Source organism: Moorena sp. SIO3E8, from assembly GCF_010692445.1.
GTDB classification, from domain to species: Bacteria; Cyanobacteriota; Cyanobacteriia; order Cyanobacteriales; family Coleofasciculaceae; genus Moorena; species Moorena bouillonii.
The window spans coordinates 1-53539 of record NZ_JAAHHM010000043.1; the positions used below are offsets into that span (position 1 = coordinate 1).

54 protein-coding genes and 1 pseudogene are annotated in these 53539 nt (G+C 42.6%); 26 read left to right on the plus strand and 29 right to left on the minus strand.

Annotated elements, in window-relative coordinates; all coding sequences use genetic code 11:
* Window positions 1-531 precede the first annotated feature (531 nt).
* From F6K46_RS19015 to F6K46_RS19045, 7 genes are all read left to right on the plus strand, one after another.
* Window positions 532-1500 (plus strand): GDP-mannose 4,6-dehydratase, encoded by a 969-nt coding sequence (locus F6K46_RS19015; RefSeq protein ID WP_293058440.1) that lies wholly within the window; start codon window positions 532-534, stop codon window positions 1498-1500.
* Between the two features lie 61 nt (window positions 1501-1561).
* Window positions 1562-3433, plus strand: a complete 1872-nt coding sequence (hepA, locus tag F6K46_RS19020) for a heterocyst formation ABC transporter subunit HepA (protein ID WP_293058442.1) — start codon at window positions 1562-1564, stop codon at window positions 3431-3433.
* A gap of 81 nt (window positions 3434-3514) precedes the next feature.
* On the plus strand, window positions 3515-4423 hold the full coding sequence (locus F6K46_RS19025) for an alpha-1,2-fucosyltransferase (protein WP_293058444.1): 909 nt from the start codon (window positions 3515-3517) through the stop codon (window positions 4421-4423).
* 42 nt (window positions 4424-4465) lie between these two features.
* Window positions 4466-5482 carry a glycosyltransferase family 2 protein gene (locus F6K46_RS19030; protein WP_070394553.1) on the plus strand — a complete coding sequence of 339 codons (1017 nt, stop codon included), beginning with the start codon at window positions 4466-4468 and terminating at the stop codon, window positions 5480-5482.
* Between the two features lie 135 nt (window positions 5483-5617).
* The gene (locus tag F6K46_RS19035; RefSeq protein WP_070394552.1) at window positions 5618-6019 is read left to right on the plus strand and encodes a beta-1,6-N-acetylglucosaminyltransferase; all 402 of its coding nucleotides are present in this window, start codon (window positions 5618-5620) and stop codon (window positions 6017-6019) included.
* 15 nt (window positions 6020-6034) lie between these two features.
* Window positions 6035-6598, plus strand: a complete 564-nt coding sequence (locus F6K46_RS19040) for a beta-1,6-N-acetylglucosaminyltransferase (RefSeq protein WP_293058450.1) — start codon at window positions 6035-6037, stop codon at window positions 6596-6598.
* A 240-nt stretch (window positions 6599-6838) separates the two neighbouring features.
* Window positions 6839-8713, plus strand: coding sequence for a nuclease-related domain-containing DEAD/DEAH box helicase (locus F6K46_RS19045; RefSeq protein WP_293058453.1), 1875 nt, complete (start codon window positions 6839-6841; stop codon window positions 8711-8713).
* A gap of 22 nt (window positions 8714-8735) precedes the next feature.
* On the opposite strand, the gene F6K46_RS19050 is transcribed toward F6K46_RS19045, so the two are convergent.
* Window positions 8736-8864 (minus strand): hypothetical protein, encoded by a 129-nt coding sequence (locus tag F6K46_RS19050; RefSeq protein ID WP_267876355.1) that lies wholly within the window; start codon window positions 8862-8864, stop codon window positions 8736-8738.
* 150 nt (window positions 8865-9014) lie between these two features.
* Between F6K46_RS19050 and F6K46_RS19055 the strand changes: the two genes are divergently transcribed.
* Complete coding sequence (locus tag F6K46_RS19055) at window positions 9015-10136, plus strand: glycosyltransferase family 4 protein (RefSeq protein WP_293058466.1); 1122 nt, start codon at window positions 9015-9017, stop codon at window positions 10134-10136.
* Here the strand turns inward: F6K46_RS19055 and F6K46_RS19060 are convergent.
* Complete coding sequence (locus tag F6K46_RS19060) at window positions 10113-10313, minus strand: hypothetical protein (RefSeq protein WP_293058469.1); 201 nt, start codon at window positions 10311-10313, stop codon at window positions 10113-10115. The two genes, F6K46_RS19055 and F6K46_RS19060, sit on opposite strands and share 24 nt — an antisense overlap.
* 69 nt (window positions 10314-10382) lie before the next feature.
* Between F6K46_RS19060 and F6K46_RS19065 the strand changes: the two genes are divergently transcribed.
* The 11 genes from F6K46_RS19065 (at window position 10383) to F6K46_RS19115 (ending at window position 22162) form a co-directional block, all read left to right on the plus strand.
* Window positions 10383-11276, plus strand: coding sequence for a class I SAM-dependent methyltransferase (locus F6K46_RS19065; RefSeq protein WP_293058472.1), 894 nt, complete (start codon window positions 10383-10385; stop codon window positions 11274-11276).
* Between the two features lie 144 nt (window positions 11277-11420).
* The gene (locus F6K46_RS19070) at window positions 11421-12446 is read left to right on the plus strand and encodes a glycosyltransferase family 2 protein (protein ID WP_070394547.1); all 1026 of its coding nucleotides are present in this window, start codon (window positions 11421-11423) and stop codon (window positions 12444-12446) included.
* A gap of 188 nt (window positions 12447-12634) precedes the next feature.
* Window positions 12635-13567: a glycosyltransferase family 2 protein gene (locus F6K46_RS19075; protein WP_293058475.1), complete on the plus strand. Its 933-nt coding sequence runs from the start codon at window positions 12635-12637 to the stop codon at window positions 13565-13567.
* A 231-nt stretch (window positions 13568-13798) separates the two neighbouring features.
* Window positions 13799-13921, plus strand: a complete 123-nt coding sequence (locus tag F6K46_RS19080) for a hypothetical protein (protein ID WP_293058477.1) — start codon at window positions 13799-13801, stop codon at window positions 13919-13921.
* Complete coding sequence (locus tag F6K46_RS19085; RefSeq protein WP_293058479.1) at window positions 13921-15390, plus strand: O-antigen ligase domain-containing protein; 1470 nt, start codon at window positions 13921-13923, stop codon at window positions 15388-15390. The genes F6K46_RS19080 and F6K46_RS19085 overlap by 1 nt, the downstream gene beginning before the upstream one ends.
* A 122-nt stretch (window positions 15391-15512) precedes the next feature.
* Complete coding sequence (locus F6K46_RS19090) at window positions 15513-16592, plus strand: glycosyltransferase (protein WP_293058482.1); 1080 nt, start codon at window positions 15513-15515, stop codon at window positions 16590-16592.
* A 42-nt stretch (window positions 16593-16634) separates the two neighbouring features.
* Window positions 16635-16865 (plus strand): hypothetical protein, encoded by a 231-nt coding sequence (locus F6K46_RS19095; protein ID WP_293058485.1) that lies wholly within the window; start codon window positions 16635-16637, stop codon window positions 16863-16865.
* Window positions 16866-17032: 167 nt separating this feature from the next.
* Window positions 17033-19225 (plus strand): hypothetical protein, encoded by a 2193-nt coding sequence (locus F6K46_RS19100; RefSeq protein ID WP_293058488.1) that lies wholly within the window; start codon window positions 17033-17035, stop codon window positions 19223-19225.
* Between the two features lie 179 nt (window positions 19226-19404).
* Window positions 19405-19674, plus strand: coding sequence for a hypothetical protein (locus tag F6K46_RS19105; RefSeq protein WP_293058491.1), 270 nt, complete (start codon window positions 19405-19407; stop codon window positions 19672-19674).
* Window positions 19671-20807 (plus strand): glycosyltransferase family 4 protein, encoded by a 1137-nt coding sequence (locus tag F6K46_RS19110; RefSeq protein ID WP_293058496.1) that lies wholly within the window; start codon window positions 19671-19673, stop codon window positions 20805-20807. Before F6K46_RS19105 ends, F6K46_RS19110 begins: the two co-directional genes overlap by 4 nt.
* 206 nt (window positions 20808-21013) lie before the next feature.
* Window positions 21014-22162, plus strand: coding sequence for a glycosyltransferase (locus F6K46_RS19115; protein WP_293058499.1), 1149 nt, complete (start codon window positions 21014-21016; stop codon window positions 22160-22162).
* Window positions 22163-22432: 270 nt separating this feature from the next.
* Here the strand turns inward: F6K46_RS19115 and F6K46_RS19120 are convergent, their stop codons facing one another.
* Complete coding sequence (locus F6K46_RS19120) at window positions 22433-23479, minus strand: Fic family protein (RefSeq protein WP_293058502.1); 1047 nt, start codon at window positions 23477-23479, stop codon at window positions 22433-22435.
* A 642-nt stretch (window positions 23480-24121) separates the two neighbouring features.
* Here F6K46_RS19120 and F6K46_RS19125 point away from each other — a divergent pair.
* Complete coding sequence (locus tag F6K46_RS19125) at window positions 24122-25651, plus strand: YifB family Mg chelatase-like AAA ATPase (RefSeq protein WP_293058505.1); 1530 nt, start codon at window positions 24122-24124, stop codon at window positions 25649-25651.
* 365 nt (window positions 25652-26016) lie between these two features.
* On the plus strand, window positions 26017-27060 hold the full coding sequence (gene csaB / locus F6K46_RS19130; protein WP_293058508.1) for a polysaccharide pyruvyl transferase CsaB: 1044 nt from the start codon (window positions 26017-26019) through the stop codon (window positions 27058-27060).
* 304 nt (window positions 27061-27364) lie between these two features.
* Here the strand turns inward: csaB and F6K46_RS19135 are convergent, their stop codons facing one another.
* The 21 genes from F6K46_RS19135 to F6K46_RS19235 form a co-directional block, all read right to left on the minus strand.
* Window positions 27365-28138: a Uma2 family endonuclease gene (locus F6K46_RS19135; RefSeq protein ID WP_293058511.1), complete on the minus strand. Its 774-nt coding sequence runs from the start codon at window positions 28136-28138 to the stop codon at window positions 27365-27367.
* Window positions 28139-28451: 313 nt separating this feature from the next.
* A complete protein-coding gene (locus F6K46_RS19140; protein ID WP_293058514.1) occupies window positions 28452-29738 on the minus strand; it encodes a nucleotidyltransferase family protein in 1287 nt (428 codons plus the stop codon).
* Between the two features lie 7 nt (window positions 29739-29745).
* Entirely contained in the window at window positions 29746-31524 is a 1779-nt protein-coding gene (locus F6K46_RS19145; protein ID WP_293058517.1) for an ABC transporter ATP-binding protein, read from the minus strand.
* 310 nt (window positions 31525-31834) lie between these two features.
* On the minus strand, window positions 31835-33082 hold the full coding sequence (locus tag F6K46_RS19150) for a cupin domain-containing protein (protein WP_293058520.1): 1248 nt from the start codon (window positions 33080-33082) through the stop codon (window positions 31835-31837).
* 121 nt (window positions 33083-33203) lie between these two features.
* Window positions 33204-34148, minus strand: coding sequence for a hypothetical protein (locus F6K46_RS19155; RefSeq protein WP_293058523.1), 945 nt, complete (start codon window positions 34146-34148; stop codon window positions 33204-33206).
* Window positions 34149-34425: 277 nt separating this feature from the next.
* Entirely contained in the window at window positions 34426-34668 is a 243-nt protein-coding gene (locus F6K46_RS19160) for a hypothetical protein (protein ID WP_293058529.1), read from the minus strand.
* 82 nt (window positions 34669-34750) lie between these two features.
* Window positions 34751-34978 carry a hypothetical protein gene (locus F6K46_RS19165; protein ID WP_293058534.1) on the minus strand — a complete coding sequence of 76 codons (228 nt, stop codon included), beginning with the start codon at window positions 34976-34978 and terminating at the stop codon, window positions 34751-34753.
* A 133-nt stretch (window positions 34979-35111) separates the two neighbouring features.
* Window positions 35112-35381, minus strand: coding sequence for a hypothetical protein (locus F6K46_RS19170; RefSeq protein ID WP_293058537.1), 270 nt, complete (start codon window positions 35379-35381; stop codon window positions 35112-35114).
* Window positions 35382-35442: 61 nt separating this feature from the next.
* Entirely contained in the window at window positions 35443-37455 is a 2013-nt protein-coding gene (locus F6K46_RS19175) for a lasso peptide isopeptide bond-forming cyclase (RefSeq protein WP_293058540.1), read from the minus strand.
* Between the two features lie 47 nt (window positions 37456-37502).
* Window positions 37503-37664, minus strand: a complete 162-nt coding sequence (locus tag F6K46_RS19180; protein WP_293058543.1) for a hypothetical protein — start codon at window positions 37662-37664, stop codon at window positions 37503-37505.
* 345 nt (window positions 37665-38009) lie between these two features.
* Entirely contained in the window at window positions 38010-38651 is a 642-nt protein-coding gene (locus F6K46_RS19185) for a hypothetical protein (RefSeq protein WP_293058546.1), read from the minus strand.
* The gene (locus F6K46_RS19190) at window positions 38635-38958 is read right to left on the minus strand and encodes a hypothetical protein (RefSeq protein ID WP_293058549.1); all 324 of its coding nucleotides are present in this window, start codon (window positions 38956-38958) and stop codon (window positions 38635-38637) included. Before F6K46_RS19190 ends, F6K46_RS19185 begins: the two co-directional genes overlap by 17 nt.
* Entirely contained in the window at window positions 38955-39401 is a 447-nt protein-coding gene (locus F6K46_RS19195; RefSeq protein ID WP_293058552.1) for a lasso peptide biosynthesis B2 protein, read from the minus strand. The genes F6K46_RS19190 and F6K46_RS19195 overlap by 4 nt, the downstream gene beginning before the upstream one ends.
* Window positions 39385-39675 (minus strand): PqqD family peptide modification chaperone, encoded by a 291-nt coding sequence (locus tag F6K46_RS19200; RefSeq protein ID WP_293058555.1) that lies wholly within the window; start codon window positions 39673-39675, stop codon window positions 39385-39387. The genes F6K46_RS19195 and F6K46_RS19200 overlap by 17 nt, the downstream gene beginning before the upstream one ends.
* Before the next feature lie 1414 nt (window positions 39676-41089).
* Entirely contained in the window at window positions 41090-41920 is an 831-nt protein-coding gene (gene crtA / locus F6K46_RS19205) for a cyanoexosortase A (protein WP_293058558.1), read from the minus strand.
* Window positions 41921-42220: 300 nt separating this feature from the next.
* Window positions 42221-42385 (minus strand): lasso peptide, encoded by a 165-nt coding sequence (locus tag F6K46_RS19210; RefSeq protein WP_293058561.1) that lies wholly within the window; start codon window positions 42383-42385, stop codon window positions 42221-42223.
* A 27-nt stretch (window positions 42386-42412) separates the two neighbouring features.
* Window positions 42413-43381, minus strand: a complete 969-nt coding sequence (locus tag F6K46_RS19215) for a hypothetical protein (protein ID WP_293058563.1) — start codon at window positions 43379-43381, stop codon at window positions 42413-42415.
* A gap of 180 nt (window positions 43382-43561) precedes the next feature.
* Complete coding sequence (locus tag F6K46_RS19220; protein ID WP_293058565.1) at window positions 43562-43762, minus strand: hypothetical protein; 201 nt, start codon at window positions 43760-43762, stop codon at window positions 43562-43564.
* A gap of 324 nt (window positions 43763-44086) precedes the next feature.
* The gene (locus tag F6K46_RS19225; protein WP_293072871.1) at window positions 44087-44281 is read right to left on the minus strand and encodes a hypothetical protein; all 195 of its coding nucleotides are present in this window, start codon (window positions 44279-44281) and stop codon (window positions 44087-44089) included.
* Window positions 44282-44354: 73 nt separating this feature from the next.
* A complete protein-coding gene (locus F6K46_RS19230) occupies window positions 44355-44495 on the minus strand; it encodes a hypothetical protein (protein WP_293058569.1) in 141 nt (46 codons plus the stop codon).
* 377 nt (window positions 44496-44872) lie between these two features.
* On the minus strand, window positions 44873-45088 hold the full coding sequence (locus tag F6K46_RS19235) for a hypothetical protein (protein ID WP_293031541.1): 216 nt from the start codon (window positions 45086-45088) through the stop codon (window positions 44873-44875).
* 421 nt (window positions 45089-45509) lie between these two features.
* On the opposite strand from F6K46_RS19235, the gene F6K46_RS19240 reads away from it, so the two are divergent.
* Complete coding sequence (locus F6K46_RS19240) at window positions 45510-45953, plus strand: hypothetical protein (RefSeq protein WP_293058573.1); 444 nt, start codon at window positions 45510-45512, stop codon at window positions 45951-45953.
* 26 nt (window positions 45954-45979) lie between these two features.
* Window positions 45980-46426, plus strand: coding sequence for a SitI3 family protein (locus tag F6K46_RS19245; protein ID WP_293058576.1), 447 nt, complete (start codon window positions 45980-45982; stop codon window positions 46424-46426).
* Window positions 46427-46587: 161 nt separating this feature from the next.
* Here F6K46_RS19245 and F6K46_RS19250 read toward each other — a convergent pair whose 3' ends face one another.
* Genes F6K46_RS19250 through F6K46_RS19260 form a run of 3 tightly spaced genes read right to left on the minus strand, consistent with a single transcriptional unit; the run spans window position 46588 to window position 49287 of the window.
* Window positions 46588-47100 carry a hypothetical protein gene (locus F6K46_RS19250; RefSeq protein ID WP_293058579.1) on the minus strand — a complete coding sequence of 171 codons (513 nt, stop codon included), beginning with the start codon at window positions 47098-47100 and terminating at the stop codon, window positions 46588-46590.
* A 2-nt stretch (window positions 47101-47102) separates the two neighbouring features.
* The gene (locus F6K46_RS19255; RefSeq protein WP_293058582.1) at window positions 47103-48353 is read right to left on the minus strand and encodes an AAA family ATPase; all 1251 of its coding nucleotides are present in this window, start codon (window positions 48351-48353) and stop codon (window positions 47103-47105) included.
* Window positions 48346-49287, minus strand: a complete 942-nt coding sequence (locus F6K46_RS19260; RefSeq protein ID WP_293058585.1) for a cobalamin-binding protein — start codon at window positions 49285-49287, stop codon at window positions 48346-48348. The genes F6K46_RS19255 and F6K46_RS19260 overlap by 8 nt, the downstream gene beginning before the upstream one ends.
* 364 nt (window positions 49288-49651) lie before the next feature.
* On the opposite strand from F6K46_RS19260, the gene F6K46_RS19265 reads away from it, so the two are divergent.
* Together F6K46_RS19265 and F6K46_RS19270 are read left to right on the plus strand one after the other, a co-directional pair.
* The gene (locus F6K46_RS19265) at window positions 49652-49867 is read left to right on the plus strand and encodes a hypothetical protein (RefSeq protein ID WP_293058592.1); all 216 of its coding nucleotides are present in this window, start codon (window positions 49652-49654) and stop codon (window positions 49865-49867) included.
* A 68-nt stretch (window positions 49868-49935) separates the two neighbouring features.
* Entirely contained in the window at window positions 49936-50217 is a 282-nt protein-coding gene (locus tag F6K46_RS19270; RefSeq protein ID WP_293058595.1) for a hypothetical protein, read from the plus strand.
* Between the two features lie 195 nt (window positions 50218-50412).
* On the opposite strand, the gene F6K46_RS19275 is transcribed toward F6K46_RS19270, so the two are convergent.
* Both F6K46_RS19275 and F6K46_RS19280 read right to left on the minus strand, forming a co-directional pair.
* A complete protein-coding gene (locus F6K46_RS19275; RefSeq protein WP_293058598.1) occupies window positions 50413-50748 on the minus strand; it encodes a XisI protein in 336 nt (111 codons plus the stop codon).
* Window positions 50736-51152: pseudogene (locus F6K46_RS19280) on the minus strand (XisH family protein). The gene F6K46_RS19275 and the pseudogene F6K46_RS19280 overlap by 13 nt, the downstream one beginning before the upstream one ends.
* Window positions 51153-51349: 197 nt before the next feature.
* On the opposite strand from F6K46_RS19280, the gene F6K46_RS19285 reads away from it, so the two are divergent.
* A complete protein-coding gene (locus tag F6K46_RS19285; protein WP_293117248.1) occupies window positions 51350-53416 on the plus strand; it encodes a DUF4157 domain-containing protein in 2067 nt (688 codons plus the stop codon).
* Window positions 53417-53539: the final 123 nt, after the last annotated feature.

A 53539-nucleotide genomic window follows, 5' to 3' on the forward strand; every position in this document is an offset into this window, starting at 1 on the left:
TGTAATTAGGTACATAGATCCCCCCTAACCCCCCTTAAAAAAGGGGGGAATTAGATGGAAAAGTCCCCCTTATTAAGGGGGATAATGGGGGATCTGAATCAGGGATTAACAAAACTGACATGCACCCCACTACGAGGAGAGCGCAATTACCCTTATCCATTACCTATTAACAGACTAGTATAAGACGTTGTTGATGGATTAGCGTTGCATAAAATAAGCGATTATCCGTAGGATACGCTACGCGAACGCACTGTCTTATAACCAGGATTTACGCACCAATATCATACCCGGTTTATCGTGATAAATCAAAGGCTGAAATCAGTGTAATTACCGTCAATAACCGAGTTGGCGGCTTAACTTTGAAGAAGATACTGATTTCAGCTATGGAATTGAGTTTTACCGATATGAAATAGCGCCAAAAGGGCTAAATTAGCGTGAGTTAGTAATTGGTAATTGCTAACTAGCTCACTGTTACCCACTCAGTCTTTAGTACTGACGCACATAGTACTCATAACTAACGCACTGGGAAAAATGAAAAAAGCACTAATTACAGGGATTTCTGGACAAGATGGATCTTACCTTGCAGAGCTTTTGCTAAGCAAAGGTTATGAAGTTCATGGAATTGTGAGGAGACCAGCGGTTGAAGACCCAGCAGGTAAGCTGTCTAATCTCAGGACTATCAAAGACAACGTTGTTTTACATGTTGCGTCTTTAGAGAATCACTTGTCACTCTATAAGGTTATTGCCAAGATTAAACCCGACGAGTGTTATCACTTAGCTGCATCGAGTTTTGTTAGTTATTCCTTTGATGATGAATCGTCTATCTTAACCAGTAATTTTAATGGAACCCACCATTTACTGGCATCAATTAAGGAAGTGGTACCGGAGTGTCGTTTCTTTTTTGCTGGTTCTTCTGAAATGTTTGGCAGGGTGTTCCATGCCCCTCAAAATGAGCTGACTCCTTTTAATCCCCGGTCTGTGTATGGTATTTCCAAGCTGGCAAGTCATCATCTGGTGCAAAACTATCGTAACCAGTATGGTATTTTTGCTTGTACCGGTATTCTTTACAATCATGAATCCCCAAGGCGTGACTTTAAGTTTGTCACTCGCAAAATTACCTCTACTGTCGCCAAGATCAAGCTGGGGTTGGAAAATAAGCTTTATCTAGGAAATCTAGATGCTCTCAGGGACTGGGGATATGCTCCGGATTATGTCTATGCCATGTGGCTGATGCTGCAAAACCATTCTCCAGAGAATTATGTAATTGCTTCCGGAGTGAATCACTCGGTTCGTGAATTAGTAGATTGTGCGTTTAGTCACGTGGGTCTTGATTATCAAGATTTTGTGGAAGTTGATCAGAGGTTTTATCGTCCGACAGAAGCAGTGCCCCTTTGTGGAGATAGCTGGAAAATTCGGGATGAGCTGAATTGGAAGAGTAAAAATAAATTTCCTGATATTGTCGCGGAAATGGTGGAGAGTGATCTTAGTTTTTTTAGCTAAAAATTTAAAAAACTTAGCCTAAATAACAATCCTAATAGCATAATAGGTCTAAATCAAGCCAGTGAGTATTCTATATAAGATTGCTGAAATCAAGCTTATTGATTCTGTTATCAGGTTTACAAAATCAACTAAATTGTGGCAAGACAAGCACTTCATATTAAGGGAATTTAAATTTATTAAACAAGCTGCTTTTTTTGCGATTACTTTAACGATACTTGCCTCACTATTTGAAGGGTTTGGATTAGGGTTCATCCTCAATTTTTTACAAAGTATTACCGACCCTAATGCTACCCCAATCCAGACAGGAATTAACTGGATCGATATGTGGTTGCTTGGAGTAAATAGACCGTTTAATGAGAGAATTTACCGGATATCTGCTCTAATTCTGATCACAACCTGGTTGCGTTCAGCCTTTATGTTTGGTGGGCGCAGGTACAGCATGATAACTCAGATGAATTTGTTAGATAGGCTGCGCAAGAAGCTATTTGAGCAACTTCAACGGCTGAGTTTGGGTTACTTTTCTCATAGCCGTTCTGGAGCGCTAGTTTACAGTCTAACCACCGAACTAGAAAAAATTAATCAAGCTTTTGATGTGACAGCTGTTATGTTAACTAGAGTTTCTCTTCTAGTTGTCTATGTCACATCAATGTTCTTGCTGTCTTGGCAACTTTCCATTGCCTCATTAATGCTCTTTAGCCTCATGAGTGTTGGTCTTTCTAACTTGGTTAAAAGGGTACGAGAGACAAGTTTTGATGTTTCCAAGGCAGGCAGTAACTTTACCTCAGTTGCTGTAGAGTTTATCAATGGCATTCGCACAGTTAAGGCATTTGCGAGTCAGGACTTTGAGCGTAGACGATTCTATAACGCTAGCGAAAACGTTGCAAACATCACTATCAAATCTGCTTCATTTGGGTTTGCCATAGAACCGATTGCGGAAAGCGTAGCCACCACAATTCTGATCGGCATGATTATTGTAGCCTTTACCATCTTCGTTCCTAATGGACAGATGCAGGCAGCTTCATTACTGACCTTCTTGTTTGTTTTGTTTCGTCTGATCCCGATTATACGTCTGATTAATAATGCCAGAGGCCGTCTGGGGGAATTCACCGGACCAATGAATAACATTAAAGAGCTGCTGAGAACTGACAACAAACCATACTTGCAGAATGGTAACGTGGAATTTTCCGGATTGCAGCGAGCCATTGAGTTTGGTTCCGTGGATTTTGGTTACGATCCCTCTAACCTAGTACTGCACGATATTACCTTAACTATCAACAAGGGAGAAACAACAGCCCTGGTCGGTGCTTCTGGTTCAGGTAAAACTACCCTTGCTGACTTAATTCCTCGATTTTATGACCCAACGGCAGGTAAAGTTATCATTGATGGCACTGACTTACAAGAGTTTGACATCAACTCTGTGCGTCGTCAGCTAGCTATTGTCAGTCAGGATACATTTATTTTCAACACCTCTGTTCGCAATAACATTGCTTATGGTTCAGAACAGGCAGATGACGAAGCAATTCGAGAAGCCGCAAAACTTGCCAATGCATTAGACTTCATCCTAGATTTGCCTGAAGGTTTTGACACGCAACTGGGTGATCGCGGAGTTCGATTATCTGGAGGTCAACGTCAACGGTTAGCAATTGCTCGTGCTTTACTGCGAGCACCAGAGATTCTGATCTTAGATGAGGCAACTAGTGCCCTAGATTCTGTGTCTGAGCGCCTGATTCAGGAGTCCTTAGAAAAACTTTCTGTAGGACGGACAGTAATTACCATTGCCCATCGCTTATCGACCATTTCCAAAGCTGATAAAGTAGTCGTTCTCGAACAGGGGCGAATTGTAGAGCAAGGAAGGTATGAAGAGTTACTCGAAAAGCGCGGTAAACTTTGGAAATATCACAAAATGCAGCATGAAGTTGGTCAAAAAAATTGAGACTATATCGTAGTGATTGTCACTATTAACAATTAGTAGTAACTATAATTAATTGCTTGTCAATATTATCGGAGTATTAACATGTTCATAATTGTTAGAAAAACAGGTCAATTAGGCAATAGAATGATGCTATTTGCCAATTTTATGGCTTTTGCAATGGAATACAACCTCAAATTTATAAATCCTGCTTTTGATGAATATGCAGTTTTTTTTGAGGGAACCCATAACGATTTTTTTTGTCGATACCCTGCTCAAAAATCAGTTCTTAAAGGCAATAGCCTTAAACTGAAAAGAAATTTTCATAGAGTTGTTTATCATTCAACCCGATTATTGGTTAAAGATGCTACAGATTTCCAGTTTGCTAATCTAAAAATCTTAAGAGATACTGGAGTACACAGCGGAGTAATTTTTGATGATAACTTTGCTAAGTATTTCAAAAACAATCAATTGGTATTTATTCATGGATTTTGGTTTAGAAATCCTGTTTTATTTTTGAAGTATTCAGACACAATCAGAAAGTTTTTTACGCCACTAAAACAACATACTGAAAATATCAACAAACTCGTAACCAACCTCAAAAATTCCTGTGATATTCTGGTTGGTGTTCACATTAGACAGGGAGATTATAAAAAATTGCTAGGAGCAAAATATCTCTACAGCACTGATGATTATGTGAACTTAATGAAAAAAACAGAACGTCTTTTTCCAGGAAAAAAAGTGAACTTTTTAATATGTTCAAATGTGCCCCAGGACAGAGATAAATTCTCAAAATTAGATTTTGCTTTTGCCAACAACCACATTGTAGAAGATATGTACTCACTTGCTCAGTGTGACTATATCATAGGTCCCCCAAGTACCTATAACATGTGGGCTGGTTTTTATGGACGGGTACCTTTGTACTGGATTGAGGATCCCAAGGCTGACATATCGTTAGAGAGTTTTCAAATTTATGATGTGCCACTAGATGTCGCTCCAGTTTCATTTGCATAGTAATTAATTCCTTATTATAACCAGAGGCAAGATAACAAGGATATGTCAAACCATCAAGAAGGGCAAGAGCCGCTAGTCAGTGTTATCATCCCCACCTATAACCGCTTGAGCTACCTCAAGCAAGCAATTGAAAGCGTACTCCAACAGACCTACAAAAATCTTGAAATTATTGTTTCTGACGATTGTAGCCCTGAGAATCCGCAAGCTATGATTGAGTCCTTTCAAGATGCTCGGATCCGATTCCGTCGGAACTCAAAGAATCTAGGAAATGGTCCCAATGTTGCTGGCGCATTTAAACAAGCTCAGGGAAAATATGTAGCGAGCCTCAATGACGATGACCTGTGGAATCCAGACTTTTTAGAAAAGTTAGTTCCTCCCCTAGAAGCGAATCCAAATGTAGTTGTAGCTTTTTGCGACCATTATATTATAGACGCAGATGGCGTAATTAATGATGCAACTACTGAAGCACATACCCGGCTTTGGAAACGTGACCAACTTAAAGCAGAGGTATACCAGCCGTTCTGTACTATCGGACTAGTAGACCGATCAGTGTCTCCTGCATCCTCTGCTGTGATTCGCAGGGACAAGGTTAATTGGGATGAACTGTTGTCAGTGGGGGTCTATTGGGATTACTACCTAACCTATTTAGCTTGCCGCAGTGGTGATGGCGCGTACTACTATCCAGAAAGACTGACTCGATACCGCGTGCATGAGTTATCTGAAACCCATATCAGTGGGAGTGGAAACGCCAAGGCTCAGATTCGCAAAGGCAAATCCGGTATTTTTTGCTACGAACACTTTTTAGCAGATCCTCAATTACAAAAGCATCGGAGTTACTTTACCCAGAAATTAGCACAAGCCAACACAACTATGGCTATTGGGCTGATACGGCATGGACGGGTAGCAGAAGCACGCCCCTATCTTTTTCGTGCCTTGAGTCAAAATTTTAGTCTGCGAACTGTAGCAGCTCTCATGCTCAGCGTTATACCTCAACAATTAGCAAATCCTTTCGAGATATCTTGGAGAGGAGAAAGTATCCGACAGACAAAAGTACATTAAAAATTACATTAATAATTTCAGGAATTAAGCTGAATATTTCGACACCAGAAAACGTAAAAGAAGTTCTTCCTCCCTAGGATAGTTAGAAGCATTTGAGGCATGTATACTGCTATACAACAAACCTAAGAGTCAATCATGACTAAAATCCTTTACCTAATTGCTTCTCATAGCAATCCAGACCACATTGTCAGACTAGTCAAGAAACTTAAGACTGGTAACCCTGAGTCCCAGGTCTTAATTCACCATGATCAATCTAAGTCGAGCCTTAGCCCAACTTCTTTTGAGCAGATCAACAATGTTCACATCCTGGAAGACTATGTTCCAGTTGGGTGGGGAGATTTTTCCATGGTGGAAATGGAACTTCGCTGCATCAACTGGTTAATAGATAATTCTGTCACATTTGACTGGTTAATCTTCCTCTCTGGTCAAGACTATCCCCTTCAGCCAATCAGCCAAATCGAGCAGTTTTTGAAGAACACCGAATATGACGGATTTCTGGAATATTTTCCGGTACAAGAACCACCAGAAACGGCTTGACACTGGGGCAAAGATTTGGGCATAGAGCGCTATTTTTTTCTCTACTATAAGCTGCCAGCTAGTCTAAAGACTATACTATATAAACTAGATCGTATAGTCAATTGGCAGCCCCTAGTCCGGATCAGGGCTGGTAAGTTTGGTGCCAGAATAGCAATCCGTTGCGTTTCAACACCTTTCACCCCAGAGTTTAAGTGCTACGCGGGTTCTCAGTGGCACACACTCTCCTATCGCTGTATTCAATATATCCATCAATTTGTTGAGCGTAACCCAGCATTTGTACAACACGATCGAAACACACTCGTACCAGATGAGTCTTTCATCCAAAGCATCCTGCTCAACCAGTCCATGCTAAAAATAGTCAATGATAACAAACGTTATATCTCTTGGACTCCTCCCTATCCAGCCATCATGGGTGTCCAAGATTTTGAGTCAATGATTACCTCTGGTAAGCACTTTGCCCGCAAGTTCGATGACAAAGTAGATGCCAAAGTTCTCGATATGCTTGACAAACATCTTGGGGAAGATCGGGAGAATAGGCAAGAATATAGCTATAGTAATTCTGATGTTTATAAGGTTTAAATTAGGATGGCTAGATCAGGTATTTATACCAAATACGATTCTCACAAACCCTTTATAAAAATTGACCAAATCCAGTTCCATCGTCAATAATATAGGCCATGAAAATAAAAGGGGTATGATAACCAGATTTAGTATAATTTATAAAGCAGATATCTGATAAAATCCATATCTTAACTTTTTACCTCTGGCAATTCATTATCTAGGTTGGTAATAGAAACATAAATTCCAAGGAATCTGTCAATGGCATTAATCGTTCCAGATGCAATCCCCTCAAAAGCAAGCAGTGGAGAAAAGCGACTCTTCAAAATCCTCAGAGATGAACTCCCCGATGATTGTCATGTATGGTATGAACCCAACATAAACAAACTCTACCCCGATTTCATCATTCTCGGACCGACATTGGGACTATTAATCCTGGAGGTGAAAGGTTGGAAAGCTAGCCAAATTCTATGGGCAAGTGATCAAAAATTTAAAATTAAACGAATGAATGGACGGATTGAAACTCAACAATCCCCATTGAGACAGGGCAAGGGTTATCGGGATACATTGCTTAATAAACTCAAAAGTTACTCAATTCTCTGTCAAGATGAGGAGGACTATCAAGGAAAGTTAGCCTTTCCCATTGGATTCGGGGCGATAATGACTAATATCTCTGAAGCCAAAGCCAGAAATGAAAACATCTACTCAATTCTGGAGAAGCCTCAAGTTGTCTACAAAGATGAATTGCTCGAATGGGATGGTATCGGTGAACGGGCTTTGATGAAGCGATTAGAGGATATGTTCACTGTTCGGTTTAAGTTTATGGGTTTGGAAGATGACCAAATTAGCACTATCAAGGGTGTCATTCATCCTGAAATTGTTGTCAATAAAGAACCTGCAACAATTAAAAGTGTGCCCTCTGGATTTACCCTCAAACCCGATGCAACTGTAATCAAAACTCTGGACAATAAACAGGAAAAGTTGGCTCGTTCTCTTGGCCATGGTCATCGATTGTTCTGTGGCGTAGTGGGGTCAGGCAAAACTATAATCTTACTTAGTCGCGCCAAGTATCTCGCTGGGGAAAACTTCAACAAAAGAGTCCTGATTCTGTGCTTCCACAAAACATTAGCAGCCTACTTGCGATCGCTTATCGAAGAAGAAAACAATCCCCTATATCAAGAACGGATTCGAGTTATACACTTCCACGCTTGGGCTAAATCCATCATGGGCCGATTACCCAATTTCAAAGATTACAACTCAGAAGAAGAATATAACGAGGTGTTAGCTGATCTCCTTGTGGAAGCCCTATCTGATATTCCCACAGAAGAAAAATGGGATGCTGTACTTGTTGATGAAGCTCACACCTTCTATCCCAATTGGTTTAGGTGTTGCAAAGAGGCACTCAAAGACCCAGATAATGGTGACTTGCTTATCGTTTCGGATAAAAGTCAAAGTATCTACAAACGCCAAAAGTTCACCTGGAAGTCAGTCGGAATCAAGGCAAAGGGCAGAGTTAAGAAACTCAAGGACAACTATCGAAGCACCAAAGAAATCTTATCCGCCGCTTGGGATTTAGTTAAGTCATTCTCGATTAAAGAAGATGGAGAAGAAACCTTTCCCGTTGTTAAACCCTCTGCTGCACTCCGCCAGGGCAAACGTCCAACTCTGTATCTGTGTGAGAGTCGAATGGCAGAAGTTGAAAATGCGATCGCACAAATTCAGCAACTCACCAGTCAAGGTTACCAACCCCAAGACATCGCTATCATCTATCGGTATTTGACAGACTACGAAAAGGAACCGTTTAGCTTTCTGACTCAACAGTTAGAATCGGGCTTGGGCTACTATTGGGTCTGTAAAGACAATAAAAACAAGGAGAATTACAGCATCCATCATCCAGGAGTAAGACTGATTACCGCCAAGTCTTCCCTCGGTCTGGAGTTCAAAGCCGTGATTCTTCTGTGGGTGCAGCAGTTTGGGTGGGTGCAGCAGTTTGGCGTGAAAGATGAAGCCGAGGCTAGACGGGAACTTTACGTTTCAATGACTCGCGCTCAAGATATCCTGCATTTGTTTGGGTCGGGTCAGTTTAAGTTATTGAAAGGCTTGCAAGAATGCGATCACTTAGATATTGTAAGCTGAGATTTTCCTAGAACAAATTATCCTAATGGCTGACCCCACCATTTCCATACTCTTTGTTAAAAAGTAATTTCCATCCCTGAATTAACGCCTGTTCTAACGGCTGTCGTGCCTTTCTCTCAACCGGAGTATCCCAGCAAAACGCGGTATTCACAAAGGTTTTTAACTCATACTGGTGGTTAAGGATGATGTAGTCTTAAGGATTTCTCACCAAAAGGGGTATGAGAACCGGATTTAGTATTAAAGACTTCTGCCAAGGATGCACTAGTCAGAGTTTTCGATAATTTTAACAGGATAGCTACTCATGAAACTCTGTATCGTTACCCACAAAGTCATGAAAAATGATGGCCAAGGTCGAGTCAACTATGAAGTTGCCAAAGAAGCCATTCGTCGCGGTCATCAGGTCACCTTATTAGCCAGTAATGTCGCCCCAGAACTCCAGCAGAGTAATCAGGTAAACTGGATTTTAATTCCAGTTAAAAGGTGGCCAACAGCACTAATTCGTCATCTAGTCTTTTCCTGGCGGAGTGGCAATTGGTTAAATCAACACCGTAGTCAGCTGGACTTAGTAAAGGTTAACGGGTCCATTACCAGAGTTGGATCAGATGTGAATGCCGTACATTTTGTCCACAGTTCTTGGTTGCGATCGCCTGCCCATACCTCTCGGCTACGTCGGGATTTGTATGGTCTTTACCAGCGGCTAGTTACAACCTTGAATGCCCATTGGGAAAAAAAATCCTTCCGTCAGGCAAAAGTAGTAGTTGCAGTTTCCGGAAAGGTCAAGAAAGAATTAGTAGACATTGGTGTACCCCCTGAATCCATTCGGGTGATTGTCAATGGTGTTGACTTACAAGAATTTTCTCCCGGTGTCGCTGACCGCAAACAATTGGGTCTTCCTGAGGGAGTGCCTTTAGCATTTTTTGCTGGAGACATCCGAACACCTCGGAAGAACTTGGATACAATTCTGCACGCCTTAGTCCAAGTGCCTGAATTACACCTAGCTGTTGCTGGCATCACAGAAGGTAGTCCTTATCCTCAGCTAGCTGCAACGCTAAATGTGAGTGAACGGGTACATTTTCTCGGGTACCGACGTGACCTACCACAGATCATGCGAGCGGTAGATTTATTTGTCTTTCCATCCCGCTATGAAGCCTGCACACTAGTGCTCCTAGAAGCAATGGCTTCTGGCTTGCCAGTCATTACCGCCAGCACAGCCGGGGGGGCTGAATTAGTTACCCCAGCCTGCGGAGTGGTCTTGTCTGACCCCAACGATACCCAGGCTTTGGCAAAGGAGTTAAGCCTTCTGGCTACTAATCCTGAAAAAAGGAAACAGATGAGCCAAGCTGCACCAATGATAGCCGCCCAATACAGTTGGGAAAAGATGGCACAAAGCTATGTGGATTTATTTGAAGAACTGATCAAGTAGTCTAAATTTAATGTTTTCCAAAGGGAACAGGGAATAGGGAATAGCGGATCTGGGAATAAAAATTATCACAATTCCTACACGGATCCCTATTGTAATTAATCGGTTTTTGTTGACTGTTGACTGTTGACTGTTTACTGTCCAATAAAACTCTGGTTCGGTTTCCCATCTTGCATGCATGCCTCTTGCCTCTTGGCTCTTGCCTCAGGGAGTGTGTTCACAACTCAAATACAAACGCTATAACTAGTTATGTCTAAAATTCCCACTGAGCTCGAACCTATTGTTGATGAAATTAGTACCTTTACCGAGCTGCTGAGAGACGAGGTAAACCATCGAGTCTGGCAGGAAGCGCTGCAACTAGGCTGGAATGTGTGTCAAGATGCCCAAAACTTTGGAGTTACCCCTCACCAGTATGATTCCAAGATGGAGGATCTTTATAAAAATGGGTATGGCTTCATATTTGAAACAATGGTTTTTTGGGCTAGACCTGGACGAAAGCAATTGATAGAAATAAGCCTAGAAAGGATTCAGCAGTATGCCTCACAGAAAGGGAAGATAACTGGTGATTTAAAAATTTTGTTACTAGGTGATGGTACAGGCAATGACTCTCTGTACTTAGCGATGAATGGTTGTCACGTTGATTACTGCGACTTCCCAGGCAGTAAAATCTATGATTTTGTCACCAAGCGATTTAAACATTATGGCTTGTTAGACAATGGCATCAACCTGATTCCCACCTATGAAGCCTGTTTGGATAATCAGTACGATGTTGTGATTTCTTTCGATGTTCTCGAACACCTTACTGAGCCATGGATCGCCATTGCTAATATACGCTCCATGTTAAAAACAGAAGGCATTGCACTGATCACCGATGCTTATGGTGATGTTACCGCTAGACACCCAACTCATTTAGAGTCAAATCGAAAATTTAAAGGTCAAAGTCCCTTCATGTTTTTGAAAAAGGGCATGGTGCTTACTTGGTATGGTTCAGTCTTTAAGCCTATGGAATTTACCAAGGTCGATAAGTGGTCTTTAAGGGATTATTTTATTCTCTGGCAAGATAAAAAGGTGATAGTAGAATATTTGTCTGGTAAATCAGGACTATTGAAACAATTTGTTAAAAATTTTTTGGTCAATAAATAACCCGAACGAGCCTTTTTTGGAAACTAACCGGATCGCTATTTGTTGCTGTTGAATAAAAAAATAGCACTCTTGACGAACGAAAATTAAACAGTTTTTACGGTTATTTTATTTTAACATAACTTTCGTATAAAGGAACTACTCCTGATGCAGGACATGAAACCAGTTGCTATTTGCATCCCTACCTATAATCAAGCCCAGTACTTATGGGAGTCAGTGGGTAGCGCCTGTGGTCAAACCTATCCCAATGTGGAAGTTTGGGTGTCAGACGACGCTAGCACTGATGAAACCCCTGAGGTGATGGCACAACTATGCCAGCAGTTTTCTCAAGTACGGTACTATCGGCAGCCTAAAAACCTAGGTATGGCGGCTAACAACAATTGGGTTTTGAAACAGCCAAACACTGAATTTATTGTTCGTTTGGATTCAGATGATGCCCTGTTACCCAACTATGTAGAAACGTTACTACCCCTGCTAGAGAACCATCCAGAGGCGGGTTATGCCCATAGTGCTGTGCAGGAAATTGATGAACGCAGTAACAATCGAGATGTGCGACGTATTGCAAGACAGCACGAGTTTCAGAGCGCAGACGACTCACTACGAGCCGCAGTTTTTGGCGTAAAAGTAGCTGCAAATATCGCTATGTTTCGGGCTGAAGCGTTGCCAGCAGTTAGGTTTTATGAAGATAGTCCCGATTTTACACAGGACTATAACATGTGGGTCAGAATGGCAGATGCGGGTTATGGCAACGTTTATGCCAATGAGATATTAGCGCGTTATCGCGTTTGGACTGATGCTAAAAATCTACGTCCTAAGCGTAAAAATATTGAATTACAAGGATGTATTCGGGTTTTTGAAGACAGTATATTGCCTGGTTTTAAGCGACGGGGTTGGGATACAAAGGTGATTGAAAACCAGCGTCGTAAACTGGCTTTAAGACACACAGCATACTGTTATCGTCCACTATTCAATGATGTAGAACGCGCCGAGCTGATTGCTCTATTGAAAGAGTTAGGAGATTCACCAGCTTTGCGATTTCGCATGTTCCTATCGAGATTGGGTTTTCGTGCTGTCTTTGAATGGACAATTTCTATGGAATTACGGTTGAAAGGTATGGTGAAAGGTTGGTTAAGTACTCTACAGAGTTATTTACGGTCTCAAACAGCGGGATAGTAATCTGTTTAGAATTGAGAATTTAGAATTGAGAATTTAGAATTTTACATTCTGCATTCTGCATTCACCATTCTGCATTCTGACAAACAACCTTTAACCTTCCAACCTTCAACTTTCCAACCTTCAACCGTCTAACCTTGGCCAAAAGGCCACGCAATCGCGTTCAATCTAACTCAACAGTAGAATAAATGAGAATCACTGTTATAGTCCCCACCTATCGCCGTTCAAAAGACCTAGAACGCTGTTTAGAGGCGCTGGAGAAGCAAACTCGACCAGCGGATGAGGTCTTGGTGATTGTACGGGATACTGATGCTGAAACTTGGGCATTTCTTGAAGCATTCAACCCTGAGGTTTTACCCATGCGTCCTGTGAAATTAATTATTCCCGGGCAAGTGGCTGCTCTCAACGCAGGTCTTGATAGAGCACAGGGAGATATTATTGCTATTACCGATGATGATGCTGCTCCCCGTGGCAATTGGTTAGCTGATATTGAAACTCACTTTCTGTCAGATCACCGGATCGGAGGTGTCGGTGGACGGGATTGGGTACATCTGGGTAACTACCTGGAAAATGGCGCTAGAGAACGAGTGGGTCGAGTGCAATGGTATGGACGGGTGATTGGTAATCATCACCTGGGGGTAGGTTTACCTCGGGAGGTGGATGTCCTGAAAGGAGCTAACATGAGCTATCGACGGACTGCTATATCGGGCTTGCGCTTTGATGAGCGTCTACGAGGGAAAGGAGCTCAAGTCCATAATGATCTGGCCTTTAGTCTAGCCCTAAGAAAAGCAGGTTGGAAGCTAATTTATAACCCAGGGGTAGCAGTAGACCACTATCCAGCACAGCGTTTTGATGAGGATCAGCGAGGCATAGTTTTTAGCGATACTGCCCTGATTAATGCGGCACATAATGAAACTATAGTTTTGTTAGATTACTTTCCTGTTCTACAACGGATTATATTTATAGTTTGGTCAACATTGGTGGGAACACAAATTAAACCCGGTTTCCTACAATGTTTGCGGTCTTTCCCCAAGGAAGGACTTTTAGCAGGACAAAAGTGGCTTGCTTCTTTGCGTGGACGTTGGCAGGGTTGGTTGAGCTGGAAAAAGTGCTTAGGCTAGCAAAAGGAATGGTTGAAGGGTGTTAGGTGAATAATCTCTTAGTTTTAGGGAGCAGGGAGCAGGGAACAGGGAGCAGGGAGCAGGGAGCAAGAAATAAAATTTAAATGTATTTCACGCTTACTAATAAACGCTATAATAACTAATTCATAATAATTACTAAATCATATCTAATCTATCAGATAGAGTATTTAAAAATGCATTACATTTTTTGATATTTATATTTTAATATAATTGCTTGCCTCTTGCCTCTTCCCTCTTGCCTACTCCCTACTCCCTACTCCCTACTCCCTAAAACCTCGGACTTTTCACCTCACCCAATTGAGAACTGCTGTGTATCTAATCCCTAACACCTAATGACAAAAGGAATTCCTATCAAACTAGAACCAGCCCCTGCTTGGACAGCCATCCTGTTATTTGTTGTCATTACAATACTGGGCATTATTGCTGGTGCTGGCAGCATTCTGCGTATTCTGTTGCCTGTGGTAGGGTTTGCCGTGGGCCTTTTTCTCTATCGACGGTATCCTGTCCTCTACTTAGGTTTTATGTGGTGGCTATGGTTTCTGATGCCGTTGGTTCGTCGTTTAATTGACTATCGCAGTAACTGGGTTAATCCGAGTCCAGTATTGCTAGTAGCGCCTATAGTGACATGGATTACTGTGGATACCTTTTTAAAATACCTTCCTAGAGCCTATAAACAGGGGGGTTTGCCTTTTATTTTGGGATTCACCAGTATTTTGTATGGCTTTATCATTGGTCTGATTAAAAGCACTCCTATTTTCGCGATTCGAGGACTTATCGACTGGTTCACCCCAATTCTTTTAGGTTTCTACTTATTTATAAATTGGCGAGATTATCCTCGCTATCGCGACAACATTCAGCGCACATTCCTCTGGGGTGTATTGGTGATGGGAGTCTATGGCATAGTGCAATATGTGATTGCACCGGAGTGGGATCGATTTTGGCTGATCAACGCCAGAATGTTCTCGATGGGGAATCCCGAACCGTTCGGTATTCGTTTGTGGAGCACAATGAATTCCACTGGACCGTTTGCCGCAACCATGATGGTGGGTCTGCTGTTGTTATTTAATAATAACAGTCCTTTACGTATTCCTGCTTCCATAGCTGGTTATTTGTCTTTTCTACTAACCTTGTCACGGACGATGTGGGCGAGCTGGTTCTTTGGACTAGCTTCCCTGACCAGTTCACTCAAACCCAAAATCCAGATGCGCATCATTATTTCTATCTTGGTCATGGCAATGTGTATCGTGCCGTTAACCACTATTGAGCCATTCTCGGAAGTAATTGGTAGTCGTTTGGCAACATTTTCTGACCTTGGAAATGATCACAGCGCAGAAGTTAGACAACAGATCTATGAAGAGAGTCTTGGCAAAGCTCTTTCTATGGTTCTAGGTAATGGGATTGGAAACACATTCACTATCGAACAAGGGGAAATCCGAAGCGTTGTGATTGACAGTGGCATTTTAGATATGTTTTTTACCCTAGGCTGGTTTGGAACTCTCCCGTATATGTCTGGATTGCTCCTGCTGGTATATAGTGTGTTCCAATATCCTGAGATTCGCCGTGATTCCTTCATGAGTACTGCTCGTGCTATTGGTTTGAGTAATTTAATCGGGCTACCGATTGGTAGCGCCATGCTTGGTGTTGGGGGATGTTATATTTGGGGATTTTTGGGTCTAACTATGGCAGCACATAAGTATCACCAGCATCAAAATAAGCTTTCTTCTGAAATGGAAAGTATTGCTGAAGTGAACACTGCTAAAGATAAGAATTATGAAAATTTTCTGATCAATGGCACTGACTAAAGAAGAACAGAAGTAGGAGATGGAAAAAAACAGCCGGAGCAACAGCCGGATGTTTCAACTACCAATTCCTAACTAACTTATAGGTCAAATATGGCGGTGCTTTCCTTTTTGGGAGGGGTTTGATGCGTATACTCCATATCTTAAACCATATTAAACAAACTGGTAATGGTATTGTTAATGTAGCGATTGACGTTGCCTGTGAGCAAGCGAAAGCCGGTCATGAGGTTGCTATTGCCTCTGCTGGCGGCGGATATGAAACATTGCTAAGCCGTTATGGCGTCACTCACTTTGAACTCGATCAGACCCGAAAACCGTTGCATCTGCTCAAGGCTGCTGGGCGTTATCGAGGGATAATCAGAGAATTTCAGCCAGATATTGTCCATGGACATATGATGACGGGAGTAGTCCTAGCTCGGTTCCTACGGGGTTCAGCAAAATATAAGCTAGTATCCCATATTCACAATGTTTACCAACGTAGCTCAGTCGTGATGGGATTAGCTGAACGGGTGATTTCTGTGAGTGATGCGGTAGCAACGTCGATGTCTAAGCGGGGTATTCCCATGGGGAAAATGCCTGTGATCAAGAATCGCACTCTAGGTAGTCCCCGATTACCTGCTTTAGAAACCTGCACTCCTAAAGCTTTGGAACATCCGGCTATTGTCACGGTAGCTGGGATGAACCGACGTAAGGGAATTACTGAGTTAATTAGCGCTTTTGAGCAGGTTGCTAAGAGTTCTCCTAAGGCACATTTGTACTTAGTCGGAGATGGTCCCGACCGTCAAATGTTTGAAACTCAAGCTGCTGCATCGTCAGTTGCTGATCGTATCCACTTCGAGGGTTTTCAAAAAAATCCTCAAGCTTACATGATGGCAGCGGATGTTTTTGTCCTGGCCTCACACCGTGAGTCTTTCCCTCTGGTTTTGATGGAAGCACGACAGGTGGGTTGCCCGATTGTTGCTACTAGTGTCGATGGTGTTCCCGAAGCACTAGATTACGGTAAGGCAGGAGTGCTAGTTGCTCCTAAAAATGCGATCGCACTGGCAGATCAGATCGAAATGGTTCTGGCTAGTCCGTCTGAACAAGATAGATTAAGACGTGCAGCACAGCAAAACATTGAGGAACTGACCCTCACCACTATGGTGGAGAAGATTATTACTGTCTACCATCAGCTTCTGAGATCAAGTCCGGTTGAATACCCATAATCAAAGTGTGGGGAGTGTGGGGAGTGTGGGAAGTGTGGGGAGATGGGGAGATGGGGAGATGGGGAGATGGGGAGATGGGGAGATGGGGAGATTTTTATTAAGGGTAATTATCCGGACATGATATTACAGTCTTCAACCTACTCGTCAGCGGTCAGCGGTCAGCAGTCAGCGGTCAGCCTTGGCCGTTGGCCACGCGATCGCGTTCACCCTTCAACCTTCAAGGAAATAACCTTCAACCTTCAACCATCTAACCTTCAACCTTCAACCATCTAACCTTCAACCTTCAACCATCTAACCTTCAACCGTCTAACCTTAACCATTCAACCGTCTAACCTTCAACCTTCAACCGTCTAACCTTGGCCTTTGGCCACGCGATCGCGTTCACCCTTTAGTCTTCAGTCTCCAGCCTTTTAAATACTTTCGAGTTCAGGGAAAAAACTATGTCAATACGTATCCCCGAATGGCAATATGCTGCCATTGTTCCTGTGATCGCTGTTTTGGTAATAATTGCCCATTCTGTGATTAGCAACAATGACACTATAACTGCTGAATCCAACCCAAGCCAACGGTTGACTTACACTACCTCTTGGATCGGTAATACCTATGGTCCTGGAGGTGAGCTTCCCGGCAAGGGAAAACATGTCCAGCTATCGATTTTAGGGATGGCTGTAAGTCCCGATGGTACGGTTTATGCTAATGCTCCCTGGGATGAAGCTGGTAGAGAAGGGGGGGTTTATAAAAATGGTGATGTTCTTGGTCAACTGGATGCTACCCATGGCTGGGGACGATCGGGGGGAACTGCGATCGCAGTGAATGATAACTATATTTACATGGCGATGAGACAAACGGGTCGCTATGGCGTAGGATATCCCAATTCTGATGATAAATGGTATTGTGTTCGTCGCTATAACAGAAGTAATTATAAAGGAGCAAAATTTAAGGGGGGTAAAGGCTATGATAAGAGTATGTTGATTCTCAATACCAATCAAGGTTTGATTCGGGGAATTGCAGCAGATAATAGTCGCTTATATGTTAGTGATACCCCTAACAATAAAATCAAAGTTTATGATGCCCAGACCCTGAAACCGGTTAAAGAATGGTCAGTGAATAAACCGGGTAAATTAGCATTAGATAAAACTGGCTCATTGTGGGTTATCCAGAACAAAACCAAGACTATCCTTAAGTTAAATATAGAAACGGGCAAAGTTCAAGGTAAAATTGATTCTGTTAGGATCCCTACAGCTATTGTTGTGGATAATCAAAATCGCCTCTTAGTAGGAGATGGTGGACCTGATAACCAGATTAAAATCTTTAAAAATCTAGACAGCAGTGGCAATCCAACTCCTGATGGAACCTTTGGTGTTAAAGGGGGAATATACGCCGGAAGTCCTCAGGAAATTGGAAAAATCAGACCCTTACATTTCAATTCCATTACCGGGATTGGAGTCGATCAGGATAATAATATTTATGTCGCCAGTGATCCCAGTCGGATTTACGCTTGGCAAGCGGGTGGATTAACCGTGGATAGCTACAAACTGGATGGGACTCTCAATTGGAAATTACAAGGTCTCTTATTTATTGACATTCCTGATATTGATCCAGCGGATGAAACCGTTGTTCATACGAAAAATCAACAGTTTAAACTAGATTACAGTAAATCATCAGGTCAAGAATGGACTCATGTCGCCCATACCGTTAATCCCTTTAAGTATCCTAATGATAATCGGATTAAGAAGACTATCAAGCATAATGCTGGTGCTATGATTCGCCGGGTTAAAGGTCGGAAGCTGATGTTTACTAATAGTATGTATACCGAGTCAGCTGGGATCCATGTTTATCGGTTTAATCCGGCAACTGATGGGGAAGTCGCTATTCCCACTGCCTCATTTTGGGGAAGTCAATTAGATTATCGCTATTGGCAAGATAAAAACGGTAATGGACAAGAGGAACAGGCTGAACAAGGTGAATATAATCAAGGACAAAATTATCGAGGGTGGGCATTTTGGCCTGATGATGACGGTAATATCTGGATAGGTACATCAACAAACGGGATTAAAAAACTATCCCTTAAAGGGTTTGATTCCTACGGCAGCCCGATTTACGATATTAACCAGCAACAATCCTTTGACATGCCAAAGGAATTTAAAATTATTCAACGACTTGAGTATCATCCGAAAACCGATACCATGTACATTGCTGGATATTCACCGACGTTTGATAAAAGGGGTGATTGGGGATTGATTGGTAACAGAGCTGTCAAATATATCAATTGGAGTAAAGCGCCACAAAAAGCCGGTGAAGTAGTCATCGATTACAATCAAAAATCCGAAGGAGTAAGACCAGATTTACCTAAAAGTATGGCGGTTTCGGGAGACTATTTATTTGTCGGCTATGTCGATAATAGTTATGAAAAAGATCCGAATCGATATGCTAAAGTGCGAGTTTATGATTTTCGCACAGGTCAAGAGATTGCCAAAATAAATCCCGGCCCAGAAGTAAAATCAACCACAGGTTGGCTAGATGTCCCGATGGCCTTAAGAGTAGTGCGAATAAAAAATGGAGAATACTTGCTATTTGCTGAAGAGGATTTTTACGCTAAAGCTTTAATGTACCGCATAAAGATAGACCCCTAAGCTAAGAGGTTGTCTGAGAAGTCTCATTTGCTACATCCAAGCCCCCTCCCCCAATTTTGGGGGACTTTTAGAAGCAAATTGACTCTTGTTCCCCCCAAAGTTGGGGGGCTAGGGGGGCAAAATTCAGTATAAAAAAACTTTTCAGATATCCTCTAAGCTGTTGTGCATTTAAATTTTGAATGGGAGCGCTTTGGGGAGATGGGGAGATGGGGAGATGGGGAGATGGGGTGAAGATGTGGTGGTTTTTCAGGTTTTTTCCTAATTGGAAAATAGGCAATTTAAAGGCACAGCAGCTTACCAATTTAATTGATAGCGTTGATCATACTTATCAGGTACATTCAACTTTCTTCCCCCGACTCCCGACTCCCGACTCCCGACTCCCGACTCCCGACTCCCGACTCCCTCTTCCCTTTGCTGTAACAAAAACTATCGAGGCTATAGTACTGTGAAAACACTTCAAATCGGTATGGGTTGGTTCCCTGAACAAGCAGGAGGACTCAACCGGGTTTATTACGATTGCACTCGTTACTTACCCCAAGCTGGTGTCGAGATGCGTGGCTTAGTGGCAGGCTCAACCGCTGTATCTGAAAACTCCGGTGGTCAAGTCCAAGCCTTTGCTAGCCATGAATCCCCTCTCTGGCAACGCTGGAGCGGTATCCGGCAAACGATGCATCGAGTGCTGAAGGAGGAAGACTACCCCCTAGTAGTCTCCCACTTTGCTTTATATACCTTTCCAATTCTCGATCAATTAGACAGTCGCCCAATGGTGATGCACTTCCAAGGGCCTTGGGCCTTAGAAGGGCATGTAGAAGGCAGCAATACCGTTGCGACTCGGTTAAAATGGATGCTAGAGCGGGTTACTTACAAACGGATAGCTAAGTTTATCGTACTTTCTGAGGCTTTCCGCAACACCTTGCACCAAGAGTATCATATCCCACTAGAGCGCATTCACATCATTCCTCCAGGGGTTGATACCGAGCGTTTCGACACCACCATTACACCCCAGGAGGCACGGTCAAAACTAGGCTGGTCTCAAGAGCGACCAATTATCTTAGCTGTGCGACGGTTAGCTAAACGCATGGGCTTGGAAAATTTAATTGCAGCAGTGGATCAGGTGCGTAAGCGCTATCCAGACGTGCTGTTACTGATAGCGGGTAAAGGCACACTGATGCCAACCTTGCAAGCACAGATTGAAGCATTAGGACTGACTGACCATGTCCGGTTGTTGGGTTTTGTGTCGGATCAAGATTTAGCCCTAGCTTACCGTGCTGCCACTTTCTCCGTGGTGCCAACCGTGGCATGGGAAGGCTTTGGTCTAATTGTTATTGAGTCATTGGTGAATGGAACGCCAGTTCTAGGAACACCTGTAGATAGTATTCCAGAGATTTTACAGCCTTTCTCGGAAGACTTATTGTTTGAAGGGACTTCTGTTGATCAACTTGCTCAGGGCATGATCGAGGTATTTTCTGGTCAGCGTCAACTCCCTAGCTCTGAGGCTTGTCAAGCTTATGTTCATGAGCACTATACTTGGCCGGTGATTGCTCAACGAATTAAATCGGTTTATCAAGCTGCTATAAATTAATCAACATTTATAGCAATTTTTAATTAGGTGAGGTACGTTTATTCTTGCTTTTAGGGAGCATGCAGCTTCATAGCAGGGAGCTTCAGAGCAATAATAAAAATTAATGTACCTCATTAAAATAGTAAATGCTAGAGCCGAGATCAGTGATCAGATTAGTCTGTGAACTTTTGCACGTTTGAAACACTCTTTTTGAACTACCCACTCTTATGAAGCGCCGTCGAGTCCTTTTTGTCGATCATGCCGCCGTTTTGGGGGGAGCTGAGTTAAGCCTGCTGGATCTCGCAACTGCCTACCGGGACACCAGCGAAGTACTGCTGTTTGCCGATGGCCCGTTCCGGCAACGGCTCGAAGCTGCACAGGTGAAGGTCAAGGTCATACCTGCACCCCAATCCATCTTAGCCGTAAAAACTTCAGGGGGACTCAGTGCTGTCAAAGCATTACCTGCCCTGTGGTGGATGGCTCGTCAAATAGCAGCAGCTGGACGTAACTTTGAGCTAGTACACGCTAACTCCCAAAAAGCGTTCATTGCTGCTGCGATCGCAACATTGATGGGCGGTCGTCCAGTGGTTTGGCACCTGCGAGATATTGTGACCGCACAACACTTTAGCTCGGTCAATCGTGCCATAGCCGTTTTCCTAGCTAATCGTCGAGTATCTCAAGTATTGGTCAATTCTCGTGCTACTGGTGAAGCCTTTATCGCTGCTGGGGGACGCGAAGACCTAGTAACACTGGTTTACAACGGTATTGGTTCAGACCCCTTCGATAATCTGGCATCGGATCAATCCGCTCAAATCCGTGACCAGCTGGGCATTGGTGATGCTCCACTAGTTGGTGTATTCAGTCGGTTATCTTACTGGAAAGGTCAGCATATTTTACTAGAAGCCTTACAGGAACTTCCCAATGTACACGCCCTGTTGGTTGGTAAAGCCCTATTTGGTGAAGCAGAATACGCCTCACGGCTCGAAGCTATGGCTGCGGCACCAGAACTTGCTGGTCGTGTTCACATGCTGGGATTTCGCAATGACGTGCCAGCATTGATGTCTGCTTGCAATATTGTACTCCATACCTCTACTGAACCGGAACCCTTTGGTCGGGTGATTGTCGAAGGTCAATTGGCAAAACGACCCGTAGTTGCTGCTGCTGCTGGTGGTGCAGTGGAATTGATTCAGGATGGCGAGACTGGTCACTTGGTACCGCCAGGAGATTCAGTAGCACTGGCTAAGGTCATTGGTAATTTGCTATGTGATCCAAGCGCTGCAGATAGCCTAGCCGAGCAAGGTTATATCCATGCCAAGTCTACTTTTTCCCTGGAATCCCTGTTGACGGCCTTTGACCAAGCTCTGAACAAGGTATAGCGCTGCGCGCAAGTCAGAAGTTAGAAGTCAGAAGTCAAAAGTAAGTTATGACTTGCGCGTAGCGCTATATAAGGGGGGATTCCTGTTTTCTTTAAACTAAAACATTTATGTCCTAACCAACTCTTTCTCTGCTATAGATCAGCAACGGTTTTGGTTACCACGGGGCTTTGAAGGTGCGAACACAAGCCTGATCACACAGCTTCTCCAAAGGAAATTACCATTAAATAGGTACTAACTAGCTGGTCAGTACCTATTTAATAGGTACAGTACCTATTTCTTCCGCCAACGGGCATCTCGCCCTCGCCCAAGGCATTCGAGCCGCCCAGCCTCCCTTTCCTGGCGCAAGATACGGCGAATCATATCAATTCCTACAGTAGGACATTGTTCCTGTAAATGCTTGATCGAAAAATCTCCAACTATATTGTTAATGGAATCTAGCACCATCGCTGTTTTAGCGCCTTTGGTTGAGGTTACTAACCCAACCCGTTGCTCAAAATCCCGGTACGCCGATAGCACCAACACTCCCAGAAAATACTCCCACCAAGGTAACAAACTATGCTGTCTCTGATGCCAGCTTTGGGAGGACTGGTAAAGTGTATCGTAGTAGCTTTCCTTTGTGCGTTCTACAATGCGTTCCAAACTAATAAACCGCCCCACCTCGTAACCAGCTTTGTATAGTAACAGTAGTGTCAGCAGCCTAGCCATCCGTCCATTTCCATCACTAAAAGGGTGGATGCACAGAAAATCCAAGACGTAGGTGGGGATGAGCAATAACGGTTCGAATTCCTCAGACTGCCAGAGGCGATTGAACTGTTCGTGCAAGCGTTCCATTGCGGATGGTGTAGCATAAGCCGCAAGTGGTTGAAACCTCACAACCTTTGTACCATCTGGGTAAGTTTGGCTGATTTGATTATCTACCGACTTCCAGCGCCCACCCTCACCAACAGAAAACTGGTAAAGGTCACGATGCAGCTGTAACACCACCCCTGGAGTGAAAGGGATGTTAGCATAGCTGCTGTGGATCGTACTAAGTACATCTCGATAGCCAGCAATTTCTTGTTCGGAGCGATCGCGGGGCGTAGTTTTTTCAGCTACCAGTTCCTTGATGCGTTCCAGGGGCACTGTAATGCCTTCTATGCGGTTGGAGGACTCAGTACTCTGAATAATCGCCGCCTGAAGTAGTGTTTGCAAAACTTGGGGTGACTGTTCTTTGAACAGTTCTTGCTTGCCTTTGTACTCACCAATCAGCCGGATAGTACGCAGTAGATTTTGAGGAATAAGCTGGTGCTCAATAAAACCTGGTTCAAACGACTGCATGGGTAATTCCTATCAACCCAACCTCAGTATACTAGACTTGGCGGCAGTTGTAGGGAACAGAGAACTTCGGAGCAGCGGATCATCGGAACAAGAATTGAGACAAACACTATCAGAACAATACTTTTGTAAGAGGTCTACTATAATTGTTGCGTTAGTGGAAAACTATCTGTAATATCAAGTTCGATTAATGTCTTCCCAAATAGTCCCTGGATTTTTGGTAATAGGTAATTGCTAATGGCTAATAGTCGTAAGATTCCCGATTCCCGATTCCCGATTCCCGATTCCCGATTCCCGATTCCCCGAAAATCCTAGGTTACATCCCTGTTATCGAAAGGATATCAGTATTTATGTAATTTTCCGGTTAAACTCTCCAGGGGATAAGCACTATACTTGCCTTTAAGTGAAGGTTCCTAAAAAGAGAAACGAAGGAAAAGGTGAGACTGGTAATGGGGAGATGGGGAGTTTTCCTACTCTCCCCTTATTTTATTCACGACTTACGCATTTGCCCCCTAAATCCCCCAATTCTGGGGGACTTTGACATCATTACCCCCCAGAATTGGGGGGCTAGGGGGGCGAAAGACACTTAACCGCGTAAGTCCTGTTATTTTTTCCTTGTCCCAAAACACGTATCAGGCTAACACTATGCTGGCTAGGGTTTGGAGTGGTTCAATTATCGGCATTGATGCTGTAAAAGTAGGGGTTGAAGTAGATGTGTCCGGTGGCTTACCGGGAATTGTAGTCGTTGGTTTACCGGATACCGCTGTCCAAGAGTCGCGAGAACGGGTGAAAGCAGCACTGAAAAATGCTGGTTTTGCCTTTCCGATACGCAAGATTGTGATTAACCTGACCCCGGCTGACTTACGGAAAGAAGGTCCTAGTTTTGATTTACCGATCAGTGTTGGTATTTTAGCGGCATCGGAACAGTTAAATCCTCAGTTATTGGGAGACCACCTATTTCTCGGAGAAGTGTCCCTTGATGGCAGTTTGCGACCTGTGGCTGGTGTACTTCCAATTGCTGCGGCAGCAAAGCAAATGGGAATTACTGGGTTAGTGGTTCCTGCTGACAATGCTACAGAAGCTGCAGTGGTGAATGGCATCACTGTGTATGGATTTGAGCACCTATCAGATGTTGCTGATTTCCTTAACCAGCCAAACCGCTATTCACCGGTTGAGATTGATAGCGTGGGGCAGTTGCAAGTAACCCAGTCCACTGCACCGGATTTGAAGGATGTTAAAGGTCAGGCTCATGGGCGTCGAGCGTTAGAAATTGCTGCGGCTGGGGGACATAATTTAATCTTTGTCGGTCCTCCTGGCAGTGGTAAAACGATGTTGGCGCGACGATTACCGGGAATTTTGCCACCGTTGAGTTTTGCTGAAGCTTTGGAAGTCACTCAAATTTATTCTGTTGCTGGCTTATTGAAAAATCGCGGCAAACTGATCTGCGATCGCCCTTTTCGCAGTCCCCATCATTCCGCCTCTGGCCCATCTCTTGTGGGTGGTGGTAGTTTTCCGAAACCGGGAGAAATTTCCTTAGCCCACCGGGGAGTTCTATTTTTAGACGAGTTGACAGAATTCAAGCGCAATGTCTTAGAGTTCCTACGCCAACCTTTAGAAGACGGACAAGTCACTATTTCCCGCACCCGCCAATCGGTACAGTTTCCTGCTCAGTTTACCTTAGTGGCTAGTACCAATCCCTGTCCCTGTGGATACTTTGGTGACCCGATCCAACCCTGCAGCTGTTCCCCTCGCCAACGGGAACAATATTGGTCGAAGCTATCAGGACCATTAATGGATCGCATTGATTTACAAGTAGCTGTCAATCGGCTTAAACCTGAAGAAATCACTCGACAGTCTACAGGAGAAGAATCAGCACCGGTGCGAGAACGAGTCCAAGTCGCACGCGATCGCACTCGTCACCGCTTCCAAACTGAACCCACTCTTCATTGCAATGCTCAGATGCAAAGCTATCATCTACGTCGATTCTGTAAATTAGATGATACTTCCCGTAATGTATTAGAAGGGGCTATTCGCAAACTTGGTCTTTCTGCTAGAGGCACCGACCGTATTCTCAAAGTTGCCCGTACCATTGCCGACCTGAGTGGTGATGATGACCTTAAAACCCAACATGTTGCTGAAGCCATTCAATATCGTACTATTGATCGCATGCAATAAGATGCATTAAGGGGCAATTGATGGGTTAAGGGATCGGTTAACAGATGGGACTATAGCTTGTAGGGTGGGCAAAAATAGTTTGGTTATGGGTGAGTATTCTAGATAATATTACTTTGCCCACCCTACTTGAATTGGTATTTTTTTTACACGCTATTGATCCCATGCCATAGGATGCAATCAGGGGCAATTGATCGGTTAACGGATCGGTTAACAGATGGGACTATAGCTTGTAGGGTGGGCAAAAATAGTTTGGTTATGGGTGAGTATTCTAGATAATATTACTTTGCCCACCCTACTTTAATTGGTATTTCTTTTACGCTAACGGATGGGAATATAGGGAGTAGTAGGCAAGACGAGTTGAAGGCATGAAGCAAGTCAAAGCAGTTTTATGTGGATATTACGGCAAGGGCAACGGTGGCGATGAAGCATTGTTAGCGTCACTGCTGCAAATGCTACCAAAGTCAGTGAAGCCGATAGTCCTTTCCGGCAACCCTAGTCAAACTCGTCAGCGCTATGGAGTGGAAAGTTGCGATCGCATGTCTACCCTACCAGTGCTCAAGGCTATGGGCCTTTCCGAACTATTCATCTGGGGGGGTGGTAGTTTAATCCAAGATGTGACTAGTGCCGCTAGCCCTCTCTACTACTGTGGTTTAATGGGATTAGCCCAAAGGATGGGTCTGAAAACCATTGCTTGGGCCCAGGGGGTTGGTCCAATTAAGCGTCGGCTGATTGGTTGGCTAGCCCAGCGGTCCTTCACCGGATGTACAGCAGTCAGTGTCAGGGATTATGGCTCAGCGACACTCCTAGCGGATTGGGAAATTCCCTTTATTATGGCTCCCGATCCAGTTTGGGCATTAGACTCCAAACCTGTACCAGGATTGTGGGATTTACCAGCACCAAGAGTAGCAGTTACTTTGCGATCGCATTCTACCCTAACTCCCAAACGCCTGAATAATCTGACCCATGCCTTAGTGGATTTTCAGAAAGCCACACAAACCTGTATTTTATTAGTCCCTTTCCAAGCTTCCCGAGATTTGACCATTGCCCAATCTATTGCCTCTCAGTTAACCGGTCCCCATCAGATCTTTTGTATAGAAGACCCTAGAGAATTGAAAGGATTATTTCGGGGGGTGGAAATGGCGATTGGGATGCGCTACCACAGTTTGATTATGGCAGCAGCGGAAGAATGTCGATGTTTTGCCCTCAGTTATGACCCCAAAGTTAATTACTTGATGGAGCAACTGGATTTACCTGGATGGGATGTTGCTAGTTTACCAGATGACCCAAATGTGATTAGTAAAACCTGGCTAGAACACTATGCTAATGGTGAACCATTGACTAAAGACCAAATTCAGTCATTGGTAGACCGGGCAAGGATGCATCAGGATGTGCTGATGACAGTTTGTTAATTGTTAATTTTTACTTTACCAAAGGGAGTAGGGAGTAGGGAGTAGGGAGTAGGGAGTAGGGAGTAGGGAGTAGGGAGTAGGGGTTGCGAAAATTTCGTTTACCTCATAACTATGAAAAACGCTATACTTTTTAAGTTTTACTTGTTACTTGTTACTTGTTACTTGTTAATTTTAAAGTTGTCATAGGACTTACGAAGTTTAGTTGCTTTTGCCCCCCTGCCCCCCAATTCTGGGGGGGTAATGATGTCAAAGTCCCCCAGAATTGGGGGATTTAGGGGGCACTTGCGTAATTACTGTGTCATTTTCAAAACTGATCTGGATCAATTCCCAAAGCTTTCAAGCGATCGCTCAACGCTTGGGCACGCCTCTGTTCTTCAACTAAAGCTGCTTCAGCTTGTTCTAAAGCCGTTTCAGCTTGTTCTAAAGCCGTTTCAGCTCGTTGAGCTCGTTGACGCTGGAGTTCTTTGTCTTGTCTTTCCTGTTCCCTCTGTTCAACAATTTCTACGTAAGTAGCAAAACGCTCCCCATTGGGCTGATAGAGTTGAAGGGTTTGGTCTGACAACTCAAACCTCACTTTCAATCGGGGACTAACCCAGCCAGACATTTGGTCAATCGCTTCTAATGTCTTGCCAGAATGTGTCTTGCCAGAACGTAACCAACCCTTCAAAACCCCTTGCTCTGGGTCAAAGATGTAGTATTCTTCTACCCCGTAGCGTTGGTAAAACCTGAATTTCTTATCCTCTAACTCAGTCTTAGTGTTGCTCCAGGATGCGATTTCAAACACCACTTGCGGTGGACGATTGTCTTCCTCCCACTGTTTGTAGGATCTGCGATCGCCTTTGGGTCTACCAAACACAACCATTACATCAGGAGCTTGCTTAGTATTCGGTTCACCCTCCACTGGATACCAAAACAAATCCCCAGCTACAAAAACATTAGGGTTATCTTTAAACAGGGCATCGATTCCCCCTTGAATTGTTGTAATCAAGCGAAACTGAAGGGTATTGTCTGCCAAGGGTAAGCCGTCACTTTCGGGGTAGATTATTTCAGAGGTTTGGTTGTTTATTTGAGTAACCATTTTTTTCTCTATACCTCCTTTATTATTAGTATATAGCAATTCTACGACTTGTGAGGTACAAATATCTGGGTTTTAGGGAGCAGGGAGCAGGGAGCAGGGAGCAGGTAATAGAGAAGAGGCAAGAGCCAATAGTCAAACAATTCTGTGTACCTCATGAGTCCTAGAAACGCTATAGCAAGGGAAGTATAGTTGAGGATATAGTATTTTGGTTTAAAGGGAACAGGGAACAGGGAACAGGGAACAGGGAATAGCAATGCGCTGCATCAAGACGGTAAATTCGGAATTGGGAAAAAATTCTGTGTACCTCATTAGGCTAAAAACGGCTATAGAATTTCCTACACAGCCGAATCGGTCGAATCAAATAGTAGAGAAAATAGAGAGAACGAGGTAGGGGAAGAAAATTCCGGTCTTTGACAGCTCGCGTAATTACTAGCCTTATAGGTACAGAAATCCTGCGCCAGACAGCGCCAAAAAATAAATGAATTTTGTCTTCTAGCCGTTCCATCATCCGAAAATGAATAATTTTGTTTTCTAGCCGTTCCATAATCCGAAAATGAAAAATAAATCTTTCCTGACTCAAGCCAGAGGTGGAACTGTTACTTTTACAAAAAAGTCTCAAATACATTTGTTTCCCTAGGGATTGGGTTTCTGGATCAGCTATAATTCGTTGATTGACGATTGGCGGTAAACTAGCTCCTAGGATAGTTTTGGCCATAAAAAGACCCAACAATAGCATACGTTCACAGCCTATTATCCTGGCTTTATCTATCAGCTGTACCCAATCTATATCCTGAGAATTGCGAAGTAGTTCAGCAATATCACAAATCCATCCCAATCTCTCCCACATATGTTTAGAACCATGTACGCAGAGAATTAGGAATAAGTCTTCTGGATGAAAGTTGAGTACCGTTGTTCCAGTTAAAGATACTGGTTCAAGACGCTCCCACAATTCATCAAAAACAATTGGGAATAATTTGAAGTTATTGTGGCTGATGTTATGGTGAATGTCTAAGAAAACATTGCCATTTTTGCTCATCAAGGAATACTCGTTGTCGTATTTAATCCAGGCTATATGGTCTTTCTCATTCAATATCAACTGCTCCGATGTTGGTTGGTATCCTGAGGAAATCAGTAAGTCCCTGGCTTTGAGAAAGTCCCGTTCGTGAACTAGAATATCCAAGTCGCAGAACTGCCGGAGTGATAAGTTACCGTAGGCAGAAACGGCGAGGGCTGGACCTTTGTAGGGGATGACAGGGATGTTGTGTTGTTTGAACAAATCTAGAAGTTTTAGCAATTCCTGAGTGAGGAATAAGTTGTGAAGGCTGTTGACATCGAAATAGGTTTGGAGATGTTTAAAGATGTCCTGGGGAACGGCTTCTGGGCAAGTATTCTGGAGACTAGTGTACAGAAGCGGTATTACTCCGTGACGGGCTGCTGTTTCGACTAAATATTCCCAATTAATGTCATGCTGAAGTAGGGTTTTGATTCCCTCAGCTGTTGTGTTGTCTACTTGGGTTCTGGCACAGCACAGGAGTAGTTCTATTTCGGGGTTAGTAACTCCTAATGGTGTTTTATTTTCTGCTTGAACTAAGGTAGTCATAAAGCGTTTATCGGTAATTTTGAGCTTGGGTTTCAAATAAATAGGCGTAAGTTCCATCTAGCTGCATCAATTCCTCATGAGTACCGCTTTCGGTAATAGAACCTTTATCCATTACATAAATGCGATCGGCCATTTTTACAGTGGATAAGCGATGACTGATTAAAATAGCAGCTTGGTCTTTTATAAGTTGACGAAACTTCTGAAACACCTCATATTCTGCCTTGGGGTCCATAGCAGAAGTAGGTTCATCTAAAACTATTACCTGGGAATCTCGTAGAAATGCTCTTGCCAAAGCGATTTTCTGCCATTGCCCGATACTGAGTTGTTCCCCTTGGTCAAATAGCTTACCTAGCATAGTGTCATAACCATTGGGTAAGGTATTGATGACTTGATCCGCACCAGAACGAAAAGCTGCTTTACTTATTTGGTTATCAGTAGGAGAAAGAGCAACATTACCCAACCAGATATTTTCCTGGGCAGTGAGATGATATTTCATATAGTCTTGGAAAATAACACTGATTTGCTGGCGTAGATGGTCGAGTTTAAATTGGCGTAAATCGATGCCATCAATAGTAATACTGCCAGAAGTGGGTTCGTATAAACGGCATAATAGTTTGATTAGGGTGGTTTTTCCCGAACCGTTTTCTCCTACTAAGGCAATAGTTTCTCCTGGTTGTAGCGTCAGGTTAATAGTTTTGAGTGCCTGACGAGTCGTATTAGCATATTGAAAACTAACATTATTAAAGACAATTCCCTTCTGTATCGGTTGCGGTACTAATTTGGGATGAGGTAGTTCGGTAATTTTGGGTTGGAGATCGAGAAACTCGTAGAGATTATTGAGAAACAAACTATTCTCATAAAAACCAGATAAGCTACTTAAAACCCCACTAAAAGCAGTTTGTCCTCGTCTCAATGCTTGATGATAAAGAGCTAAATCTCCTATAGTAAGGAGACCTTGAACGGTTTGATAAATAATAAAACCATAGCCAGCAAGCATGATGATGCCACTAAAACCCTGTGCAGCTAGGTTTGCCATAGAACGGCTTTTGGCAATCGCAAAGCTTTCTCGGTATAGTTGCCATCGCAACTGATGAAAGCGCTGACTAAAAACACTACCCAAATCAAACAGGCGAATTTCTTTAGCTGGTCTATCTCTAGTTAGCAAACCGCCATAATAGTTAGCTCGTCTTCTAATAGGCGTTCGTTCTCGCTGCCAATGATACATAATTTTGGCATATTTGAGACGCACTAACATAGTAGGAATGCCGACAACAAATAAAACTCCTGCAATTCCCCAATGAAAAGAAAGTAACAAACCTACTATTGCTAATAAAGAAACGCTATTTTGACCGATTTCTGCCAGACGATGGAGAATTTGGTTGGGGAGCTCCGGAGCATCTCGTTGCGCCCGTTGCAACATATCGTAGTACTCGGAATTTTCGTAATATTCTAAGTCTACTGCCATCGACTTGTCATGAAGCATCCCTTCCATGTAATCGGTAACTTTTTGAGACTGGAGAATACTAACAAGTTGAGATAGAGACTGGGAAACGCTAGTTACTAAGGTTACTCCCCCAGCAACAGCAAGCAGAAACATTATCTGACTGAAGGCGGCTTGTTTATCCGATAGAGTGAGGCTGGTAGCAACTGTATCTACAACTAACTTGGTTAGATACAGCAAGGCTAGGGGTAGTAACCCTTGGACAATAATTAGGATGACTTTGATAGTGGTTAAAGTAGGCGCACTATGCCAGACAAACAGAAGTGCGCGTTTAATTCTAGGCATTTATAGCATTTTTATTGGAATTGTGAACATACTCCCGCTTTGGAAAGGCAAGAGGAATCCCCCCTAACCCCCCTTAGTAAGGGGGGCGGGCAAGAGACAAGAGTTAATAAACTATAGAAGGATTTTGGGTAAGGTCAAAAACGGTAATTATTGTCTTGATGCACAATACCGCACTGGCTCCCCCTGCGCTGCATCGCTTTTTCTAATTGATTTAGAAATGCTATAAGCTGTTGTGCATTTAAACTGTATAGTCTTGAAATCAAATAAAAAAGATATATGCCATTCACCTTTTGCCTTTTGCCTTTTGCCTTTAGCTTATTTGTTCTATAGTTAAAAAGCCTTCTTGAATAAATTTAGTCGCTAAATCAATTTTGCCTTCGTCAGTAACTAGTCCGCCAATATCTTTAACAGCAAAAGATTGGGATTGTAATAGGGTATTAATGGAAGGTTCAGTAAAGCGTGGAAAATCGAGTTTCTTTCCGTAGAATTTGACGTATACATTTTCGTCATCTCGCTCTAGTTTATAAATGATATTTGGTCGTTTAGCTAAAACTGAATTTAAGGTAATTTTGTTGACTTTAATCGAATCTTTAAACCGATTTTGATCTTCGGATAATTTGCTATCGATATACTTGTAAAATTGTCGTTCTAGAATTTCGTCTAGGTCTAGATTATTAATTAAAGATTGAGTAAGACTCAAAAAGTCTTGCTTGAACTGACTCTGATAACTTTCCGCAGTTATACCGTTGGGAACAGCTTTTCTAAACTCGGCTTTCTCTTCCGCTAATTCAGCGATTTCTTGTAGGATTTCAAACCAATAGTTAGGATGGAAACCCAAGGTAATATGAACCGAAGCGGTATCTGTAGTTACAGCATCGTGAATTAAACCTCTGGGAATATATAATAAATCCCCTGGTCTTAATTCTACTTCAAAAGTAGGCTCCCCTAATTCATATTGATCTTTAATTTTCCAGTAGGGTTGTTTGCGAGACGGTAATTCAAGGGGAGTGTTATATAAACGCCATACTTTTGTTCCGGTAGTTTGCATGATGAAGACATCATGGTCATCGTAATGAGGGGCAAATCCTTGGGAATTATGGGGAGTGATATAGATATTAAACTGTAAGCGGAATTTTAGTTCTTTTTCTAAGTCGCTACAGTAGTTAACTAATTTTATAATTGAGCTATTCCCAGAATTTATAATCAGAGTTTTACCTTGATTGAATAGAACAAATAAGGTATCATTATTGGCAATTGATGAATTGCGATGGGTCCATTTATAGGCTGGCAATTCGTCTCCTTTTTCAACTACTCTGAGGCAGTTTGATTGTAAAGATTTATTTTGGAAGAATAAATCGATATCGTCAGTATTGAGAATGGCATCGTAATAGCTTGGATTATTTCTGGCAATGTGAAGATAGTTTTTTTCGTAGTAGTGTTGGAAGAATTCTTCTGAGGTAAATGGTTGAATTAAGTTTTCAAATTTGGAATATGTAGTCAGTTGATCATAAGAGAGACTGACTAGTTTATTAGCTATAGTTTTGATTTCGGTTTTCATGGTTATATCCTTGTTCTAATTTACAGCGTTTTTCATAGCTATCAGGTACACAGGATTTTTTCATTCTTACCTCTTACCTGCTCCCTGCTCCCTAAAACCCAAGAATTTGTACCTCACCCAATTACTGCTGTAATAAGTAAACATCTTGAGCAGACTGATGAGTTGTTTCTATTTTTTGTTCAACCCAAGTAATTAGCTCCTTGAGTATCCTAAAGTCTTTCGGTTTTTCTATTTTCCATAAATCTACTTGACTGATTAATTGTAGACACTGTTGAAAATAATGCTCAAGGGTTTTGCATTCCAATAGTTGACTTGGTAAAGGAAAGAAACGCGCCAAAGTTAAAAAAGCATCGTTTCCTGCCATTGGAGTAACGTTAAAATCCCTACCATCTTCTAAGAAGAAGATATGAGCCAGAGGAAAGGGTTGAGTGGGAAAATTTTCTGGTTTCCTAATTACTCGTTTGCGGGAACCAGGATAAAGAGTTGGTAAAGTGGATATATCGTAACCAAGTCCTTCTACTGTTGGTGGCCAGATTTTGATCTGGGGGAAAGCGGGATATACCATTGGTTTATCCCCTGAATTCAAGTCGATAGCAACCATGTCGTCAGATACAACTGTGTAACCGAGTTTGGCAAAAGCAGCAGCAGTGGTAGATTTACCCGCACCTGGACAACCAGCAAATATCACTACCTGTTCGCCAATTTTTACCGCACTGGCATGGAGGAGAAACAAGCCTCTTTGATAGAGTATTAAGCCTAATGCTTCGCTTAAGATATAGAGGCTTAATAGTTGGGGATCGATATCATCTGAGTCAGAATCAACGATGATAGTATCACCGTTTTTTGCTAGTAAGGTTGCTATGCCATGCCAGCGCAAGTAGGCTTCTTGAGTGTTGCCACCAAAGTGAGCTTCTTTGCCTTGACGGTTGATAGAGGTTGGTTCTAATTGTGGTAGTTTTACTTTACCTTTTTGGATGTAAATATCGGCTGTATTTTTACTTTTTGTTAGTTCGGTAAGTAAGAATACTGACTGAATAGTTAATCCATAAGCTTGGTAGTGAAACATTTGTTGATAGAGTTTTGCAATTCTAAAGATTTAATTGACTAATCATTTCTAGGATTTAAGTATCCACAGTAGAGTGGACATTGTCCACTCTACTAGGTCACGTATTATGTGAGTTAAAAAAATTATTGCATATCAAGGCTTTCAGGCTGTAACAAAACCATAAACAATAGTAATGTGAACATAGTTACGTCCTTTTAGCAGTTAACTCACATAAGCCATAATTAATTAAATTTCATCAAATACCAAGTACAGGATGAAGATTTAATTAGGTTTTTAATTAGTCGGGATCGAAGGGAGCAAGGCCGCCAGTTCCATCATGAACAACATCAGGAACACCAGGTGCAAAACTATCAACAGGATTTGCACTATTAAAGTCGTCTGAGGCTGCATCGGTACCAACTAGAGATTGGCTAGCACCATCACCGCCACTTCCTCCGGCTCCAAGGGTAAGGCTCTTCATTGTTCCATAATTTTTGAGAGTTGGTTCCTCATAAACAAGACTATTCATCTTGTTTTCCATGTTTTCGATGTCAATGGTCATTGGTTTACTCCGTGAGTAGTTGGATTTGTTAAGGCGATAGCCGGAAATTAGTTAAGTACAATTATTCGATTAACTTTAACCAAAGTGACAAATAAATTGCACAATTAATCATCCTGGCTTCTCGCCTTCTCTGCTGCCATTTAGCCGCAGAGTTTGAAAACTTTTGATAGTCTTCTTGTACCGCATTGGTATTTAGGTAATGGGATAAATTTGATTTTTGCTCTAACAATAAATTTTCAATCAAGCCTTTTTCAGTAGAAATGCCATAGGTAGGGTGGGCATTGCCCACCTTACGATTTATTGAGTTGTTGGTTGGTGGGTTAGGTTGGATTGATAATTTATGGTTGAGTTTGAATGATTATCCCCGCCTAACCCACCCTAGGATCAAGCGATCGCATTAGTTAGAGATCGCCATCTTGTTATCAAGAATCAGGATCACTTTGAAATCCAGTTCCGTTATGGGCATCAGCTGGAAAATCAGCTGGGTCACCAGGACCTCCAGCAGTTCCACCATCATTGATGGCATTATCAATAAGCGCCGAGTTCCCGCCGTTGCTCAGCCCCATGTTATCACCGCTACTTCCTGCGGCTGCAAGGGTAAGGCTCTTCATTGTTCCATAATTTTTGAGAGTTGGTTCCTCATAAACAAGACTATTCATCTTGTTTTCCATGTTTTCGATGTCAATGGTCATTGGTTTACTCCGTGAGTAGTTTGATTTGTTAAGGCGATAGCCGGAAATTAGTTAAGTACAATTATTCGATTAACTTTAACCAAAGTGATAAGTAAATCGCACAATTAATCATCCTGGCTTCTCGCCTTCTCTGCTGCCATTTAGCCGCAGAGTTTGAAAACTTTTGATACTTTTCTTGTACCGCATTGGTATTTATGTAATGGGATAACTTTGATTTTTGCTCTAACAATAAAGTTTCAATTACACGGCTTTCAGCAGTTTCCATCCTGTTGATAATAAATCCATAAAAATCCACCTTGCTTCTGCGCCGACGAACCTCTTCAGTCAATATATCCTTCATCGCCCTTCGCATTACACCGCGCCCAAAACCATTACAGTATTTCAAATGAGCTGGTGCTGCTAAACACAATTCAATAACTCTTTTATCTAAAAAAGGATGACGAGCTTCGATGCTAACTCCTGCACTAATCCCATCAATTTGTTCGCTAGCTTCCTGCATATTACCGGAAGTTATGCCTCGGTAATGGTTTAAATATTCAGTAGGTAAGTAGCCAAATTGATCATTGAACTCATCTCGGAGTAATTTACCTAATTTAATAGACTTTGCGAGTTGCTTGGCAATATTTGCATTGTAGTTATTACAGTTTAGCATACGAAAAGTGTTATAGATGCTTCGTAAAACAAATTTAATAGTTTTTTTGGTCGAAAAATTCCAGTACTTCCCTGCCATAAACAATAAATTGATATAGTTTTTTATGGCAACTTTTTTAACTAATTCTGTGCCATAAGGCAGAAGATATTGATACAAATCTGATTCAACGTCCTTAGCACTATCAGACTTATTTTGATAACGACCTTCTACTATTTTGAGAAGCTTTTCCCATTCCCCTAATTCCAGTAACTCATGAGGATAATCCGTACCGTGGGAAACAATAGTATCCCCATCATGTCCCGTTAACACCACCCTTGCACCTTGTTGTTTGACCTCCCGAACAATCGCCAGTAACATCGCTGGGGTAGGCATTTGCACTGGTTGGTCTAACCAAGGAGTAACCGTTTGAGCAGCACTAATGGGATTACCTACTTTCGCAACATGATGGTTAAAACCACCCTGGGCCAATACGGTATCTACATAAGCCGTCTCATCAGCCGAAGGCGTATCACAATCAGAATATATCGTTAACAATTCTGCATCACTATCTTTCTCCCGCAACACATTCCGCGCCACACAACTAACGGAAGAAGAATCTACACCACCACTGAGAGTAGAGGCTACTGGATAAGCACTCCGTAGACGACACCCTATGGCCTCGGTAAATCTCTTGCGGAATTCTTCCACATAGTCAGCATCAGTCTTTAACGTCTGCTGTATCTGCTTCGCCTCGGCATCTAAATCCCAAAAAGACTGGGATTCTATCCCTTTCTGGCTCACTTCCATCCAGTGGGCGGGAAGCAGACGCAGAATATCTTGATAGAAAGTATCGGGCTTTAATTTGGCAAACCCACTTAACTGACACAGATAAATACCAACTTTGGCTTCATTGACGTTACGGGGTACTGCATCTAAACAGAATAGTCCTTTTATTTCCGAAGCAAAGACAAACAATTTACCAGGTTGATAGTAATAATAAAATGGCTTAACCCCCATATAATCTCTGGCACAAAACAATAGCTGCTTGCGCTTATCCCAGATAGCAAAGGCAAAGTCACCAATTAGCTTACCCGGACAGTCTCGCCCCCATTTATCGTAAGCAGCCAAGATTAAATTGCTATCAGTAATCTTCTCGGCTGGGCGGTCACTTAAACTCAATGCAGAGATAAGCTCATCTCGGTTATCAATGCGAGCATCCGCTGTCAGTATTAAATTACCAGTGCGGTCTTTTAAAGGTAATTGCTCTAATAACGATTCAGGTGTCGTCCATAACATCCGATGTCCTAAACCTACAGAGCTATCATCGCACCAAACCTCAGCGCCATCTGGTCCCCGGTGCGCCAACACATCCACCATACGCCCGATCTTTTCGCGCTCCACGGGGCGACCATCAAGATTGTAAATACCTACAATTCCACTCATAATCTATAGCGGTTTGCGACAATGTTTACGTACATATTTATGGTTTTTTAGGGAACAGGGAACAGCGATGCAGCGCGGTCTTGGGGGTTTCCCCCACTCGCGCTTTGCATCAAGACGGGAACAGGGAACAGCGATGCAGCGCGGTCTTGGGGGTTTCCCCCACTCGCGCTTTGCATCAAGACGGGAACAGGGAATAGAGCAGTTGGCATCCAACCCAAGTTATTTATTATTGCCAATTAAGAACTGGACTTTATCTTTTTTGCCCCATTTTAATAATTAACTTATAGCAATTATCTATGCCATGAGGTACAAATGGATCCCCCTAAATCCCCCTTAATAAGGGGGACTTTGAGGTTTAAAAGCGTACCTCATAAATCCTATAAATGCTATATCTGCTGTTATAACTCCTTGATCAGAGCACAGCTACTTATAGTGTTTTTGATATTGATGAGGTACACAAAATTTTTCGCACTTCCGACTTTCCTACTCCCTGCTCCCTGCTCCCTGCTCCCTGCTCCCTGCTCCCTGTTCCCTGTTCCCTTTGCTACAGCCTGCTAAACTGAACTCCAAAATGTTTGACGACGCTTAAGGCGCTTGTGAATGCGATTTTTCAATAGCAATACCAGCACAATACTAGTTATAGCGCCATATCCACATGCACCTACAAGAGCAGCAGGTAAACCGTCGATTACAGTTCTCATGCTTAATTCCAATCCTCCTTTGACTGCTCCCCCTAAAGCGCTTGCAGGTATCCACCAAGTTGCATGTTCTGTGAAACGCGCCAACTGAAACCATTGAAAAATTCCAATGATAGTCCATTCTAGGAGTCTGACTAGAACAGTAGCCCAAAATACCTGCACCCCGATCGGTACTCCTCCTATTTCCATGTCTCCTTCAGGAAGCATGGTTGCAATCCAATTCCTAACGCCAAATAATTGAATCAGAATCGAGTAGATCGTCCAACCCCAAATACTGGTAAGTATCCACCAACCCAAATTCCGAATGTATCGCCGCAAAACAAGCCACTGGGTGAGTGCAAACACTGTCTCGAAAAAGAAGGAGAACTCTTCTATCCCCTCACTGACAACGTTGGCTAATATCCACAATGACACCAAAGCCAAATATGAGAGGATGGCGTGTTTCCTAAGATTGTCATTATTCGATTTCAGGTTTTTTGATTTACTGATTTCCATCATTGATCACCCCTCTATGGCTATTTGATGCTTGAGTGCGTTGATTACGAAATACACCACTGAGCACAATTCCTGTCGCCAACAGCCCAATCATTCCCAGGCCATTCCACAAGACATAGATAGGCACAAGCTCTTTCCCCAAGAATCTACCTTCGTGAATCGCCATCATAATCTGTGCATATTTCCTGGGCATACCAAACCAAGTATTGCCGATACGGTAAACGATACCCGTAATCGTAGTGAGCAATAAAGGCAAGAAAAGAATTGGGGCTAGTGTGCGGTGAAGTTTAAGGAGAGTACGTTTTTTCATAATCTACTTCTTTGAAGGGATGACATGGGAGTGAATCGAGAAAGGTCAGTCAGATCACCAATCACGATTTGTCCCTGACTTTCTACCCAAGCATGAGCCTCAAATTGTCCTTGCTCTCCCTTAGCAACGCCAATTCGCAATTCAGCTGAGTAACGACACTGACTCATCAGAGTTTGCGTAGTTAAGGCTCTAGCTAAACACTTAGGATTACCAGGGAGATAACAGCTGCTACGATTGACCGCCTCAACAATTTGGTCTGTGGTAGGGGAATATCGTCGTAACCCTACAGCATTTCCTTGACTGATAATTGCTAAAAGTCGTTGTAAGGTTTTAAATGGCAACAACCACATCCCCAATCTGACTAATGCCAGCAATACAAAGGCTTTGATGAAAAGTTGGCGCTCTGTATGAGTAAGACTTAAGAACTTACGTAGCTGTTTCATCCCCTACCTCAATTAGTCCTTCAGTTTGCATTTCCTGGAGTAATCCCAAAATGTCATTTTCGCATTGCTCACGCTCCACCTGGTACTTTGCTAAAATGGCATCCCGAATTTCATTAACAGTCTTTGGTTCCTGAATCAGATTCCAAACACTGGCACCTACAGCATTGAGACCAAAGTATACTCCAGACTTGGAGTTGAGAATAATCGTTTCTCCAGTCAAATCGGAAGATAACTGTTCTTTAGCTGCTACTACCTTTGAATCAGCTGTTACCATGCTCTACAAAACTCCTTAAACTTAATTTATTTAGCCATAATAAACCGGGTATTCTTGGTCATAAATTACCAAGAATTAAGTGCAATTTTACAGATAATTAGTATCAAAACATACTAATTATCTGACTCTTACACAAAGACAGAGTATAACGAATTATACCAATTACACCTGATGCGATTGCAAAGGCTCAAACCATTAAAATTTCATTTTCAATGGCAGCGCCAAACAGACGGCGAGGATATTTAAAACTAGCTTGGTTTACTTCCAATCCTTGATTTGAATGGCTGAATGCCTTATTATTCCCATGTCATGGAATGGCTTGGAGGTAGTCTAGGAAAGGTTTAAAACATCCTCTAAGACAGATAATTCGTTATTAATTTCAGATTTGCTAGGTTTTCTCCCAAGAAAAACACCATTTAGCTCAGCGGAGTTCTTGGTAGATATTTCCCTTGTAAAATTGGACGGATATAGAAAAAAAATTTTCCGTTAGGTATGTATTAGTTCCCTTAAAACATACCTTTATCTAAGTCAAATCAACCGGAGTCATATCTAACTATACTCAAGATTATGCAGTTTGGGGCTGAGATTATAATATTTTTTATTCTCTTTACATTTGCTTCAGGGTAAACGCATATAACTTTGTATCAAAATTTATAATTATAGCGTTTTTAACCCAGTAATGTAGGGTGGGCAGTGCTTTCGACAGATTCCAAAGCTTGCCATAGGTTTGGTAGGCACTGCCCACCCTACGATCAATCGTAGATTAATCACAATGGTGCCAGATCTCAGATTAAAGGTTTGTACAGGAAATTAACCGGTGATAAACATAGAAAATGGAGGCAAATTACCCATTTATAATTTTCTATCATTACTAGATAAGTAACCATTTAGTATGACTCATTTGTAAGCAGTAACCTTGGTCAATTAGTGTTCCGTATAATCCCGGATGAATGAGTACTATAACTTTCCTGAGTTTTTCATAAAATCCTGACAGAGCTAAAAGTTTTTGAGGAATTTTGCTTAAAGACGCTAAATATAGTTGAGGTCAATTGTCAGATCTGTCTTGAGACGGATGATTTAGATGGTGCCAGCGAGTAGCACTCAGGTTGATGTAGTTGGTGGGCAGTGCTTTCGACAGATTCACGAAGCTTGCCATAGCGTTGGTAGAGACTGCCCACCCTATTTCAGTCCTAAGAGAAGCAAAGTAGTTCATGTAGGGTCGGCAGTGCTTTTGAGGCGATTCCGTTGCTTGCCATAGTTTATGTAGGGTGGGCAGTGCTTAAAGGCGATTCCGTTGCTTGCGATCGCGTAGCGTGACCTACGGTCAATCGCCTTTAAGCACTGCCCACCGGAAGATTAATCTTAGAATCCCCTTTTTTCAAAGAGGGGAAATGTCAAAAAAGTCAGCTTGGCTTTACGGTTCAGACTGTTGCAGCATAAACAAACAGTAAGTGCCAAACAAAATCACTGAAATCATCACAAAGATCAGAGCACCTTCCTGACTGTGCCAATAGTCAAAGGCTGCTTGACTGGAGGGGGCTGCGAGGTGTGCCAGTATCGCTATCCTAATCCCATTGACGATAAAACCCAGGGTAGCAGCAACGATGGGCACAATAATTTTTTGGCTGCCAGAGGTGGGAAACATTACCAGCACAATCACAGCTAGCCCTAGCATGTAGATGATTAAGTTGAGTCCGGAACAGGACGGGACGACTTCGATGCTACCCTTGGGGAGGATAATGTAGGAGTCTTGCAACACGACATTTGCTCCAGAGTACCACAGCAGGAAAGCGGAGAATTTGGCGGTAATCGGAGTGATATTAGGCAGATAGGGCAGCAGAAGTTTGGGAACACCTAGGGTGAAGAGGATGAGGAGTTCTTGCCAATATTGTTTTAAGCCCCGAAAGCCAGAGGCAAGCAGGGCGAGACCGAAGACGGAAATAAAGGGTGAAAAGCCAAGGAATTTTTCGCTAGGGTGAGCACCACTCTTGATAAGAATTCCTGCAATCAGCAATGCACCAAATAAAAAAGGGACAATGCCGCTGCCGAGTTTAAGTTGATAGCGTTTGTCCCAAAGAGTCGAACAGGCTGCGAGCCAAAATACAATGCTAAGAGCAAGGTGAGACGATTTTTCGGCTCTGAGATTGAGAGTTAGGTGAATGGCAATCAAGCCTGCTCCTATTGCTAAGAGCAATAACGCAGGAATGTTTAATTGTTTAACCAGGGAAAATCGAGCCGCTTTCATATCATTGGGGTAGTTTTACCGAGATTGTATTTTAGGCATAAATTTAAAAAAAATATATTCGTAAAATCAATTATTTTATAATTATATATTGCTAAATAACGTACTCAATTTTACATTTAATTTATTTATCTCAATGACGCATTTAGTATGAGCCATTGAGATAATTTTTATTATAAATATAGCTTTTATAGGATTTATGAGGTATGGTTTTTAACCTCAAAGTCCCCCTTGATAAGGGGGATTTAGGGGGATCCCTTTGTACTTCATGGCATAGAGAATTGCTATAATCAAAATCTAGTGTCAAATATGAAGACTCGCAAATAGACCAAATCCCTTAGGCAAAAGAAACTTACCGATCTTTACAGCTCCGACTACGCCATTCGCGATATCCTTAACACCCACTTGCGTCATCTCTTCAACTGAACCATAGGTTTCTAACTTTGGTGTATTCCATTCCTGTTTCATCTCATTAACTCCTTTTTTTTGAATAATTCAACAAGCCAAATAACCCTTATTTGTCAGCAGCAAAGAACTGCAAACATCTTCTTCCACGACTTTTACTAACTCTGATAACAAGCTCAAGTTGCGAGGCCGCCGTAAACAAATCACTTCGCAAGATTGAGCAAGACTAGCACAGCTTTCAAACTGCATCACCTCCCCAGAACTAAATAACTTCATCAACTCCGAATGCTGCATCAAAGCTATTAGTTTTGCTTGCTTTTTCATCGGCTCGCACTTTACCTCGGATCCAGAAGCCAATAAATAAATCCGACTAATCGGTAACGATCTTTGCGGAAAATTTCGTCTTAACCGCAAACCCCGCTTTTCTAACTTTGGATGCAACTGCCACAGGGACTCCCAATCATAACCCAGTACTTCTGCTACCTCCCGACTGATCTTAATTTGAGGAAATCCAGGCGCAAGCATAGCTTTGCCCTCCTCCCAGCTCACTGGAGCTATATCATCGGCAACAACTGCATATCCCTGGGCCTGCAATGCTGCAGCAATCGTTGACTTTCCCTCACCAGAGTTGCCCAAGAACAAAACAGCTTTGCCATCTATTTCTACCGCACTAGCATGAAGTACTAACGGGCTCCGCTGTTGCAGCAAAATCGCCATTACGGTACCCACCAACGCCAGTCGCAGCTTTAACTCATCCACATCCGGTGCTGGAATGACGACAATCTTGCATCCCCCTTGCACCAAAAACACACCTGCCTCCTTGACATAGACGACCGCTTCCTTCCTTTCTACTTGAAGTGCTAAGGGCTGCTCGATTACCTCCTGGGGTACATAGTCAAACACAGAACCCACCTGATCGATAGTGATAGTGACATCGCTCTTATCCTCTGCGGGCACAAACTCCGGAATCGGTAGCACTGAGCGAATCCCTAACCCATAAGCGACGTAGGAAAACCAATTAGAGTCCCTGTGACCTAAAACGTTAGTAAATGGCAACATAAGTCTGGAAGAGTATAGTTTAAAAGTAGCTTTGTTTACTCCCAACCTTGTCTTGATGCAGTCGCTCATGGGGGAAACCACGGCAGTCGCTCATGGGGGAGACCCCCAAGACCGCGCTGCCTCCCCAAGACCGCGCTGCATCGCTTGATTTGAATGACTGAATGTATTTTTATGCCTATGTCATTGAATGGCTTGGAGGTATAGCGCTGCGCCCAAGGCAAGAGCCATGCATGCAAAAGGCAAAAGTTCATGTAGGGTGGCAGTGCTTTCGATAGATTCCGAAGCTTGCCATAGGTTTGGTAGTTCATGTAGGGTGGGCAGTGCTTGATAAAGATTCCGAAGCTTGCCATAGCCTTGGTAGGCACTGCCTAGGCTGTTCACTTTGTCCTAGGGCCCGAGGAAAAAGTTTATGCACTTTTTGTGTAAGGTAACGAGACCGTGGGTCGCTTGCGATATATGGATTGTAGGCTCAGAGCGTTGCTCACGATCCCGGGATGAACAATTAGAACCGAAAAATGCCCAAAATACACAGCCTAGGCACTGCCCACCGTAGGATCAATCGTAGATTAATCACAATGGTGCCAGCTCTCAGATTAAGGGTTTGTACAGGAAATTAACCGGTGCCAAAAAGAGACAATGGATGCAAATTACCCATTTATAATTTTCTATCGTTACTAGATAATTAACCATTTAATTATGACTCATTTATAAGCAGTAAGGTTGATCAATGAGTGTTCCGTGTAATCCCGGATGAATGAGTACTAAAACTTTCCTGAGTTTTTCATAAAATCCTGACAGAGCTAAAAATTTTTGATGAATTTTTCTTAAAGACGCTAAATATATAGCAAAGGGAACAGGGAGTAGGGAGTAGGGAGTAGGGAGTAGGGAATATCCCATCAAAATTATCTCAATTCATTTAGGTTCATGTAGGGTGGGCAGTACTTTTGAGAGATTGACGAAGCTTGCCATCGCCTTAGTAGCCACTGCCCACCCTAGGATTAATCAAACGAGTAGCACTCAGTTCATGTCGTGCAACTACGGTGGGCAGTGCTTTGGACAGATTCCTTTGCTTGCCATCCCCTTGATAGGCACTGCCCACCCTACGATTAATCACTCTTACCTGTTGCTAGCATGCCTATTGCCTGTTCCCTGTTCCCTGTTCCCTTCAAATAGAAATGCTATAGCAATAAAAAAAAATCGGTCAAGCTCTGGTTAACTCCAATGCTTGACCGAATTCTATGGTATTAGCTTCCAAAAGTACAGCTGAGCTGCACTCAAATTTAGATAACTCCTGATCAATTAGTACATTCTGATCGAGTTAGTCAGCTATCAGCTATCAGTTATCAGTTATCAGCCAAAGGCTTGTGGCCAAGGCTGACGGCTGACGGCTGACCGCTGTTCGCGTAGCGTGCGCGTAGCGCATATGCTTACGACAAAACAACCTTCACTATTCATTGTCGCCAGGGCGTAAAACCCTGGCAAATTCCTATCCTAGTCTACGTAAAAATAGCGAATCAAAAAGGTCATAACCTCACCAGGCTTTCCGGTAGGCTCCGGAGTGCTCCACTCGTCGGGATAGGCGTATTTAAGGGAATAAATGGCATAAATTGTCTTCTTAACCTCCTCAGGAGAACCGATCAATATGTGCTTGACTTTCTTAGATTTGCGACTTGGGTTTTCAGAGTTCGGATTAATGTTTTTGCTCATTGGAAACTATACCTTTAAACTGTGTATAATATTAATCTATTAATAAATTAATTATTTGTCAAGGGGTTTAGGAATTTTTTTTATTACGAAATATGCAGATAATTTGGGAAGTGTGGGAAGTGTGGTGGGAAGGGTAATAAGGAATAATAAATAGTTTTTATTTTTATACATTTTTGATATAATTAATCGTAGGGTGGGCAGTGCCTAAGACAAATTGTCAACCTTTGGATAGGTTGACTAGGCACTGCCCACCGACAGAGACTTAACTATAAAAAACTATAAATTAATAAGATTAATTGTAGGGTGGGCAGGACAGGTAGGGCAGTGGTAAACAGGCAATGGCCACCCTACAAAATGCGTACGCACTGTGAGTTTTGGGAAATGTGTAATTAATTTTGTTCACCTTCTTAAACAAAAATAAATGACTGAAGCGCCAAATCGCACCATCCCATCAGGATTGCCTGGAGGCACTCCTAGGGGTAAGAAAACTGAGGTTAACTCCCGTGCTAGCAGAGAGATGCAACGTCAGCTAAGACGAGAAAATGAATCTGCCACAATCCTTGCCTTAATGGGATATGATGTAGAACAGAATCCACCCACTCTTCCCAATGGCAAAAACCCTGACTACAAAATTGAGGGGCAAATATTCGACCATTACACCCCACCCACTTCCAACCCAGACCAAATTCGTAAAGGTATAAGTAGAAAGGTCAAGAGAAGACAAGCAGAGAGAATTGTACTTAATCTTGATGACACCAATGTAAATCCTGATGAATTACAGGATATTCTAGCCAGAAAACCAATCGACAATCTTAAGGAGATTATTATGATAATAAATGGTAAGGTTATCCCATTTTTTCCCTAGCCTTTGTACAGACAGGAGAGATTAGCATGGCTTTAGATTTCGACCTAGAGATGGTAACTGAGCTTAAGCCTCAACAAGCCTTAAACATCTTAGCTACAAAGTTAGCTTTAGAGTGGCGACAAGACAACTTAAAAGCATCAGGAATACTTATTAATGCTGATGTAGAAGATCGATGGGAACAAGATGTTACTGAGGAAAACTTTGGTTTTCGACCTACTTTAGTTGTTGGTTTTCGGATTAATCCCAATCAAGATTATGAAGGGGGCTTGCGTACTCTGATCCGAGCAACCATAACTTTGCTACAGCAGACTGTCGGAGAAGCTGTTTTGCTATTTAATTATGAAACGGTTGTATTGCAGCGCTTGGGAGATAAATTAATCTTAAATGAAGAGATGCTGGAGCCTAGTATTATTTCTGAAATAGACCAGTTTAAATTAACCTATGAGTTACAGGTTTTCCCTTGTTCTGCCTGATGTAGATTAACCGTGGCTAGTTTGGCTTTTTGGAGGCAATGCTCACCCTACAAAATGCGATTGACCGTTCGCGCAGCGTCGGGCAAAGCCCGTGCATGTCACGCTTCGCTCCGGAAGCTTCGCTTCCGCGCTTATGCGATCGCACTTGTCACTTCATCAGCTCATCTACTTCTCCTGCGTCTGGGAATTGGGGCTGGTGTAGTGGGTTGGTATGCCTTAAGTCCATGATCACCAGTAAGAATCTCCACCTGGCAACCAGTTTTTGCGTAGAATTCTGCTACAGTTTTGATGGTAGCATCACCTATTGAAACTTTTTGTGCTGCGAGTTGAGACCATTCGACTGCTAATTTTTTCAGTCCTTGAGCGTCCCAAAGCACTGACTGATCCGTGAAAGCTGCCCAAGGTGTTTTTTCATCTGCTGCTTTTTCCATAATCTCAGCTAAAGCTTGGGCAGTTTCATACCTTTTTGTTCTAGCTTGAGCAATATGATTACCAGTTTCAATAATAGCAGCCAAGGGTAGTACAAACGTTGTCGATGCTTTTTCTTCTTTTTCCAAAAGCTCAACAACTCGCTGCTTATTCCATTTATTATTACCAGACCCACAAGTCTCTTTTCCAGGAACTTCTAGGTAAACGCAGAGAATCGATGTATCGATAATCAGAACCTTCCTCATATCTAGCGTGGCTTAGGATCAGAAATATTCCTTTCAATAGCTCCTTTAGTCACTAGGTTGCCCAAGGAACCAGATGCCATCAATTTAGGTAAATTATCAATAGTTTCTAGAAGCGTGAGTGTGCTTTCTCCAGTTTCTGAATCCCGGTGTGCTACAACTACGAAGGGAATCATTTCTGGTCCTAAAGCATCTAGCAAAGCCGGATTGTGAGTAGTGACTAATATGTCGATTTTTCTTTTTTCTCCAATTTCTTTGAGCATGGTTATCAGCAGATGTAACCGAGATGGATGCAATCCATTGTCTACATCTTCAATTACTAATTGACTCCCTTCTGGTCGTGTGATAAGTGCGGTAATAATTGCTAAGAAATGCAGGGTTCCATCTGACATTCCTCGGGCATCAATTTCTGTAGTTTGACCAGGTTTCCATTGTTCTTTACAGTAGAGCATAGCATCTGTACCAAACTTTCCTACTGGTTCCGCCCAAACTTCCTGTATATCTCGTTCTGGCAGATATTTCAAGTAAGCAGACACGGTTGAGTCAAACTCGTCTTTTTGCTCTTTAGGTAATGCGGCTAGCACACCAGCAATATTAGAGCCATCACTTTCAATGCGATCAGAAAGCGGTGAATAGTTCCGCATTCTGGCCGGAATAGGATTAAAAATAAAAATATTTTCTATAAGTGTACAAAGGTTTAAGATTACATCCCTAACATCGGCATGGGAGTCTATTTCCCTAAGTCTAGTTAAAATAGAATTAGAACCTTTCCAGTATTTTTGCAAAGGAATTTGTTCTTGCTCCGGCAATTTAACCTGAATACCTTGGTCTTGAGTTCTAGGATAAGATATTTGGAGCAAACTAGTTTGAGTAGGTAGTTGATTACTATCTGGTGAATAGACCTGGCGAATTAGAGATTCATCAGATAACTGAACAAGTGCTTTGGTTTGTACTGTAATACTATAAAGGTAATCTGTTTCATCATCTTCTCCCTCAACCACAACTTTCAAGGTAAAGTTAGATTTTGGCTTGAGTGACGCCCACTCTACTCCACCTCGAATCCCAGGAAACGTAGCATCCCCTGCCAAAGCGGATCGAATCTCCTTGCCAAACACTATTCGTTTTAAAAATTCCAAAGCATCAATTAGATTAGATTTTCCACTAGCATTCGTCCCGATTAACACAGTCAGGGGATCAATCGGGAGTTCTGCATAACGGAAGCTTTTCCAATTTTTCAGGATAAGTTTCTTAAGCATTTCCTACCTCAAACCTTTCCCAGGCACTGCCTTGATAACCAAAGGTGAACAGGTCTGGATGCAAAATTTCAGCTATCATTTCTACTGAATCGACTAGTCTTGGTCCTGGACGATTGAAATACGCATTACCATCAGTAACAAAAACCTTCCCCTGGCGTACCGCTTGCAAACTTGACCACTGGGAATGGTGAGCCATCTGTTGGGTTTCTTGTTTTGTGCGTTCCAAATCAAAGCCGCAAGGCATTACAATAATGACCTCTGGATCAGCTTTTACTAAAGCATCCCATTCCAGATAGGGCGAATGTTTCCCTAAAGCCCCAAACAGAAGATTACCACCTGCAATGGTCACTAATTCAGGAATCCAGTTACCAGCAGCCATGAGCGGATCAGTCCACTCGATGCAAGCAACAGTAGGGCGGTGATTTTCCGACATTTCCTGTGTCTTTTGCTTACAGGTTTCGACACGAGACTGTAATTGGTTCAGTAGAGAGTGTGACTCTACTCCCAGGATGGTAGCAACTCGCTCAATATCTGCCCAAACTTCTGTTAGCAAGTTTGGCTGCAAGGAAATTATCTGAGGCTGGCTATTAGTAAGGTTCGCAACTGCTTTCTCCACCACATCGAAGTTGACAGCACAGACATCACATTGATCTTGAGTAACAATGTGGGTTGGTTGCAGTTGTTCTAAAACATCAGTTTTTACTTGGTAAATACTCAAGGCACGTTTTACCAAATTGTTTATATCATCATCAATCTGGGCACTAGGTTTGTCGCTATTGATTTGAGCCTCGGTGCAGACAAGTCGATTTTTGATGGTTGCGGGATAGTCGCATTCGTGGGATCGCCCCACAATGGCATCAGCTAATCCTAAAGCTGCCACAATTTCCGTGGCACTGGGGAGCAGAGTAACAATTTTCAGGTTTTGTGAAAGCATAGTTTAGACGTAATGAAATTCAGGAGATAAACAGTCAATAATAGGGAACAGGGAACAGGGAACAGGGAGTAGGGAGTAGGGAGTAGGGAGTAGGGAGCGAATGCATCTCTTGTAGGGTGCGAAGCATGAAATGTAACGCACCATCTATAGCATAAAATGTAACGCACCATCTATAGCATGAAATATAACACATCATCTATTTACATTACTCAAAATCAACGAGTTAATAGTACAAGGAATGGCATAAAAAAAACAAGTGCTTACGCCGATATTGTAGATTGGTTTGAGGAAAAAAAACTAACAAATAAGTTTATCCTTATGTTATATTGAATAATAACATAAGGATAAACTTATTAACGAAAAAATGACAATCAACACTTCCCTAGAGGAAAGGCTAACAGCCATAGAGGCTGCGATCGCGCAGTTACAGAAGCAAGTTTCGACCCCCCAGCCGATGAATTGGCTACAACAAATTACAGGCTCTTTTAAAGATGAACCGGCATTTGAGGAGGTGCTGGGTTATGGACGAGCCATACGCCAAGGCGATGAATCTATCCTCGAAGCGCAAGACGAACCATGAAATATTTGTTGGATACGGATCATCTAAGCATTATTCAGCGGAGAACAGGAAAGGATTACGATAACCTTTTGAGACGTATGAATCGCTATCCACTGTCGGATTTTGCAGTATCAACAGTAACATTTCATGAGCAGATGCTAGGCTGTCACGCTTATATTAATCGGGCTCGTAACACCAATGATGTAGTAAAAGGTTATGAAATGATGGTACGACTCGTCAGCGATTTCAAGGTATTACCCCTCGTCTCGTTTGATGCCGGTGCAGCTTTGAGATTTAATCAATTACAATCCCAACGAATTCAACTGGCAAAGATGGATGCGCGAATTGCTGCCATTGCACTATGCACGTGAATTGGTTTTGTTAACTCGTAATCATCAAGATTTTGATAAGGTACCAGGATTATTGCACGAAGATTGGACTGTTGAAAATTCGACATAAAATGCGTACGCTTTTGTAGGGTGGGCAAATAGACATGATTCCTAATTAAATTGCCAAACTTTCAATATTTGCCCACCCTACCATGCTGACCGCTGAATGCTTACAAATTAACCAACACCATAGTCCGTATATTGCCGAAATTCTGGTGCTTGAAACCCCAGCACAATATCTTCCTTTGCCACCCCTCGATCCACAAGTTTTTGGGCTATTCTCATTTCCGTCATATTTTGTTCAATCCAAATCTTTCCCTTCTTAATATCCATATGTAAAACACAACCATAGACCCGCCGATAGCCATCCCATCCCACAGTCATTACCATGTAGTGGTCTTGTTTGGTATCAAAAACCGTGTAGCAATCAATCACTCCATTGGCGATAGGAATGGCAGCATAATCCGTCAACAACGACTGAATGTTCTGGCGATAATACTCTAGGGTATCCATTTTACAATTACCTCTTGACTCGGGTCATAAATGATTTGTTTAATCTGATATCTCTCTACTGAAATTTGGGCAAATTCTCGCTAAAAAAAAGCTTGATAAGCAATCACTGGCACGGCTAAATATAGAATACGAGTTGGATCATTGATTTCTAAGGCAAGCCGATAATTCAAAAACTGTCCTAAGGCAGCATGGTAAGCTGTCAGTGGCGACTCACTCAAAAAGGTTTTAATCTCAACAGCAATTTTTTCTTGGCCTCGCTCTGCTGCTAACAGTTGCTCCGCACCTAAATCAATTTCAAACTTGGTTCCGCCTACTTCCAGTCGCAACGGATCATCAGTAATCTTCCACTGCTCCTTTTCTAGGGCGATTCTAACCGCAGCATGAAATTTATCTTTGGCTGCCATTGTTATCTTTTTATAGTTTACTTTCAATCATAGAACAATTTACATTCCAGGGCGATCGCTGATAGTAGACCCCTTGCCAAAGTAGTTTTCTGATACTGTTCTTTAGGCAGTCGCTCATGGGGGGAACCCCATCAGTGCCATTCGGCTATATGATCATTAGGTGACATTTGCCGACTATTTAAGATTTAGTCAAGCTCATGGGTAATCTACGACAAAGCCAAACCAGAAAGGCACAAGATCGAGATCAGTCAATAGTATCGGGAAGTAGGAAGCCAACATACCACCCCATCGAGGAACTGCAAGGGATAATCGGTAACCAAGCACTGGGTCAGTTAATTAAATCCCAGCCCAATAAGTATGGACAAGTTCATCGAACCCAAGATCCTCTGCTGAATAGTGTTTCCCCTGTTAGTGGGCAGTCAATTCAGCGAATGCCAATGTTTCGGGGACTTTCCCATGAGTTAAGGGGCAATTGGCAGCAGGGGAATTTAGTGCAGGCGAAGCTGACTATTGGTGAAGCTGGGGATAAGTATGAGCTTGAAGCTGACCGAGTAGCATCGGAAGATGTAGACCGGATTAACGCACCTATCCCGAATAAAACCGGATTACCAGATAAGCTCAAAGCAGGAGTGGAAAACCTGTCAGGATATTCACTGGATGATGTCAGAGTTAATTATAATTCCCCCAAACCGGCGCAGATACAGGCACTAGCCTATACCCAGGGGAAAACGATCGAGGTGGGTCCGGGGCAGGAGCGACATCTGCCCCACGAGGCGTGGCATGTGGTGCAGCAAATGCAGGGACGGGTCAAAGGTACCACCCAAACGAAGGGTATCATGGTCAACGATGAGAAAAGCCTAGAACAAGAAGCTGACCTGATGGGAAGACGAGCAGTCACACAAGCAGAAGTTCCCAAACCGGCATTGAAAAAGACTAATCCCCAGCACAGGTTGTCGACTTTGGCTCATCAAACTTCATCGATTCAGTGCATGAAACCAACGGATCCAATAAGAAACGATGTTGGGATTGTAACCTTCGATCAGTACTTGGATAACTTAGTTTATGTTCTGAATGAAGTGTTTGATTCTCTAAGAGAAATTGATGAAACGCAACTGATAAAAAAGATAATCAACGAACTTGGTATTCTTCCAATGATGCTAATTTCACGGGTCAGGTCTATGAAATCGTGGAAAGAGTTCGCGAGGAAACAGTTACCCGATGTCAAGAAGGTATTCGAAAAGGGATTGAATTTAGTTTCATTACAAGCCGAGGAGGAGAACTATAGTTTTCAGAAGAGTGGTCAATTAGCCAAAGCTTTAGAGAAGCTATATCGTTTGCATATTTATATGGAGGGAATAGTTACCTTACCTGAGAGACAGAAACAAAGTGATCTAGAGCTACCTGAAACCGGAAAAAGTACGAAGTTAAAAGAAGGAGTTGCTAAGATAGCGGGATCAAATGTTGTTGCTGCTGCTGATACTGCCCAGACAGGTACTGGTGTAGCTTCAGGTGGTATAGGTCTGCTAGAAGCAGCTTCAGAAGGTATAACAGGACCGGCAGCAGCATTAGCCAGTTCCACACCAAGTTTCACATTAGGTGGAATTAGTGTTGGTTTTGGTCTGCTCGGTACCCTAGTTGCATACAAAAATCGTAAAGATGCGCGTAAAAGCAAAGCTCAAATCAAATCTCTTGAAGATAGATATACAGAACTCAAAGGATCAACTTTTACAACTGCAGCTTACACAAATAAAAAAGCAGGCAGTAAAGTGGCTCGATCGAGTAACGATATGATATCAGGCTCATCTGCAACGGGAGCAGGAGCAGCAGGACTAACAGCTGCCGGTTTCACAGTTGCAGGACTAGGAGCTGCTACAGCTACTGGCATAGGGGCAAGTGTAGTTGGTGTGATTGTTGGATTAGGCGCTTTGGGGCTTCTCGGGTACAGAATATTTAAGAGGATACGTCATAAGCAACCTAGTTATATTGAAAAAGAGCTAATAGCAATGTGGAATGATTCAAGTCAACGGCAGTTCGCTGAATACATCATAAAGGAGCATTTAGATATGTCGATTACTCAGCCTCCTGATGAAAAAGAACTAAAGAGGGCAATAGAGCAGAAGAACGAGAATATACGTTTATGGGCTGCTAAAAAAATTGTAGAAGAGTCTATAAATGGTAGCCCATTGGACCGGGCATACGCAGAGGCACTTATAGGTTCCTTAGGAGTTGATCCAAATATACCGGACACAGATAAACTTATGTAAGCATTCAGGTGTAGAGATTGACAAAGTCACCCCACTCACTTCAAAAGCGGAATCAGAGACAATTCGTGAGAACGCTGCCTGACTGCTAAGGACACAGCCTGACTCAGGAACTTTATGGTATTA

Excerpts from the sequence above, each read along its gene's own strand:
- F6K46_RS19150 (WP_293058520.1), bottom strand. The coding sequence starts at position 33,082 with ATGAAAACCGAAATCAAAACTATAGCTAATAAACTAGTCAGTCTCTCT.
- F6K46_RS19175 (WP_293058540.1), bottom strand. The coding sequence starts at position 37,455 with ATGAGTGGAATTGTAGGTATTTACAATCTTGATGGTCGCCCCGTGGAG.
- F6K46_RS19055 (WP_293058466.1), top strand. The coding sequence starts at position 9,015 with ATGAAACTCTGTATCGTTACCCACAAAGTCATGAAAAATGATGGCCAA.
- F6K46_RS19075 (WP_293058475.1), top strand. The coding sequence starts at position 12,635 with ATGAGAATCACTGTTATAGTCCCCACCTATCGCCGTTCAAAAGACCTA.
- F6K46_RS19140 (WP_293058514.1), bottom strand. The coding sequence starts at position 29,738 with ATGACTACCTTAGTTCAAGCAGAAAATAAAACACCATTAGGAGTTACT.
- F6K46_RS19235 (WP_293031541.1), bottom strand. The coding sequence starts at position 45,088 with ATGAGCAAAAACATTAATCCGAACTCTGAAAACCCAAGTCGCAAATCT.
- F6K46_RS19250 (WP_293058579.1), bottom strand. The coding sequence starts at position 47,100 with ATGAGGAAGGTTCTGATTATCGATACATCGATTCTCTGCGTTTACCTA.
- F6K46_RS19155 (WP_293058523.1), bottom strand. The coding sequence starts at position 34,148 with ATGTTTCACTACCAAGCTTATGGATTAACTATTCAGTCAGTATTCTTA.
- F6K46_RS19275 (WP_293058598.1), bottom strand. The coding sequence starts at position 50,748 with ATGGATACCCTAGAGTATTATCGCCAGAACATTCAGTCGTTGTTGACG.
- F6K46_RS19100 (WP_293058488.1), top strand. The coding sequence starts at position 17,033 with ATGTCAATACGTATCCCCGAATGGCAATATGCTGCCATTGTTCCTGTG.
- F6K46_RS19190 (WP_293058549.1), bottom strand. The coding sequence starts at position 38,958 with ATGAAAAAACGTACTCTCCTTAAACTTCACCGCACACTAGCCCCAATT.
- F6K46_RS19255 (WP_293058582.1), bottom strand. The coding sequence starts at position 48,353 with ATGCTTAAGAAACTTATCCTGAAAAATTGGAAAAGCTTCCGTTATGCA.
- F6K46_RS19030 (WP_070394553.1), top strand. The coding sequence starts at position 4,466 with ATGTCAAACCATCAAGAAGGGCAAGAGCCGCTAGTCAGTGTTATCATC.
- crtA (WP_293058558.1), bottom strand. The coding sequence starts at position 41,920 with ATGAAAGCGGCTCGATTTTCCCTGGTTAAACAATTAAACATTCCTGCG.
- F6K46_RS19035 (WP_070394552.1), top strand. The coding sequence starts at position 5,618 with ATGACTAAAATCCTTTACCTAATTGCTTCTCATAGCAATCCAGACCAC.
- F6K46_RS19115 (WP_293058499.1), top strand. The coding sequence starts at position 21,014 with ATGAAGCGCCGTCGAGTCCTTTTTGTCGATCATGCCGCCGTTTTGGGG.
- F6K46_RS19185 (WP_293058546.1), bottom strand. The coding sequence starts at position 38,651 with ATGATGGAAATCAGTAAATCAAAAAACCTGAAATCGAATAATGACAAT.
- F6K46_RS19180 (WP_293058543.1), bottom strand. The coding sequence starts at position 37,664 with ATGCCAACTGCTCTATTCCCTGTTCCCGTCTTGATGCAAAGCGCGAGT.
- F6K46_RS19210 (WP_293058561.1), bottom strand. The coding sequence starts at position 42,385 with ATGAAACAGGAATGGAATACACCAAAGTTAGAAACCTATGGTTCAGTT.
- F6K46_RS19070 (WP_070394547.1), top strand. The coding sequence starts at position 11,421 with ATGCAGGACATGAAACCAGTTGCTATTTGCATCCCTACCTATAATCAA.
- F6K46_RS19215 (WP_293058563.1), bottom strand. The coding sequence starts at position 43,381 with ATGTTGCCATTTACTAACGTTTTAGGTCACAGGGACTCTAATTGGTTT.
- F6K46_RS19125 (WP_293058505.1), top strand. The coding sequence starts at position 24,122 with ATGCTGGCTAGGGTTTGGAGTGGTTCAATTATCGGCATTGATGCTGTA.
- F6K46_RS19025 (WP_293058444.1), top strand. The coding sequence starts at position 3,515 with ATGTTCATAATTGTTAGAAAAACAGGTCAATTAGGCAATAGAATGATG.
- F6K46_RS19245 (WP_293058576.1), top strand. The coding sequence starts at position 45,980 with ATGGCTTTAGATTTCGACCTAGAGATGGTAACTGAGCTTAAGCCTCAA.
- F6K46_RS19170 (WP_293058537.1), bottom strand. The coding sequence starts at position 35,381 with ATGACCATTGACATCGAAAACATGGAAAACAAGATGAATAGTCTTGTT.
- F6K46_RS19120 (WP_293058502.1), bottom strand. The coding sequence starts at position 23,479 with ATGCAGTCGTTTGAACCAGGTTTTATTGAGCACCAGCTTATTCCTCAA.
- F6K46_RS19285 (WP_293117248.1), top strand. The coding sequence starts at position 51,350 with ATGGGTAATCTACGACAAAGCCAAACCAGAAAGGCACAAGATCGAGAT.
- F6K46_RS19085 (WP_293058479.1), top strand. The coding sequence starts at position 13,921 with ATGACAAAAGGAATTCCTATCAAACTAGAACCAGCCCCTGCTTGGACA.
- F6K46_RS19240 (WP_293058573.1), top strand. The coding sequence starts at position 45,510 with ATGACTGAAGCGCCAAATCGCACCATCCCATCAGGATTGCCTGGAGGC.
- F6K46_RS19260 (WP_293058585.1), bottom strand. The coding sequence starts at position 49,287 with ATGCTTTCACAAAACCTGAAAATTGTTACTCTGCTCCCCAGTGCCACG.
- F6K46_RS19145 (WP_293058517.1), bottom strand. The coding sequence starts at position 31,524 with ATGCCTAGAATTAAACGCGCACTTCTGTTTGTCTGGCATAGTGCGCCT.
- F6K46_RS19045 (WP_293058453.1), top strand. The coding sequence starts at position 6,839 with ATGGCATTAATCGTTCCAGATGCAATCCCCTCAAAAGCAAGCAGTGGA.
- F6K46_RS19195 (WP_293058552.1), bottom strand. The coding sequence starts at position 39,401 with ATGAAACAGCTACGTAAGTTCTTAAGTCTTACTCATACAGAGCGCCAA.
- F6K46_RS19095 (WP_293058485.1), top strand. The coding sequence starts at position 16,635 with ATGGGGAGATGGGGAGATGGGGAGATGGGGAGATGGGGAGATGGGGAG.
- F6K46_RS19060 (WP_293058469.1), bottom strand. The coding sequence starts at position 10,313 with ATGCATGCAAGATGGGAAACCGAACCAGAGTTTTATTGGACAGTAAAC.
- F6K46_RS19135 (WP_293058511.1), bottom strand. The coding sequence starts at position 28,138 with ATGGTTACTCAAATAAACAACCAAACCTCTGAAATAATCTACCCCGAA.
- F6K46_RS19200 (WP_293058555.1), bottom strand. The coding sequence starts at position 39,675 with ATGGTAACAGCTGATTCAAAGGTAGTAGCAGCTAAAGAACAGTTATCT.
- csaB (WP_293058508.1), top strand. The coding sequence starts at position 26,017 with ATGAAGCAAGTCAAAGCAGTTTTATGTGGATATTACGGCAAGGGCAAC.
- F6K46_RS19265 (WP_293058592.1), top strand. The coding sequence starts at position 49,652 with ATGACAATCAACACTTCCCTAGAGGAAAGGCTAACAGCCATAGAGGCT.
- F6K46_RS19015 (WP_293058440.1), top strand. The coding sequence starts at position 532 with ATGAAAAAAGCACTAATTACAGGGATTTCTGGACAAGATGGATCTTAC.
- F6K46_RS19090 (WP_293058482.1), top strand. The coding sequence starts at position 15,513 with ATGCGTATACTCCATATCTTAAACCATATTAAACAAACTGGTAATGGT.
- F6K46_RS19105 (WP_293058491.1), top strand. The coding sequence starts at position 19,405 with ATGGGAGCGCTTTGGGGAGATGGGGAGATGGGGAGATGGGGAGATGGG.
- F6K46_RS19160 (WP_293058529.1), bottom strand. The coding sequence starts at position 34,668 with ATGGAAAACAAGATGAATAGTCTTGTTTATGAGGAACCAACTCTCAAA.
- F6K46_RS19065 (WP_293058472.1), top strand. The coding sequence starts at position 10,383 with ATGTCTAAAATTCCCACTGAGCTCGAACCTATTGTTGATGAAATTAGT.